At 62.6% G+C, this 57,671-nt stretch carries 50 protein-coding genes (1 of these 50 running past the window's edge); 31 read left to right on the top strand and 19 right to left on the bottom strand.

Translation table 11 applies throughout. The features are described from left to right. Positions 1-274 precede the first annotated feature (274 nt). Entirely contained in the window at positions 275-1,540 is a 1,266-nt protein-coding gene (locus C100_RS33160; RefSeq protein WP_024019336.1) for an amidohydrolase family protein, read from the top strand. A gap of 277 nt (positions 1,541-1,817) precedes the next feature. Then, the gene (locus C100_RS33165) at positions 1,818-2,102 is read left to right on the top strand and encodes a hypothetical protein (RefSeq protein WP_031309127.1); all 285 of its coding nucleotides are present in this window, start codon (positions 1,818-1,820) and stop codon (positions 2,100-2,102) included. 100 nt (positions 2,103-2,202) lie between these two features. Here C100_RS33165 and C100_RS33170 read toward each other — a convergent pair whose 3' ends face one another. Further along, positions 2,203-3,360 (bottom strand): thiolase family protein, encoded by a 1,158-nt coding sequence (locus tag C100_RS33170; protein ID WP_031309129.1) that lies wholly within the window; start codon positions 3,358-3,360, stop codon positions 2,203-2,205. A 270-nt stretch (positions 3,361-3,630) separates the two neighbouring features. On the opposite strand from C100_RS33170, the gene car reads away from it, so the two are divergent. The 4 genes from car (at position 3,631) to C100_RS33185 (ending at position 11,007) form a co-directional block, all read left to right on the top strand. Next, positions 3,631-7,158: a carboxylic acid reductase gene (gene car, locus C100_RS33175; RefSeq protein ID WP_024019339.1), complete on the top strand. Its 3,528-nt coding sequence runs from the start codon at positions 3,631-3,633 to the stop codon at positions 7,156-7,158. Positions 7,159-7,281: 123 nt separating this feature from the next. After that, the gene (locus C100_RS33180) at positions 7,282-8,943 is read left to right on the top strand and encodes an FAD-binding protein (RefSeq protein ID WP_024019340.1); all 1,662 of its coding nucleotides are present in this window, start codon (positions 7,282-7,284) and stop codon (positions 8,941-8,943) included. 69 nt (positions 8,944-9,012) lie between these two features. Further along, positions 9,013-9,708, top strand: coding sequence for a TetR/AcrR family transcriptional regulator (locus C100_RS47455; RefSeq protein ID WP_024019341.1), 696 nt, complete (start codon positions 9,013-9,015; stop codon positions 9,706-9,708). Positions 9,709-9,780: 72 nt separating this feature from the next. Then, positions 9,781-11,007: a cytochrome P450 gene (locus tag C100_RS33185; RefSeq protein ID WP_052028251.1), complete on the top strand. Its 1,227-nt coding sequence runs from the start codon at positions 9,781-9,783 to the stop codon at positions 11,005-11,007. Between the two features lie 64 nt (positions 11,008-11,071). Here the strand turns inward: C100_RS33185 and C100_RS33190 are convergent, their stop codons facing one another. Beyond that, positions 11,072-11,602, bottom strand: coding sequence for a nuclear transport factor 2 family protein (locus tag C100_RS33190; protein ID WP_024019343.1), 531 nt, complete (start codon positions 11,600-11,602; stop codon positions 11,072-11,074). Positions 11,603-11,758: 156 nt separating this feature from the next. Continuing rightward, entirely contained in the window at positions 11,759-12,430 is a 672-nt protein-coding gene (locus C100_RS33195) for an SDR family NAD(P)-dependent oxidoreductase (protein ID WP_031309135.1), read from the bottom strand. 124 nt (positions 12,431-12,554) lie between these two features. Between C100_RS33195 and C100_RS33200 the strand changes: the two genes are divergently transcribed. Continuing rightward, the gene (locus C100_RS33200; protein ID WP_084625347.1) at positions 12,555-13,445 is read left to right on the top strand and encodes a MaoC/PaaZ C-terminal domain-containing protein; all 891 of its coding nucleotides are present in this window, start codon (positions 12,555-12,557) and stop codon (positions 13,443-13,445) included. 73 nt (positions 13,446-13,518) lie between these two features. Here the strand turns inward: C100_RS33200 and C100_RS47460 are convergent, their stop codons facing one another. Further along, a complete protein-coding gene (locus C100_RS47460) occupies positions 13,519-14,190 on the bottom strand; it encodes a TetR/AcrR family transcriptional regulator (RefSeq protein WP_024019346.1) in 672 nt (223 codons plus the stop codon). Positions 14,191-14,344: 154 nt separating this feature from the next. On the opposite strand from C100_RS47460, the gene C100_RS33210 reads away from it, so the two are divergent. Together C100_RS33210 and C100_RS33215 are read left to right on the top strand one after the other, a co-directional pair. Further along, positions 14,345-15,811: a hypothetical protein gene (locus tag C100_RS33210; protein ID WP_052028252.1), complete on the top strand. Its 1,467-nt coding sequence runs from the start codon at positions 14,345-14,347 to the stop codon at positions 15,809-15,811. 22 nt (positions 15,812-15,833) lie between these two features. Next, positions 15,834-17,312: an acyl-CoA reductase gene (locus C100_RS33215; RefSeq protein ID WP_024019348.1), complete on the top strand. Its 1,479-nt coding sequence runs from the start codon at positions 15,834-15,836 to the stop codon at positions 17,310-17,312. Between the two features lie 96 nt (positions 17,313-17,408). Here C100_RS33215 and C100_RS33220 read toward each other — a convergent pair whose 3' ends face one another. After that, a complete protein-coding gene (locus C100_RS33220) occupies positions 17,409-19,862 on the bottom strand; it encodes a TonB-dependent receptor (RefSeq protein WP_084625348.1) in 2,454 nt (817 codons plus the stop codon). Positions 19,863-20,096: 234 nt separating this feature from the next. On the opposite strand from C100_RS33220, the gene C100_RS33225 reads away from it, so the two are divergent. The 4 genes from C100_RS33225 (at position 20,097) to C100_RS33240 (ending at position 25,969) form a co-directional block, all read left to right on the top strand. Continuing rightward, on the top strand, positions 20,097-21,224 hold the full coding sequence (locus C100_RS33225) for an acyl-CoA dehydrogenase family protein (RefSeq protein WP_024019350.1): 1,128 nt from the start codon (positions 20,097-20,099) through the stop codon (positions 21,222-21,224). A 14-nt stretch (positions 21,225-21,238) separates the two neighbouring features. After that, positions 21,239-22,492 carry an acyl-CoA dehydrogenase family protein gene (locus C100_RS33230; protein ID WP_024019351.1) on the top strand — a complete coding sequence of 418 codons (1,254 nt, stop codon included), beginning with the start codon at positions 21,239-21,241 and terminating at the stop codon, positions 22,490-22,492. Between the two features lie 51 nt (positions 22,493-22,543). Then, positions 22,544-24,499, top strand: a complete 1,956-nt coding sequence (locus tag C100_RS33235) for a hypothetical protein (protein WP_024019352.1) — start codon at positions 22,544-22,546, stop codon at positions 24,497-24,499. Between the two features lie 189 nt (positions 24,500-24,688). After that, positions 24,689-25,969 carry an MFS transporter gene (locus C100_RS33240; RefSeq protein ID WP_024019353.1) on the top strand — a complete coding sequence of 427 codons (1,281 nt, stop codon included), beginning with the start codon at positions 24,689-24,691 and terminating at the stop codon, positions 25,967-25,969. A 19-nt stretch (positions 25,970-25,988) separates the two neighbouring features. Here C100_RS33240 and C100_RS33245 read toward each other — a convergent pair whose 3' ends face one another. Both C100_RS33245 and C100_RS33250 read right to left on the bottom strand, forming a co-directional pair. Further along, positions 25,989-26,504 (bottom strand): flavin reductase family protein, encoded by a 516-nt coding sequence (locus C100_RS33245; protein WP_024019354.1) that lies wholly within the window; start codon positions 26,502-26,504, stop codon positions 25,989-25,991. A gap of 111 nt (positions 26,505-26,615) precedes the next feature. Continuing rightward, on the bottom strand, positions 26,616-27,758 hold the full coding sequence (locus C100_RS33250; protein WP_024019355.1) for an amidohydrolase family protein: 1,143 nt from the start codon (positions 27,756-27,758) through the stop codon (positions 26,616-26,618). A gap of 72 nt (positions 27,759-27,830) precedes the next feature. Between C100_RS33250 and C100_RS47465 the strand changes: the two genes are divergently transcribed. Further along, a complete protein-coding gene (locus C100_RS47465) occupies positions 27,831-28,619 on the top strand; it encodes an IclR family transcriptional regulator (protein WP_024019356.1) in 789 nt (262 codons plus the stop codon). A 4-nt stretch (positions 28,620-28,623) separates the two neighbouring features. Here C100_RS47465 and C100_RS33255 read toward each other — a convergent pair whose 3' ends face one another. Both C100_RS33255 and C100_RS33260 read right to left on the bottom strand, forming a co-directional pair. Beyond that, positions 28,624-29,796 (bottom strand): epoxide hydrolase family protein, encoded by a 1,173-nt coding sequence (locus tag C100_RS33255; RefSeq protein ID WP_024019357.1) that lies wholly within the window; start codon positions 29,794-29,796, stop codon positions 28,624-28,626. Between the two features lie 23 nt (positions 29,797-29,819). After that, positions 29,820-30,587 carry an enoyl-CoA hydratase gene (locus C100_RS33260; RefSeq protein WP_024019358.1) on the bottom strand — a complete coding sequence of 256 codons (768 nt, stop codon included), beginning with the start codon at positions 30,585-30,587 and terminating at the stop codon, positions 29,820-29,822. A 172-nt stretch (positions 30,588-30,759) separates the two neighbouring features. On the opposite strand from C100_RS33260, the gene C100_RS33265 reads away from it, so the two are divergent. The 10 genes from C100_RS33265 (at position 30,760) to C100_RS33310 (ending at position 40,351) form a co-directional block, all read left to right on the top strand. After that, positions 30,760-32,073 carry a hypothetical protein gene (locus C100_RS33265; protein ID WP_024019359.1) on the top strand — a complete coding sequence of 438 codons (1,314 nt, stop codon included), beginning with the start codon at positions 30,760-30,762 and terminating at the stop codon, positions 32,071-32,073. Between the two features lie 32 nt (positions 32,074-32,105). Then, entirely contained in the window at positions 32,106-33,173 is a 1,068-nt protein-coding gene (locus C100_RS33270) for an aldo/keto reductase (RefSeq protein WP_024019360.1), read from the top strand. A gap of 14 nt (positions 33,174-33,187) precedes the next feature. Next, positions 33,188-33,808: a glutathione S-transferase family protein gene (locus tag C100_RS33275; protein ID WP_024019361.1), complete on the top strand. Its 621-nt coding sequence runs from the start codon at positions 33,188-33,190 to the stop codon at positions 33,806-33,808. Positions 33,809-33,920: 112 nt separating this feature from the next. Continuing rightward, positions 33,921-34,781 carry a helix-turn-helix transcriptional regulator gene (locus tag C100_RS33280; RefSeq protein ID WP_024019362.1) on the top strand — a complete coding sequence of 287 codons (861 nt, stop codon included), beginning with the start codon at positions 33,921-33,923 and terminating at the stop codon, positions 34,779-34,781. Positions 34,782-34,923: 142 nt separating this feature from the next. Next, complete coding sequence (locus C100_RS33285) at positions 34,924-36,078, top strand: sulfotransferase family protein (protein ID WP_024019363.1); 1,155 nt, start codon at positions 34,924-34,926, stop codon at positions 36,076-36,078. Positions 36,079-36,092: 14 nt separating this feature from the next. Further along, positions 36,093-36,605, top strand: a complete 513-nt coding sequence (locus C100_RS33290) for a VOC family protein (protein ID WP_024019364.1) — start codon at positions 36,093-36,095, stop codon at positions 36,603-36,605. After that, a complete protein-coding gene (locus C100_RS33295) occupies positions 36,602-37,396 on the top strand; it encodes an SDR family NAD(P)-dependent oxidoreductase (protein WP_024019365.1) in 795 nt (264 codons plus the stop codon). Before C100_RS33290 ends, C100_RS33295 begins: the two co-directional genes overlap by 4 nt. 18 nt (positions 37,397-37,414) lie before the next feature. Next, positions 37,415-38,434, top strand: coding sequence for a zinc-dependent alcohol dehydrogenase (locus C100_RS33300; RefSeq protein WP_024019366.1), 1,020 nt, complete (start codon positions 37,415-37,417; stop codon positions 38,432-38,434). After that, positions 38,431-39,705, top strand: a complete 1,275-nt coding sequence (locus C100_RS33305; protein ID WP_024019367.1) for an MBL fold metallo-hydrolase — start codon at positions 38,431-38,433, stop codon at positions 39,703-39,705. The genes C100_RS33300 and C100_RS33305 overlap by 4 nt, the downstream gene beginning before the upstream one ends. A 214-nt stretch (positions 39,706-39,919) precedes the next feature. Continuing rightward, on the top strand, positions 39,920-40,351 hold the full coding sequence (locus tag C100_RS33310) for a DUF1772 domain-containing protein (RefSeq protein WP_024019368.1): 432 nt from the start codon (positions 39,920-39,922) through the stop codon (positions 40,349-40,351). A 107-nt stretch (positions 40,352-40,458) separates the two neighbouring features. On the opposite strand, the gene C100_RS33315 is transcribed toward C100_RS33310, so the two are convergent. Further along, on the bottom strand, positions 40,459-42,159 hold the full coding sequence (locus C100_RS33315) for an FAD-binding protein (RefSeq protein ID WP_024019369.1): 1,701 nt from the start codon (positions 42,157-42,159) through the stop codon (positions 40,459-40,461). 161 nt (positions 42,160-42,320) lie between these two features. Here C100_RS33315 and C100_RS33320 point away from each other — a divergent pair, with 161 nt between their 5' ends. From C100_RS33320 to maiA, 4 genes are read left to right on the top strand one after another with little or no spacing between them, the layout of a single operon-like run. Beyond that, a complete protein-coding gene (locus tag C100_RS33320) occupies positions 42,321-42,833 on the top strand; it encodes a nuclear transport factor 2 family protein (protein WP_024019370.1) in 513 nt (170 codons plus the stop codon). Then, on the top strand, positions 42,739-44,013 hold the full coding sequence (gene gtdA / locus C100_RS33325) for a gentisate 1,2-dioxygenase (protein WP_235219047.1): 1,275 nt from the start codon (positions 42,739-42,741) through the stop codon (positions 44,011-44,013). The genes C100_RS33320 and gtdA overlap by 95 nt, the downstream gene beginning before the upstream one ends. Beyond that, positions 44,010-44,708, top strand: coding sequence for a fumarylacetoacetate hydrolase family protein (locus C100_RS33330; protein WP_024019372.1), 699 nt, complete (start codon positions 44,010-44,012; stop codon positions 44,706-44,708). The genes gtdA and C100_RS33330 overlap by 4 nt, the downstream gene beginning before the upstream one ends. A gap of 1 nt (position 44,709) precedes the next feature. Then, positions 44,710-45,336 (top strand): maleylacetoacetate isomerase, encoded by a 627-nt coding sequence (gene maiA / locus C100_RS33335; protein ID WP_031309156.1) that lies wholly within the window; start codon positions 44,710-44,712, stop codon positions 45,334-45,336. Between the two features lie 37 nt (positions 45,337-45,373). On the opposite strand, the gene C100_RS33340 is transcribed toward maiA, so the two are convergent. The 7 genes from C100_RS33340 to C100_RS33365 all read right to left on the bottom strand — a co-directional run bounded on the left by C100_RS33340 (position 45,374) and on the right by C100_RS33365 (position 53,585). Beyond that, the gene (locus C100_RS33340; RefSeq protein ID WP_152536441.1) at positions 45,374-47,818 is read right to left on the bottom strand and encodes a TonB-dependent receptor; all 2,445 of its coding nucleotides are present in this window, start codon (positions 47,816-47,818) and stop codon (positions 45,374-45,376) included. A 69-nt stretch (positions 47,819-47,887) separates the two neighbouring features. Beyond that, the gene (locus C100_RS33345; RefSeq protein ID WP_024019375.1) at positions 47,888-49,168 is read right to left on the bottom strand and encodes an MFS transporter; all 1,281 of its coding nucleotides are present in this window, start codon (positions 49,166-49,168) and stop codon (positions 47,888-47,890) included. A 46-nt stretch (positions 49,169-49,214) separates the two neighbouring features. After that, a complete protein-coding gene (locus C100_RS0124475; protein ID WP_024019376.1) occupies positions 49,215-49,547 on the bottom strand; it encodes a DUF4286 family protein in 333 nt (110 codons plus the stop codon). A 21-nt stretch (positions 49,548-49,568) separates the two neighbouring features. Next, on the bottom strand, positions 49,569-50,510 hold the full coding sequence (locus tag C100_RS33350; protein WP_024019377.1) for an SDR family NAD(P)-dependent oxidoreductase: 942 nt from the start codon (positions 50,508-50,510) through the stop codon (positions 49,569-49,571). A gap of 11 nt (positions 50,511-50,521) precedes the next feature. Further along, a complete protein-coding gene (locus C100_RS33355) occupies positions 50,522-50,851 on the bottom strand; it encodes a 2Fe-2S iron-sulfur cluster-binding protein (RefSeq protein ID WP_024019378.1) in 330 nt (109 codons plus the stop codon). 2 nt (positions 50,852-50,853) lie between these two features. Beyond that, positions 50,854-52,068: a cytochrome P450 gene (locus C100_RS33360; RefSeq protein ID WP_024019379.1), complete on the bottom strand. Its 1,215-nt coding sequence runs from the start codon at positions 52,066-52,068 to the stop codon at positions 50,854-50,856. A 179-nt stretch (positions 52,069-52,247) separates the two neighbouring features. Beyond that, entirely contained in the window at positions 52,248-53,585 is a 1,338-nt protein-coding gene (locus tag C100_RS33365; protein ID WP_024019380.1) for an aromatic ring-hydroxylating oxygenase subunit alpha, read from the bottom strand. A gap of 258 nt (positions 53,586-53,843) precedes the next feature. Here C100_RS33365 and C100_RS33370 point away from each other — a divergent pair, with 258 nt between their 5' ends. Beyond that, positions 53,844-55,487 (top strand): AMP-binding protein, encoded by a 1,644-nt coding sequence (locus C100_RS33370; protein ID WP_052028253.1) that lies wholly within the window; start codon positions 53,844-53,846, stop codon positions 55,485-55,487. 83 nt (positions 55,488-55,570) lie between these two features. On the opposite strand, the gene C100_RS33375 is transcribed toward C100_RS33370, so the two are convergent. Both C100_RS33375 and C100_RS33380 read right to left on the bottom strand, forming a co-directional pair. Continuing rightward, on the bottom strand, positions 55,571-55,801 hold the full coding sequence (locus C100_RS33375) for a biotin/lipoyl-containing protein (RefSeq protein ID WP_024019382.1): 231 nt from the start codon (positions 55,799-55,801) through the stop codon (positions 55,571-55,573). A gap of 85 nt (positions 55,802-55,886) precedes the next feature. Continuing rightward, positions 55,887-56,192, bottom strand: coding sequence for a YciI family protein (locus C100_RS33380; RefSeq protein WP_024019383.1), 306 nt, complete (start codon positions 56,190-56,192; stop codon positions 55,887-55,889). Between the two features lie 137 nt (positions 56,193-56,329). On the opposite strand from C100_RS33380, the gene C100_RS33385 reads away from it, so the two are divergent. Beyond that, a complete protein-coding gene (locus C100_RS33385) occupies positions 56,330-57,529 on the top strand; it encodes an acyl-CoA dehydrogenase family protein (protein WP_024019384.1) in 1,200 nt (399 codons plus the stop codon). 10 nt (positions 57,530-57,539) lie between these two features. Continuing rightward, a protein-coding gene (locus tag C100_RS33390) for an acyl-CoA dehydrogenase family protein (protein ID WP_024019385.1) crosses the window boundary here: on the top strand, positions 57,540-57,671 show its 5' end (the start). Its footprint extends 1,005 nt past the window's final position; 132 of the gene's 1,137 nt are visible here — the first part of the coding sequence; it begins with the start codon at positions 57,540-57,542; the stop codon falls past the right edge of the window.

The following is a 57,671-nucleotide window of genomic DNA, read 5'->3' on the forward strand; positions in this document are numbered from 1 at the left end:
CGCTTCAAATCGAAACCGCCGAAGGCCGGCGGGAACGGCACGACCCCTCTTGATGGACTCGTCACCCAAGGCGGGTCGCCTGCGGCTGTTCCGCTGCATGCTGCTGTCGGATTGTCTCCTGACCCAAGGTCACCGGCTGGAAAGAAGCGCGCCTTTTCAATGCCCGTTACACGCCCGCAAACCCATATAGCGCCCCAGCGATGACGCTGACCCCGCAGTTGAAGTCCATGGCGCGGACTGCGAAATTGGAAGCTGAAACTTATTGGAGCATGAAATGGCAGAGGACCAGACGGCGGAGCTTTCGACTTCAGCCAAGAAATATTGGTCGGACGAGGGATTTTCCGACGGCGGCGTGCTGCGCGAAGTCGATTACAGCGCCGAATCGCGTGGTCTCGATCCCAGCCTCCAGGGCATCAAGATCGTCGATTGCGACACCCACATGACCGAAGCGCCCGACCTGTTCACGTCGCGCTTCCCCGCGCGGCTCAAAGACCGGGCACCCTATATCCAGCGCAAGAACGGCGTCGATCGCTGGTTCGTGGGCGACCGCGACTTTGGCTCGACCGGCGGCAATGTGATCCGCGCGGACAACCACAAGCTGCTCGGCCGTCTCGCCTTCCCCAAGCTGGAACAAGGGCATCCGGGCGCCTGGGAAATGAAGCCGCGGCTCCAGGCGATGGACGACATGGGCGTCCATGCCCAGATCTGCTATCATAATTCGGGTGTCACCCAGGCCGGCTCGCTGATGTCGCTGGGTGACAATGAACTCGCGATCGAAGTGCTCAAAACCTATAATGACGCCGGCGCGGAACGGCAGAAGGCGTCGGGCCAGCGCCTCTTCACCATGGGTCACCTGCCCCTGTGGGACAAGGCGGCGATGGAAGCCGAGGCCAAGCGCTGCATCGACATGGACATCAAGGGCTTCGTGCTGCCCGACACGCCCGAGCGGCTGGGCCTGCCCTCCTTCGTCGATGATTATTGGACGCCCACGCTGGACATCCTGTCGGAAAGCGGCCGTCCGATCAATTTTCACCTCAACGCTGCGATCAACCCGGCCGACCTTGCCTGGCAGGGCATGGGTTTTGAGCAGACGCTGTCGATCGCATCGACCATGTATTCGATCGGCAATGCAGCGACGCTGGGCAACTGGATCGTCAGCGGCCGGCTGGATCGCCACCCCAAGCTGAAGATCGGTCTGGTCGAAAGCGGCATGGGTTGGGTGCCGTTCGCGATTGAAGCCTATGAGCATCAGTTCAACGAAATGCTGCCCAACGGCTCCAAGCTGCTCAGCCGCCGGCCCAAGGAATATTTCCGTGACCATTTCTGGGTCACCTTCTGGTTCGAGGAAGTCGGCCCCAAGCTGCTGCTGGAGGAAATCGGCGTCGACAAGGTGTTGTTCGAGACCGACTATCCGCACCCGACCTCGCTCTATCCGGGGGTTCAGCAGCATATCCTGAAGACGCTGGGCGGCTTTGACCATTCGGTGCGCAAGAAGGTGCTGGAAACCAACGCGGTCAAGCTGTTCGACCTGCCTTTCTGAGGCAAGGTCGATGATGCCCGCGCCACTGACCGGCGCGGGCGCAACCGACGGAGGCACCGCAGCGGTGGCCCAAGATGCTCGGGCATTGGCGCGCCGTCGGGGCGATATCATGCCCCACCTTCTCGCGTCAGGACAGGTGGAGCAACCTTGTCCCCAAAGCGATGAACAATTGGCCTGAATCGATCATTGTTCCGATTGTCGCCGTTTTGCGCGTCCTGCGAGACGCTGGCTGTTCCAGCCGCCTTCAGAAGACTCCGTTGACCATTTGGGAATGTCCATGACCGAAGACCGCACAACCGGCGTTCGCGCCGCCGCCGACCGGATCATTGAATTGGAAGAGGAGCTGGAAGTGTCCGGGGATGCTGTCGTCGACGGCGATCCGTTGGCGCAAGCCAGGGCGGCGCTGCACGCCTGGATCGACGCCATGACCGGCGTGGTCGTCACGCCCGCGCTCGGCCGGGTCACTCTGATCCATGGCAATGGCACCCGCTCGACAATCAGCTCGCCGGAACTGCCCTTCGCCATGTCGGCGCCCATGAAGGCGGGGCGACAGGAGGACTGAGGCCCGTCATTCAAGCAGGCCGATCGTCCGCCGGCCGGTCATGCCGCTCGCAGTGCCGCGGGCCGGCGCCCCGCCGTTCGCTGTATGATCGGCCGGGCGATCAGTCCCGCGCCAGCAGCAGCGCGGTCGCGAGCGGACCGCCACCCGATGCGGCGACGGCGACCCTGGGATCGCCGGCGATCTGTCGGTCGCCCCCGGCGCCGCGCAGTTGCACCACCGCCTCATGCGCGAAGCCGAACCCGTGAAGCCGCCCCGCGCCGATCTGCCCCCCGGCGGTATTCAACGGCAGTTCGCCGTCCAATGCGATGCGCTGCCCGCCCTCGATAAAGCGGCCGCCCTCCCCCACTTCGCAAAAGCCCAGCCCTTCCAGCCAGGTGATCGCGTTGAAGCTGAAGCCGTCATAAAGCTGGGCCGTATCGACATCATCGACGCTATAGTCGGTGCGGGTCCACAGATCCTGTCCGGTCGGATAGGCCGCGACCCATTCGGCCTGGTCCCAGCTATGCCGTTCGACCACGCCGGCGCTGGCGGCGATGCGGATCGGGGTCGCGCTGATTTCGTCGAGCGCGTCGCCGGCCGACACGATCAACACTGTGGAGGCATCGGTGAAGCGGTCGCAGTCATAGAGGCAGAAGGGCGTGGAGATCATGCGGGAGGACAGATAATCCTCCATCGTCAGCGGCTTGCGGACCAGCGCGCGGGGATTGCGCATGGCGTTGGCATAGGCGGTGAGGGAAATCTGCCCGAGCTGCTCGCGGGTCAGGCCGTAGCGTTTCACATGGCGCATCGCATATTGCGCGATCCAGTTCGCCGCCGACGCTGCATGAAAGGGCGCCGTCCATTGTGAGCTGCCGGACACTTTCGCCCGGCGATGGGACGGATATTCGTCGGGGCGCGCCAGCGCGGCGGCTTCATACAGGGTGCGAAAGCAGATGATGTGCCGGGCCAGGCCCATGCGAATCGCGCCTACGGCGGCGACCACCGCGCCCAGTTGCGACGTCAGTTCAGCACCGCCCTGATGCCAGGTCGGCCTGATCCCCAGTGCGTCGATCAGGTCGTCCGAGCCGATGGGGGAATTGCCGAGGTAATTGGGCGTCTTGCCGGGATAGGTGGACACGCCGTCAATCTGCCCGATGGTCAGCCCTGCATCCGCGAGCGCTTCCTTCACCGCATCTACGGTCAGCAGCATCGGGTGCCGTGCAAGGCGGATGCCGACCTCTGACTGGCCCACGCCGGTAATATAGGCTTCGATCGTCATCCGCACAGCTCTCCTTCGCCAGCGCCCTGGCGCAGCACGCTATATCGACTGCCTAGCGCCACGCGGGCAGGCACCGAAAGGCCGCACCGTTGCGATACCGCCATGGCGATGACCGCTCAACCCTCCACATGGTTTTCCCGCGGAAATGCGCCAAGCGGCAAACAGCGCGGTAGCGGGCCGATCGTATAAACCAACCAGTTGGTTGTAATCACCATCAGCTTGTGCATGTTACCTGTCATCTGGACAGACAAGGGTGAGACGGAGGCGAATATGGCAGTGGTGGAAATGGACGATAGCGTATATGCGCAGCGCAAGGCCGACCGGATCGGCATGTTGATGGCGCGCGATACGCAGTTCCGTGACTCGGCACCGCTGGATTCGGTAGTGGCGGCCAAGACGCGGCCGGGCCTGAGCGTGGCGGAGGCGATGGCCACGGTGATGGAAGGCTATGCCGACCGGCCCGCGCTGGGCCAGCGGGCGCGTGAGCTGGTCATGGACCCTGCGACCGGACGTCATATGCTCAAGCTGCTGCCCCGGTTCGAGACGATCAGCTATCGCGATTTGTGGGCCAATGCGCGCGCGATTGCCAGCGAGTGGCATCATAACGGCGCAAATCCCCTCAGCCCCGGCGACTTCGTGTGCATCCTGGGCTTCACCAGCCCGGACTATGCGACCCTGCTGCTCGCCAACACCCATCGTGGTGCGGTCAACGTGCCGCTCCAGACCAGCGCGCCCGCCAGCCAGCACGCCGCGATCATTGCAGAGACCGAGCCGCGCATCCTGGCCACCAGCATCGACTATGTCGACAATGCGGTGGACGCGGTGCTGGCGGGCATCACCCCTCCCCGGCTCGTCGTGTTCGATTTCGACGAGCGCGACGATGACCATCGTGACGCGCTGGCGGAGGCCCGCGCGCGGCTGACGCGCGAAGGTCGGGCGGTCGTCGTCGATACGCTGGGCGAGGTGATCGCGCGCGGTCGTTCTATGGAGGAACCGTCGCTCTACAAGCCCGCCGAGGGTGAAGACCCGCTCGGCTGGCTCTTCTACACGTCCGGTTCGACCGGCACGCCCAAGGGGGCGATGTTCACCCATTCGTTGTGCATGAACACATGGACCGGCCATAATCCCATGACCGCGATCACGCTCAGTTTCATGCCGATGAGCCATCTGGTCGGAAATGGCTATTTGCTGATGGCGCTTTCCAACGGCGGGACAAGCTATTGCTCGCCCAAAAGCGACCTGTCCACGCTGTTCGAGGATCTGGCGCTGGTGCGGCCGACCCAGGCCTCTCTCGTTCCGCGCGTGTGCGAAATTTTCTATCACCGCTTCCTGTCCGACGTCGATGCGCGCGTCGCGGCCGGGATCGACATCGCCACCGCCGAGGCGGAGGTGAAGCGCGACATGCGCGAGCGGCTGCTGGGCGGACGCCTGGTCTCGGTCGGCTGCGGATCGGCCTCGCTCGCGCCGGAAACCTATGCATTTATGGAATCCATGCTCGATACCCATATGGCGATCGGCTATTCCTCCACCGAAATGGCGGGCGGCACGGTGCTGGTCGACTGGAAGGTCCAGCGGAACCAGGTGATCGACTATAAACTCGCTGACGTGCCCGAACTGGGCTATTTTTCCACCGACAAGCCGCATCCGCGCGGCGAACTGCTGGTGAAGCCCAGCCGGTTCATGGGCGGCTATTATAAACGGCCCGATCTTACCGCGGAAAAGATGGATGCCGACGGCTATTACGCCACCGGCGACGTCATGGCGGAACTGGCGCCCGACCATCTGGTCTATGTCGATCGCCGCAACAACGTCATCAAGCTGTCGCAGGGCGAATTCGTCGCGATTTCCCGACTGGAGGCGCTTTACGTACACAGTCCCGCGATCCGCCAAATCTATCTCTACGGCACCAGCGAGCGCGCCTTTCTGGTCGCGGTGATCGTGCCCGGCGAGGAACTGGCGGAACGCCTTGGCGCGCCGGGCGGGCATGACGCGGTGAAGGCCGAACTGCGCCGGGCGTTGCAGCAGATCGCCGAGAAGGAGCGGCTCAACGGCTATGAAGTGCCGCGCGACTTCCTGATAGAGACCGAGCCTTTCAGCCTGCGCAACGGCTTGCTGTCCGAAGTCGGCAAGCATCAGCGGCCCAAGCTCAAGGATCGCTATGGCGAGAGGCTTGAACAAATTTATACGCAGCTGGCGCAGGACCAGGTCGATGTGCTGCGGTCATTGCGCGCTGGCGGCGGCGATATGTCGGTGCTGGACGCCGTCAACCGCGCCACCCAGGCAACGCTGGGCGTCGGCGCAAGCGACGTCCGGCCCGATGCGCGCTTCGTGGAGCTGGGCGGCGACTCGCTCGCCGCGCTGACCTTCTCGACCTTGCTTGAGGAGATATTCGGCGTGGAGGTGCCGGTAGGCGTTATCATCGATCCCACCGGCAGCCTGCAACGCATCGCCGATTATATCGAGGTGGCGCGCGGCACGGGCGACAGCGCGCGGCGGCCGACCTTCGCGTCCGTCCATGACGCGGACAGCGCGCTGGTCGAAGCGAGCGACCTTGCGCTTCACAAATTCATCGACGAAGCGACACTGGCCGCCGCCCCTGCCCTGCCGCCGCCGGACGGAGAAATCCGCACCGTGTTTATGACCGGCGCGACCGGCTATCTCGGCCGCTTCCAGGCGTTGGCCTGGCTGGAGCGGCTGGCGACGACCGGCGGCAAGCTGATCTGCATCGCGCGCGGCGCCAACGCGCAGGAGGCGGGGGCGCGGATCGAGGCGGCGCTCGACAGCGACGAGACGCTGCTGGACCATTTCCGCACCCTGGCGGCCGATCATCTGGAAGTGCTGGCCGGCGACATTGGCCTGCCCAATCTTGGGCTGGACGCGGCAAGCTGGACGCGGCTTGCCGAAACGGTCGACCTGATCGTCCATCCGGCGGCGCATGTGAACCATCTCCTGCCCTATAACCAGCTGTTCGCGGCCAATGTGGCGGGAACGGCCGAGCTGATCCGGCTTGCCATCAACACCCGGATCAAGCGACTCAACATCCTCTCGACGCTGGGCATCAACACGGTGGCGCAAATGCTGGTCGACGAAGATGGCGATGTGCGGGTGACGATCCCGCGCTGCACGATGAACGACAGCTATGCCAATGGCTATGGCATCAGCAAATGGGCGGGCGAGGTTCTGCTGCGTGAAGCATTCGACCTTTGCCGCGTGCCCGTGTCCGTGTTCCGCCCAGGCATGATCCTGGCGCATAGCCGCTATGCCGGCCAGCTCAACGTGCCGGACATGTTTACGCGGCTGCTCTACAGCCTGGCCGTTACCGGCCTTGCGCCAGGCTCCTTCTACGCCGCCGACACCGCCAATGGCCGCCCGCGCGGCCGTTATGAAGGCTTTGCCGTCGATTTCCTGGCCGACGTCCTGACCGCGATCGGCGCCAGCGATCGTCCCGGCTATCACAGCTATAATCTGGCCAGCACGCATGAGGATTGCAGTTCGCTCGACGATTTTGTCGACTGGATGGTCGAGGCGGGATGCCCGATCGAGCGGATCGACCAATATGACGCCTGGATCGACCGGTTCGAAACCGTGTTGCGCGCGCTGCCCGACGATCAGCGCCAGCAATCGGTGCTCGCCATCCTAGACCCCTATCGTCATCACCAGACGCCGGGGGGACGGATGCATTTGCCCGCCGAGCGGTTCCGCGCCGCGGCGGAAGCGGCGGGCTTTGACGTCCCCGCCGTGTCGAAAGCGCTGATCGCCAAATATGTCGAGGATCTGCGCCATTTGAAGCTGCTCTGACCCGGCCGGCCCGCCGGGGCGATGCCTGCGTCCCGGCGCGCGCCAGCCTTGCCAGCCCCAACGCCGGCCCGGCATAAGAACAGGATGATCGCCGGATCAACAGGCAGAGGGAGAGGACGGCGCGTGGACCAGGACCGCACCGACTATGATTTCATCATCATCGGCAGCGGCGCCGGATCGGTGATCGCATCCCTGGTGCTCAAGGATGCGGGCAAGACCGCGCTGATCATCGAGAAGGAAGCGACGTTCGGTGGCTCCACCGCGCTGTCGGGAGGCGTCGTCTGGGTGCCATGCAATGCGCCGGGCCGCGAGGCGGGCGTGCGCGACCGCCCTGACCTCGCCCGCGACTATCTCGACGCCTGCGCCGGCCCGCTCACCAAGGGATCGAGCCGCGCGCGTCGCGACGCCTTCCTAGATCAAGCGCCGGCGGCGATCGACTATCTGCGCGCCAAGGGCATGAAACTCGTCCATGCCGAAGGCTATGCCGACTATCATGAAGGCGAATATCCCGGCGGCCTGCCGCGCGGCCGCGCGATCGTGCCGGCCATTTTCGACATGAATGATCTGGGCGAGGCCGCGTCGATGATCGGCTGGTCGCCTGCGGTCCCGCCGGTGATGACGCATGAGGCGGGCAAGCTCACCCTGTATGGCCGCACGCTGGCCAGCAAGAAGACCCTCGCCACCGTCGGCTTGCGGATGATGCAGAACCGCCTGCGCGGCAAGCGTCTGGTCGGCATCGGCCTGTCGCTTCAGGGGCGTCTGCTCCAGATCGCGCTGCGGAACGACCTGCCGATCCTGCTCGATACGCCGGTCACTGACCTGCTGGTGGAGGATGGCGCGGTCACAGGCGTCACCGTCATGCGCAACGGGCGCAAGACCGTCCTGCGCGCACGTTCGGGCGTGCTGATCAACGCCGGCGGCTTTGCCCGCAACGCGCAGATGCGCGCGCAACATCTGCGCCAGCCATCGGACCCGCGATGGACCGTCAGCAATGCCGGCGACACGGGCGAAATGCAGCAGGCGGCGATGGCGCTGGGCGCCGATGTGGAGAATATGGACCTGTGCTGGTGGGTGCCCGGCACGCTGCTGCCTGACGGGAGCCCCAATGTCTCAGTGTTCGAACATGCCCGGCCCCATGCCATATTGGTCGATCAGCAGGGTCGCCGCTTCACCAACGAAGCGACATCCTATGTTCGCCAAGGGCTGGACTTCTACGCGCGGCATCAGGCGGAGCCGGCGATTCCCGCCTGGATCATCATCGATGCCCGCCATCGCAAACGCTATATGTTCGGCCAGGCCATGCCGGGCAAGACGCCCGAAACATGGTTTGAGAGCGGCTATATGAAGCGGGCTAACACTATCGGCGCACTGGCGGAGCAATGCGGCATCCCGGCCGATGCCCTGCGCGCCGAGATCGACCGCTTCAACGGCTTCGCCCGCAATGGCCGCGACGAGGATTTCCACCGCGGCGAAGGGGCCTATGCCCGCTATCTGGGCGATCCGACGCACAGGCCCAACCCGTCGCTCGGCACGATCGAGCAGGCGCCCTTCTACGCGGTCGCTTATTATCCCTGCGACGTGGGCACCTGCGGCGGCTTGGTCACCGACGAACATGCGCGGGTGTTGCGGCAGGATGGCACGCCCATCGCCGGCCTCTATGCCTGCGGCAATTCCACCGCATGCGTGTGCGGGCCGTCCTATCCCGGCGCGGGCGCCAGCATCAGCGCGAGCCTGACCTTCGGCTTTGTCGCCGCCCGCCACGCCGCTCGCCCGAACGATTGTTGATGGACATGACGCTAGGGGCGCTCCACCCCCTGCCCTTGCTGCGCCGACCGTAGCCTGACAAGAGGGGGCATGGCGTCATCTAACAAGGATATCGGGCTGCCGGTAGGCGAGGCGAAGCGGGCGCCACGGGGTCGGCCGCGCAAGATCGACGAAGCGGATCGTCACAACCGGATATTGGCCCACGCGCTCGATGAATTCACCACCCACGGGTTCAGCGGGACGTCGATGGAGTCGATCGCGCGCCGCGCCCAGATCAGCAAGATGACGCTCTACAAATATTTCGGGAACAAGGAGGGCCTGTTCCGCGCGCTCGGCCTGAAGGCCAGCCGTCCGGTGCAGGAGCGCGTCGCGGCGGTCGCGACCGCCGGTCGTCCTGTCGCCGACACATTGCGCGATTTTGCCCGCGCCATCCAATATCAGGAACGCGACCATCTGGCCTTTGGCATGTTGCGCCTCGCCGTCTTTGAACAGCATCGCTTTCCACTCATCGCCGCGGCGGTTTATCAGTCCGGCCTGGATACGCTGACGCCGCTGCTGCGCTATATGGACGGCCTGATCGCCGACGGTGCCCTGCGGCAGGAAGATCCCGAAGAAGCCATGGTGCAATTTTGCGCCCTGGTGACGCGGGGTCACCGTTTCCTGCTGGTGGACGACGTCGATCATGTCGCGCTGGACCAGTTCATCGAACGGTCGGTCGCCCTGTTTCTGCGCGGCATGGCTGCCGATGGAATCGCTAAAGTCCGGCCCGACATTGACTCAAATTAAATAGACGGTATCGTCCATATATACTATGGTGCAGGCAAGGCAGGCCTGCGCTTGCGATGGTAGGGGATGACAATGGCGACGACGGCAGAATCACTTTCCGTGCCCAGCTATGTGCCGCACGATCGGGTCGTGCATTTCGACATCTACAATCCGGCGCCTGACGGCGGCGACGTCACCAATGCGTGGAAAGCGTTGCGGGACGTATCGAAGCCGATCATGTGGACGACGGCCAATGGCGGCCACTGGCTGACGACCAATGGCGAAATGCTCCGCGCGGTATTGCGCAATCACAAAACCTTCTCTTCGGCGATTATCATGGCGCCGCGCGAAGCGGGCGGCCTGTCGGACCTGCTGCCGATCACGGCCGATCCGCCGCGTCACTTGCCGCTGCGTGCGCTTCTCAACGAAGCGCTTTCGCCCCGCGCGATCCAGAAGATCGAGGCGGAATTGCGGGTCTATGCGCGCGAATTGATCGAAGGCTTCAAGGACAAGGGCGAGTGTGACTTCATGGCCGATTTCGGCCGTCACTTCCCGATCGGCGCCTTTTTCCGCCTCGCCCATCTTCCGATGGAAGATTATGCCCAGTTGGCGGATTGGATGGCGACCATCTTCCATCATGGTCATTCCGACGGTTCAGTGTCTCAGGAAGACATTATGAACCGCTTCGCCGATTATCTGCGGCCGATCATCGCCGCGCGGCGGGATAATCCGGGCGACGATCTCATCAGCGCGGTGGCGTCGGGCAAGATCAACGGCGAGCCGGTCGACAGCGAGATCGCGATCAAGATTTGCCGGACGCTGGTTCTTGCGGGTCTGGACACGGTGATGGCGCTGATGTCCTTCACCATGCATTATCTGGCCGGCGACCCCGAACTCCAGCAGCGGCTCGCCAACAATCCCGGGGACGTACCGCGTGCGGTCGACGAGTTCGGTCGCCGCTTTCCGATCGGCATCAACATGCGCGTGCTGACGTCGGATATCGAACTGGACGGCGTCACCTTGCAGGCCGATGACCTGATTGCCACGCCGATCATCCTGCACGCGCTGGATGAAACCGAATATGCCGATCCCGAACGCATCGACATCGACCGTGAATCGGGCGGCCATACCAGTTTCGGCGCGGGCATCCACCGCTGTGCCGGCACCTTCCTGGCGCGGGCCGAAATGCGCGTGATGCTGGAGGAATGGCTGAAGGCGATCCCCCGCTTTTCCTTGCGGCCGGATGCAGAGATCAAGGTGTCGGTCGGGTTCACGACGGCCATTTTCCAGCTGCCGCTGCGCTGGGATGTGGCGAGCTGATCGGCTGACATAAGGGGGGAGTAGCCGGCGGCGGGCGGTCCCCGCCTCCGCTATTGCCGCGCCGTCAGTCGCGCGCGCCGCGGGCGAAGAGTCGATCGGACAGGATGGTCATGCTCGGATCGTCCTGCGGCGCGGGACGGGGCGAAAGGGGCATCGTCATCGGCAGCAGGTTGCGGAAATCATAGTTGACCTCCCGATGCGCGAAACGCCACTTGCCGTCCGTGCAGCGGCGATAGCGGTCGATATAGCGCACAGCCATCATATGCTGGCGCAGCCCGCCCGCGCCGTCGGGCTGCACGTCGCAGCCGATGCAATAGACTTCACCTTGCGCATCGTCCCCGTCGACCGCAATCAGGTGATTGCAGATATGATGGCCGCTGTAGAGCATCCGGGGCATCGCCCTGGCCATGAAATCGAGGAAGCCCGCCGCCGGGCCGCGATATGTGTCGGCATGATTGTCGACCGCATCATCGGTATAGAGCGAACGCAGCAGGTCGATGTCATTGCGATCGACGCCTCGGGCATAGAGCAGCACCAGTTCCCGGATCGCCTCCTTGTCCAGCAAGTGGGACAGGGCGTCGTCGCGGCTGGCCATGATCGTCTCTCCTCAGCCGGGACCATGAATGGTCCCGATCCTCGAGCAGGCTACGCCTGGCTGGCGCAGGGACAAGGATTTGCCGCGCCGATTCGCTACAATATCGCCAACGCGTTATTGCACGACATCAGGGCGGCATCGGCCGGGGCAGTGCTCTTAGCCGGCGAGGGAGAGCGGGATGCCGGCCCCCGTGATCGCCGCCGATTCCGCCGAGAGCAGGAATGCCACGACCCGCGCGACCGCCTCGGGCCGCACCCAGCCGGAACGGTCTGCGTCGGGCATGTCGGCGCGATTGGTCGGCGTGTCGATGATCGTAGGCAGGATGGCGTTGACCCGGACATTGCGGCTGCGCATTTCCTCGGCCAGGCTTTCGGTCAGCGCCCTTACCCCCGCCTTGGACGCGGCATAGGGGGCCATACCCATGCCCGGCTGCGCCGCGCCTGCCGCGCCGACATTCACGATCGCGCCACCCGCGGCGAGCAGATGGCCCAGCGCCGCGCGCGACGAGACCGCGGCAGTGCGCAGGTTCATGCGATACATGCGGTCCCAATTGTCGAGCGATCCGCCCTCCATCGGTTCCCACACGAAGCCGCCCGCGATGTTGACCAAGCCGTCGATCGATCCGAACTGCGCCGCAACCTGCGCATAGGCCGCCTCGACCGCCTGTTCGTCCGTCAGGTCGACGCCGCCGAGCGCCAGCCGCGCCTCGAACCCTTCGGGCGCGGGCGCAAGATCGACCGCCGCGACGGCGTGGCCGCGCGCACCCAGTTCGGCCACGACGGCCCGGCCCAGCGCGCCATAAGCGCCCGTCACGATAATATTGCCCATGTCGATCCCTCCCATAATTATCGCGCGCTTAGCGTGTTCGCCCGCCCGGTGCCAGAGGCTGGGGCGCAGTTGACGGGGCGGCGATGGAGCCGCATCAGCATTGAGACGATAGGAGAGATTGCCGATGGCACAGCCCTTGCTACCGATGGTGCGGCCTTTGCAGGCCGACACGCTCCTCGCCGACGGTCCTTGGGCGCAAAGCCATGGCTGGTCCGCGCGCGATGCGGTGATCTATAATCTGGGCATCGGTTTTGGCGCAGCGGCGGTCGATGACCCGCGCCTTCTGCCCTATGTGCTGGAAGAAGAAGCACTCGCCTTTCCGACCATGGCGGGCGTCGTCAACATGGACGATAGCCCCCTGCTCCGCCCGGCCTATGGCATAGACCTCGCGGGCATGTTGCATGGGGAAGAGGCGATGGAGATATTGCGCCCGCTTCCTGCGACCTGCCAGGTCGCCATCACGGCCGAGATCGAGCATTTGTGGGACAAGGGGGCAGAGCGCGGCGCGATCCTGCGGTTGCGGCGTACGCTGGTCGATACGGCCAACGGGGACGCGCTGGCGATCGTCCGGTCGACCCTGCTGCTGCGGGGCAATGGCGGGTTTGGCGGCAGCGCGGCAGGCGTGCCGCGCCAACGATTGGCGCCTGAGCGGCCGGCCGATGGCCGTATTTGCGCCACCACCCGACCGGAACAGGCGCTGCTGTATCGCCTGACCGGGGACCGCAATCCGCTCCATAACGATCCGCCTACGGCGCGGGCCGCCGGCTACCCCCGGCCGATCCTGATGGGCCTGTGCAGTCTGGGCATTGCGGCGCGGGTGCTGACCGCACGACTGGCTGACGGCGACGCCGCCTGCGTTCGCGCGATCGAGGTGCGCTTTGCCGGTATCGTCTTTCCGGGCGACAGCCTCGACATCCATTGGTGGACGCTGGCGGACGGCGCGTTTGCGTTCGAGGCGCGGGTGATCGCGCGCGATGCGCTGGTGCTGAGCGGCGGTCGCATCCGCTTTGGCTGACCGGACGTTTAGCCGAGCAATTCTGTGCGCAGGCGGATATTCTCCATCTCCACGAGACGGGCCAGTGCGTCCGTCACTCCTCCCCGCGTGGCCGGGCAAAGCCGGTCGTGATGATCGTCGCCACCTGTTCCGCCAGCTTCGCCGGGTCACAGGCCGCGCCCGACAGGTTGCGGTGCATCGCCAGCGCGAAGATCGTGCCGAACACCGCGAATTCCACCGTTTCCGGGTCCAGCGATTCGCGCGTCAGCGGCGCGATCGCCTCGGCGCGGGCACGCAGCAGCGGCAGCACCTGCTCGCGATACAGGAGTTTGCCCTGTTCCAGATCGGAAAACAGCGCCGCCGCCAGCAGCGGAAAAATGTCGAACATGGTCTCGATCTGCCGCTGGGTCTGGGTACGGCCCAGCGCCTGCATGTCCTCCAGCGTGGCCGCCGCCGCGTAACGCGGGATGCGCTCGTTCATGCCGCGCATCGTATCCAGCAGGGGTTTCACCACCGCTTCCTCGAACAATTCTTCCTTTGACGCGAAATGTTCGAAGAGCGTCGCCTGGTTCACTTTTGCCGCCTTGGCGATATCGCGGGTTCGCGCGCCTTTCAGGTTGGATTGGGCGAAGACCTGCTGCGCCGCCGCGATGATCTGCGCGCGGCGTTCGGGCGCGCGCAGATAGCTGCGGCGCACCCGCGGCGGCGCCGCCGGATCGGCCTTCGCCGCCTTTTTCCTCGGCTTTGCGCCCTCCTGGTCCGCCATGGTCTGTCCCTCAATGCATTGATGCCCTGGGTCTAGCCGGTCTCGCCGCCGCTGACAAACCAGCAATCAACCACATGGTTGATTCTTTTTAGGACCGCGCGCATGATCGGCCGGCGGGACTCGTCCCGCGCAACACAAAAAGAGGAGGGAGAGCATGGCGAGCATGGCGCAGACGAGCCAGGCCGGAACGACGAGCGCTCGGTCGGTGGAGGAACAGGCGCGCGCCTGGATGGATGATCCGCACGCCTATTTCGGCTATTCGACTACGCGGCTGCATTCAGTACCGCGTGCGCAGATGGAAGCGGTGCAGCTCGCCGCCATGAACCTGCGGCTGGCGGAACGACGCGGCCAGATTGCGGTGCTGGCCAAGCTCGCCGACGCGCAGGACATCGACCGCGTCGATACGCTCGACGCGATGGCGCCGCTGCTCCTGCCGCACGACATCTACAAATCCTACCCGATCTCGCTGCTGGCCAAGCAGCGCTTCGATCAGATCGCCAAATGGCTCGACCGGCTGACAGTCCACGACGTCACTCAGGTGGATACGGACGGCTGCGCCTCGATCGACGATTGGCTGATGCGCATCCAGGCGGCCACGCCGCTCGATGTCGCCACCTCCTCGGGCAGCAGCGGCACCTGTTCCTTCTATCCCAAGTCCAAGCGCGACTATCTGATCTCGATGACCGGGCTGCGCATCGACCTGCTCCAGCGTTTCGGCGTCGAGCCGACCGACGCCGACCTGCATGAGAAGATCCATGTCGTCTCGCCGGGCTATCGCGACGGCCATGCGACCAGTGGTCGCGGCCATCATTATACGAAGCAGGTTTTTTGCGGCGACGACGAATCCTTCCTGCACTGCGCCTTCAACTTCAAGATCAGCAGCGATCTCATGTGGCTGGCCGGGCGGCTGCGCGCCGCGGCGGCGGCGGGCGATGCCTCGCGCATCGACGTGCCGCCCGCGCTGCTCGCCCGCCGCGCCGAATGGGAAGCGGTGCAAAAGGACATGCCCGCCCAGCAGGCCGCCTTCATCCAGCAGGTGACAGCGCAACTGAAGGGTGAACGGGTGGCCGCGATGGGGCTTACCAACATGTTCTACACCGTTGCGAAGAAGGGGCTGGCCGATGGCATCATCGCCGATTTTGCTCCAGGCTCGGTGGTCATGGGCGGCGGCGGCGGGAAGGGTGTCGCGCTCGCCGAGGACGCCGAAGCGGTGATCTGCCAATTCTTCGGCGTCGACCGGATGCTGTCGGCCTATGGCATGACCGAAATCAACTGCCATTCCGTGCTGTGCGAGCATGATCGCTACCATGTGCCGCCCATGGTCACGCCCTATCTGCTCGACATCGACAGCGGCCAGCCCCTGCCCCGTTCGGGCGTGCAGACCGGCCGCTACGCCTTTTTCGACATGACGCATCAAAGCGCCTGGGGCGGGCTGATCACCGGCGACATGGCGACCATCGACTGGGATACGCCCTGCCCCTGCGGCCGGACAAGCTATGGCCTGGAAAAGCAGATTGGCCGCGTCAGCGACTTCCTCGGCGGAGAGGACAAGATCAGCTGCGCCGCCACGCCTTCGGCCCAGGCCGAAGCGATGGATTATCTGACCGCGATCGAAGCCTGACCTTTTTTCGAGAGTATTTGACATGACACAGCGACCCATTTCCTACGCCGTCATCCGTGGCCAGGTGGTCGAAAGCGATCTGGTCGAATTTGGCGGCCGGGGCGGCGACATCACTTTCCTCGCGCCCGATCCCCACAAGATTGTCGATCGCCTGCCGCTCGGCAGCCCGTCGAAGATGGAGGATCTCTACGATCTGAGCTTTGAGCAGATCCTCGATTTCCTGGAAGAACTGGGCGCGCATTGCGATGTGCGCAAGAATGACCTGCTGCTCGAAGCGCGCGAGATGAGCTATGCGACCGCGCCGACGACCAAGCCGATCATGGACGTCTTCTTCGATCACCTCCCCGCCATGTTCGACCGGGACCGGGTGCGGCGCATGTGTGAATTCAGCGTCGGTGTGCCCTATCTGGAAGGCTGGGTTCCGCGCGACATCAATGGCTCGCGCGTGTCGATCCGGGCCTATGGCGCCCGATCCCTCCATGTCGTTGCAGGGAACGGGCCGGTCATCGGCGCGCTCAGCATCCTGCGCGGCGCAGTGACGCGCAGCGATACACTGATCAAGGTGCCGTCCAACGATCCCTTCACCACCGGCGCGATCGCCCGCACCATGTGCCAGTTCGCGCCCGACCATCCCATCACCAAACATGTGGCGGTCGCCTATTGGCGCGGTGGCGACGAAGCATTTGAACAAAAGCTCTACCAACCCCACAATATCGAGAAGATCATTGCCTGGGGCGGTTTTGCCGGCGTCAAACATGTGACCAAATATATCCAGCCGGGACTGGAGCTGATCTCGCTCGATCCCAAGCGGAGCGCGAGCGTGGTGGGGGCCGAGGCGCTGGAAACGCCCGAGCAGCTTGAGGAAACCGCTTCCCGCATCGCGGTTGATGTCGCCACCGGCAACCAGACCGCCTGCGTCAGTTGCCGCATGTGCTATGTCCTGTGCGGCACGGACGAGGATGGTATCGAAACGCTCAAACGGCTGGGTCAGTTGGTTTACGAAGCGATGTTGCGCCTGCCGCAGGATATCAGCACCAAGCCCAAGCGCTATGATCCGGGTCTCAAGACACAAGTCGATGCGCTGCGGCTCAACGAGGACTGGTATACGGTGATCGGGGGGCAGGAAGGTGAAGGGGCGGTCATCGTCTCCCACACCGCCGATCGCGTCGATTTCTACGAATATCTCGCTGACCGCACGGTCAACCTGATCCCCGTCGATACGGTGGATGAAGTGCTGGCGGTGGTCGACGCCTATACCCAGACCATTGGCATTTTCCCCGAAACCCTGCGCGAGGAATTGCGGCACAAGATGGCGCTGCATGGCGGCCAGCGCTTCGTGCAGCTTGGCTATGCCTTCAACGGTCCCGGCCTTGTCGGCCCGCAGGATGGCATCGAACCGCTGCGCCGGATGTGCAAGTGGATCATTTCCGAAGAGCCGCTACCCACTCAGCGCAAGCCATTGTGGGAATGTGCCGAAGGCGAGGCCGCGATGGTGAGCTGAAATGCTCTGTTGGCCGCCGGGCGGCCAACTTCCGGGGAAAAAATCCGGTTCAAAAAAGGGGAAGTCCAGTGACGGGCTTCCCCTTTCCCCCGTTGATCAAAACCGGATCGTCGCGCGCGTCCAGAGTTCACGACCCCGGTCGACGCGGCACATGATCTCGTCCGTGCCAGCCGGACCGACCCCGGTCCCGCCCGTGATCTGACCCCCCAGCACCTGCCCCGCCTGCGCATTGATGTTGGTGCAACTGCCTGATGTGACCTGATCGGTCAGATTATTGCCGATCAGGGCGATTTCCCAGCGATTGTCGCGTCCGCGCAGGGTGATCGATCCGTTCAGCTTGACGAAATCCCGCTGATAGAAATCGGCACGATCGCCCAGCAGCGTGAGATATTTGGAGGAATATTGCCCATCCACGCCGAACTGGAGCGATTTTCCGCCGGCGATCGGCAAGTCATAGTCGGCCCCGAAGGTCGCCTGCCAGTCGGGCGCGCGCACCAGCCGGTCCCCGGTCAGATCCTGGGCGGTGTAAAGGCCGGTGACCGGGTTGAACACCTGGTCGCAACCATTGGCGATCGTCTGGCCGCCATAGCAGGGAACGCCGACCAGATCGGTGAAGCGGGCATGGTTCCAGTTGACCGCCGCGCGCAGGCTCAGCCCCTCGATCAGGGGTGAACGATAGGTCAGGTCGAAATCAAGGCCGTAAATGCGCGCCGATCCCGCGTTGATCGTGGTGTTCTGCGGCGCATTGCCCGGCGTGGTCGGCAGGCTGACGCCGACCTGCAACCCCTTATATTTATAATAATAGCCCGCCAGGTTGAGATAGAGCGCGCGGTCGGCGCTCCGCATTTTCAGGCCCAGTTCGCCGCCGCGCACCTCCTCATCGCCAAAGGACGGATCGACCCCGGTCGACAGGATGCGCGAAATGCTGAACGACCCGGATTTATAGCCCTGCTTATAGGAACCATAGAGCGTCAGGTCATCGGTCGGCGTGTAGGTGATGGTGAATTCGGGCGACAGGTTGTTCGACGAAATTTCGGGCTTGAACGTATATTTGTCGGGATTGGTCGGATCGTCGGGATCGGCAAGCGCGATCGGTATGGCCGTGCCCGTGGCCAGTCCCACGACCTCATCGGTGCGGGTCTCGTCGGTCCAGCGGACGCCGCCGGCCAGTTCCAGTTGAGGTGTGACTTTCCAGCGCACCTGCCCGAACAGCGACGCCGCCTCGATGTCCAGCGTGGACTTGTTATTGCCCAGCCGCGGCGGCAGCGGCAATCCGAGCTTGCGATTGGTGATGAGGTCCAGCCGGTTGGAAAGGCGACTATTCTGATAGAAGCCGCCGAGCGAGACGTTGATTGGCCCCGTAAAATCGGAGTCGAGCCGCAATTCCTGCGTGAAATCGCGGCGGTAGGCTTCGTTATAGGAGGAAAAAGGCGTCGCCGCAGGCGTTGTCGTGCCCTGGATCAGTCCGTCGCCATGAAGATGATAATAGCCGGTCGTGCTGGTCAGCGTGAGGGCGTCGGTGACATCATAGCCCATTTCCAGCGTGCCGAAGCGCTGGGTGTTGTTCTGGAAGGTCCGGCCATTATTGGGAACGCCGGGAAAGGCTGTGGGATCAATATCCGAAAGGTTGAGCGTGCGATCAAGCTTGCAATCCTCTCCCGCCAGAAAATCGAGCGTCGGGATGAGCGGCGCCGTGCCGTCCGGGCAGGATACAAACTGGGTCACCGCCCCGCCCTGCTGGCGATCGCGCGCATAATTGGCCTTCAGCCGCATAGTGAACTCGGGCGTAGGCTTGAAGATCACGGTGCCGCGCAAAATCAGCGACTTGGTTGCACCGAAGCGCGAACTGCGGGCTTGCTGGCCACCAATCGCCGTGTTGGCGATGGCGCGATTACGGAAATAGCCGTCCGAATCGGAATACATGGCCGCCAGCCGCACGCCCAGCGTGTCAGTCACAGGCCCCGACGCGATCGCCTCGTTGCGCCATTCGCGGCCTTCGAAATCATAGCCGGAACGGAGGCTGAATTCGGCTTCTGGACCGGGGTCGGCGGTATGGATCGCAATCACGCCGCCGGGGCTGTTCTTGCCGTAGAACAAAGCCTGCGGTCCCTTGAGCACTTCGATCTGGGTCAGGTCGAACATGCCTGCCTGAAAGGCGAGGCCCTGCGTCAGTTGCAGTCCGTCGATGTTGAGCGAGACCGACTGATCGACGCCCGCATCCAGCGTGGTCGTGCCCACGCCGCGAATCGACACTTGCGTGCCGATCGTGAGCACCTGATTGCCCAGCGATAGACCGGGCACCTTGGTCGCAATCGAACTGAGGTTGGTCACCTGGTAGCGGTCGACCAGTTCGCCCGATAGAACGGTTTCGACTACTGGCACTTTCAGGATTGATTCCTGCCGCTTGCGCGCGGTGACGATGATCTCGCCAGGGCTCGTTGCCACAGGCTCGGCCGCAGGCGCTGGCGGCTCCTGGGCGGCGGCGGGGGTGCTGTTCAACAGCAGGCCGATCGCGCTCGCGGACAGCAGCATGGACGTGCGAATAAGCATGAATCCCCTCTCCCAATTATCCGAGCTCTCCGGCCCTAAGCCATACTAACATTCTAGTAATCGATCGCAAGTGGCTTTGAGGAATTTCATTTGGTGCGCGCTATGGCTTATTTGCTCTGCTGCGTTTGATCGATACCGCGATACCCTGCCCCTGCTGGGGCCTTGTTCCATGTTTTCCGTGGCGCACCGCCCGCCGACTATGCTCTAAGCCGCTCAATTTCGCTGGAGAGATGCATGGACGTTGGCCTGACCGAAGACCAGATCGCGCTGCAGGAGACGACGCGCCGCTTTCTGGAAGAGCAGTCCCCGATCGGCGCATTGCGCCGACTGGCGGACAAGGATGAGAGCTTTGACCCCGCCGTTTGGCGACAGGGCGCCGAACTTGGCTGGGTGGGCCTCTTCGTGCCGGAAGACCATGGTGGCTTTTCCGAAGGCTTTCAGGGAGTGGTCGATGCCGCCATCGTTGCGGAGGAACTGGGCCGCGTCGTCTTTTCCGGTCCTTTCCATGCGGTCGCTACTGTCGCTTTCGCTGTCGCGCAGGCCGGATCGGACGCGCAGAAGGCCGCCCTTTTGCCGGCGCTGGTGTCCGGCGACGCGATCGCCGCCTGGTGCCTGAGCGGCACCGGCGCCCAGTCGGGCGTCGAGCCGGGTGGGCTTGCCGTAACCACGCGCGGCGACGACCATGTGATCGATGGCATCGCCGGCTATGTACAGGATGCCGCCATCGCCCAACATCTGCTCGTCACGGCACGCAGCGATGCGGGCCTGTCGCAATTTCTGATCCCGACCGATACGCCCGGCGTCACTATCCTCCCGCTCGAACTGGTCGATCTTGGCCGGCGTCTCGCGCATGTGCGCTTCGAGGATGTCGTCATCGGCGCCGAAGCGCTGGTCGGCGAAGCGGGGGCGGCCGCGGCGCAGGTGGAACGTCAGTTGCAGGTGGCGGTCGCGCTTCAGTGCGCCGAAACGGTCGGCGTGGTCGATCGCGCGCTGGAATTCACGCTCGATTATGTGAAGCAGCGCTATGCCTTCGGCCGTCCCATCGGCGGGTTCCAGGCGCTCAAGCATCGCCTGGCCGATCATGTCACGCAGTTGGAGGGCGCGAAGGCTGCCGCGGCCTATGCAGCCAAGGCGATTCAGGACGAGTCCCCCGATGCCGCGATCGCGGTGAGCGTCGCCAAGAGCCAGTGCGGCAAATGGGGAACGGAGATCGTGCGCGATTGCCTGCACATGCATGGCGGCATCGGCATGACCTGGGAACATGACATCCATTTTTATCTCCGCCGCGCCGTGTCGAACGAGGCCCTTTGGGGAACGCCGGCCGCGCATCATGAGCGGCTATGCGCGCTCGCCGGTCTTTGAAGGAGGGTCGCCTCATGAATACCGAGCATCTTGATACCGATGAGCAGCGCGCCTTCCGGCTGAAGGCACGCGAATGGATGGCTGGCCGCATGCCGCCGCGCGATCCTCAGGAAGAGCCATGCGACCTGGGTGATGGCGATCAGATCGCCAAGGACCGGCGTTCGCAACGGATTTTATGGGACGGTGGCCTGGCCGGTATCACCGTGCCGGCCGCCTATGGCGGCCAGGGCCTCGACAAGCGGTTCGAGGATATTTTCTTGGAGGAAGCGGAGCCCTATCGCTTGCCCTGGGTGTTTGGCAACGCCTTCAACATCGTGCTTCCCGACCTGCTCGCCCACGGCAGCGAGCATCTCAAGACGCTCTATATCCCGGCGATGCTGCGGGGCGAGCATATGTGGTGCCAGCTGCTGTCGGAGCCTTCCGGTGGTTCCGACCTGTTCGGCCTGCTGACCCGCGCGGAAAAGCGCGGCGACAAATGGGTCATCAACGGTTCGAAGGTCTGGACCTCCGGCGGGCATTTCTGCGACTATGGCATCTGCCTTGCCCGCACCGACCCCGCCGTGCCCAAACATCAGGGCCTCACCATGTTCATCGTCGACATGCGCGCGCCAGGCGTGACGATCAACCCGATCCAGCTGGTCCGCGGCGGCAGCCATTTCTGCCAGGAATTTTTCGATGATGTCGAAATTCCCGAGGACCATGTCGTAGGCGAGGTGAATGGCGGCTGGACCGTCGCCCAGACCCATCTCGCCCAGGAGCGCATCTCCATGGCGCGTGGCTGGCATATCGGCTTGCGCACGCCGGCCAAGGCGGAGACGATCGAGGTCCAGACATCCTATCTCGACACCGCCCGGCAACTGGGGCTGGAGAAGGACCGCCATGCCCGCGTGCTGATCGGTGAAGCGATCGCCATCGACGCGGTCTATGCGATGACCACCGCCCGCGTGGGCAAGGGCATTCGCAGCGGCGCGCTGCCGCCGACGAGCGGGGCGCTCTCCAGCCTGATGGCGGCCAACACCGCAGTGCGTCGCACCGCATTGCTGTCCGAACTGGTCGGACCGGCCGGCGTCGCCGTGCTGCCCGGCGAGGAAGAACCGGTGATCGGCATGGATCGCGTCTGCACCCACCGTATCGGTGGCGGCACGACGGAGATGCAGCGCAACATCATCTCCGAACGCCATCTCGAATTGCCGCGCGAACCAAGCCTGGACCGCAACCTGCCGTTCAACCAGCTCAAACATAATAGTTCGGCCATGGCGAAGTCGTGAAGGCCGGGGTGTCCCGGACACCCCGGCCTGTCCCCTGATCTGGAGGCGAAGATGGTCCGTTTGGCAGACACGCTCACAGCGCCCTTTCATGTCGGTCACGACACGGTCGATCCGCGATATGACAAGCCCTATGTCGAGGTGGACGAGCAGCGCAGCGAGCCTGTTCCACATCGCTATGTCCATGGCGGGTTCACCGGGACCGACGCGCGCTTCTCCTTCTATTTCCCGCCCGAGCACCAGTATCGGGGCCGGTTCTTCCACAACACATATCCCATGGCGCTGACATCGGACATCGGCCCCTTCCCGATCCAGTTCGACGTTGCCATGGGCGATCTTGGCTTCACGATCGACAGCGGCGCTTATTATGTCCAGACGAACCTGGGTGGGATGGAGCGGATGCGGATAGCCGATCCCACGATCGGTGCTTATCGCGTCAACGCCGCCGCCGCAAAATTCTCGCGCGAAGTGGCTGCGCGCATCTATGGCGATCATCGGCCCTATGGCTATCTTTTCGGTGGATCGGGCGGCTCTTATCAGGTGATGGGCGCGTCGGAGAATACGACCGGCATCTGGGATGGCTTCCTGCCCTATGTGTTGGGCACGCCCTATGCGTTGCCGAGCATGTTCACCATCCGCGTTCATGCGTTGCGCGTCCTGCGCCAGCGCAACAAGCTGGCGGCCGTCATGGACGCCATCAACCCAGGCGGGACGGGCGATCCCTATGCGACATTGGACGAGGAGGAAGCCGCCGCGCTGCGAGAGGCGTGCTTGATGGGCTATCCGCTCAAGGGCTGGTGGAACCATGACCGGCTCGACAGCGGGTATCTCGGCTACAACATCCCGTCGCTGATGGTGGCCGATCCGGGCTATAATGCCGATTTCTGGAGCAAGCCGGGCTATTTGGGCGCGGACCCGGCCAGTTCGATCCATGCCGCGCGCGTACAGTTCGAAACCATTATCGAGGACATCGTCGAAGGACCGCGCAAGCTGCTGCGGTTTGCAGAGGTTCCCGACAAGGATTTCGCCGACGCCCAGCTCATTATCTTGAGCGGCGAGGGACAAGGCGGCATCCTGCCCCTGGGACCAAAGGCGGATAATCCGATGGCTGTCGCTTTCGCTGTCAATCCGCAGGTCCTGGCAAGCATCAAACCGGGCGATCGGGTGCGGATCGACAACAGCTTTGCATTGGCGGTGCAGACCTATCATCGGCATCAGGTGCCCGACCGTGACGACCTGCCCGCCTGGGATCAGTTTCGCGACGATGCCGGTGCGCCCATCTATCCGCAACGACCCAGCCTTTATGGCCCGCACGCAGCGACCACAGTCGCCGGCTCGGTCCCCAGCGGCAAAGCCGAAGGCAAGATGCTGATCCTGGAAACGATGATGGATATCGACGCCCTGCCCTGGCAGGCCGATCATTATTATCGACAGGTGCGGCGGAATATTCGCAGCGGCGCGCCCGACGATGTCGCCATCTGGTTCATCGATCATGCCCAGCATGATGATCCGCAGGATGCGCGCGCAAACGCGCATAGTGTCAGCTTCGCCGGCGCGCTTCAGCAAGGGCTTCGCGATCTCGCCCGCTGGGTCGAAATCGGCGAGAAGCCTTCGGAAACCAGCTACAACGTCACAGACTGTCAAATCGAGGTGCCGGCCGATCCCGTCCAGCGGGGCGGCGTTCAGCCGATAGTGGAGTTGATGGTCAATGGCGGCGATCGCGCCGAAGTCATGGTGGGCGAACAAGTCAGCTTCATCGCCACTGCTGCCGTGCCGCCGGGTGCCGGCAAGCTCGTTTCGGTCGAATGGGATTTCGAGGGGAAGGGCAGCTATCGGGCCAGCGGGGATATTAGCCCTGTAGAACAGATGCGCGTCACTACCACATATGCCTTTGCCAGGCCCGGAACCTATTTTCCGGTCGTGCGGGTTGCGGCGCATCGCGATGGCGACCCTATGACGCCCTATGCGCGGGTGATGAACATCGCGCGCGCCCGGATCATCGTGTTCTGACCGGACGCCTGGCGAACGGTTCGACCGCCCGCCCGACGCAACCGGGCGCAAATCGCGCCAGCGTTATTATGCGGTCAAAATGGCCCGCGCTTGTGGGGCGCGCGTCGTCATGGTCTGTTGTTCGCTGTCCAGCAGAGAATGATACCGAAGGTTGCCACGCATGGACGGACGTTACGGGAGAGACCACGCGTGAATCATGACCTGGCGATGACGGCGGAGACGCTGGCGGAATTGGATGCGCCACAGCGCGGCAGCGAATGGCGTCAGCATTGGCCGATGCTGCTCGTGGCCACGGCGGGCATGATGTTGTGCACCGTGCACGTCTACACTTTGGGAGTGATGGTCGCGCCGCTTGAGCGCGAATTCGGCTGGAGCCGGACGCAGATTTTCTCCGGGCCGCTGATTCTCGCCCTTACCGGTTTGTTCGTCACGCCGATGATCGGCAGCCTCGTCGACCGGATCGGTCCGCGGCGGGTCGGCCTGATCGGCGTGCCGGTCTTTTGCTGTTCGGTCGCCTTGCTGTCGACGGCGACTGCATCGCCAGCGTCCTGGTGGGTGCTGTGGTTTGTGGTTTCGCTCGCCTCCATTCTTTGCGGGCCGATGGTCTGGGCAGCCGGCCTCAACAGCCGCTTCGTCAAAAATCGTGGATTGGCGCTCGCCCTCGCATTGTGCGGGACGGGTGCAGGCGGCGCCTTCATACCTGCGCTGACCGAAGCGTTCATCGGCGCGCTGGGTTGGCGGCAGGCCTATATCGCCATAGGAGCGCTTGCGGCAGTCATTACTGTTCCGCTGGTCCTGTTCGCCTTCCATCCGCTTGGACAAGCGGGCAGTGTCAAGGCCATGTTCGGCAAGTCCGGCGGTGCAAAACGCGCGCAGGGTGGGCGAAGCCTCTATTTCCAGACGCGATATGTCAAACTGGCGCTGGCGATGCTGTTGTTCGGTTTTCCGGTGAGCGGAGTCATCGTCAATTCCGTGCCCATCCTGTCCTCGAATGGCTTTACCCAGGCATCGGCGGCGGCGCTGGCCGGCGTGATCGGCATCGGCGCGATCATCGGGCGGCTTGTTGGCGGCTATCTGCTCGACCGGCTCAATGCCAGCAAGGTGACGGCGGTGGCTGTGATGCTGCCGGCCGTCAGCGGCCTGTTGCTGCTCAGCGGCCCAACCTCTCCGGTCACGGCTGGCGCAGCGTTCATGGTCCTGGGCCTGGCGGTCGGCACCGAACTGGATGCCTGCGCTTATCTGACCGCGCAATATTTCGGGATGCGCAATTTCGGCGCGCTTTACGGCATGATCATGGGCCTGCTGGTGTTCAGCAACGGCCTTTCGCCACTGATCGCCAGCTTTATCTATGACAAGATGGGATCTTACATGCCGATCATGTGGGCTTCGGTCCCCTGCGCCCTCTTGTCAGGGCTGCTGCTCTTCAGCCTGGGCAAGCCACCTGCGTCACCCGACGCCGATCCGGTCTGAAACCTCTCGACGGCGCGGCTCAGCAAGTTGCCTGCGGCGCGCTGAAGCTGCCATAGCCACCCCGCAGGAAGAGCAATGGTTCGCCGGGCCGATCGACTTCCAGCGCCTGGACATGGCCCAGGACGAACCAATGGTCGCCCGCATCATGGACTGCATGCAGGTTGCAATCTATCCACGCCAGCACGCCGTCGAGTACCGGCGATCCATTGTCGGATATGCGGTGGGAAATGCCCGCGAACTTGTCCCCTTCCTTTGCGGAAAAGGCGCGGCACAGGTCGATCTGATCGTCGGCCAGGATGTTGACGCAAAAGCGGCCCACGCCTTCAAGTTGTTTCCAGCTGCGGCTGTTCTTGTCGGGCAGGAAGGCGACAAGCGGCGGGTCGAGACTGGCTGAGGTGAAGGAGCCCACCACCATCCCGAACTGCTCGCCCCCGTCGCTACGCGCAGTTACAACGCAAACGCCCGTCGGATAGTGACCCAGGACGCGGCGGAATGTCGCCGAATCGATCAGATTGGTGGCTTGGTCGAGCATCATGATGGTCCTTTGCGACGCCAAAGCGCTGGTCCGTCCGCATGATGCGAGCCGGAAGAAGCGGGAGATGGCGCCGCAAGGGTCCGCGGCGCCATCTTCTTCACACAGGTTCGTTCAGAGGTTCCAGAGACGCGCAGCCGTGCCGCCGACGATCTTCTTGGCCTCTTCATCGCCGAACATTTCAAAGATCTTGCGGATTTCCGAACGGGATTCGCCGAAGATGCTTTCACCATGCGGATAGTCGCAGGACCACAGGATATTGTCGGTCAGGTCATAGTCCTTGGCCTGCTTCAACCCGACATCATCATGCATGAAGGCGACATAGCATTGGCGCTTGAAATAATAGCTCGGCAGTTCCTTGAGCTTGGGCTTCAGCTCGGTGCCGTAGGACCGGTAAACGCGATCCGCGTCCTGAAGAGTCCAGGGCACCCAGCCGATGCCACCTTCGCAGAACACGACGTTAAGGCCCGGATGGCGCTCCAAAATGCCTGAAAATGCCAGCAGCGACCAAAGCGGGCGATAGGGGCCGAGATTTTTGGTGAGATTGGCGCCTGTCGCGCCAAAGCCGGAATATTCGAGATAGGCGCCGACATGGAACATGACGGGAATGCCGCTTTCGGCGATGGCCGCCCACATCGGCTCCATTTCCTTGGCGTTATAGCCGACATTCTTGGGTGCCGATGGAATCTGTAGCGCCTTGATGCCAAGATCCTTCATCTTGCGGATATACTCGCGCGAAGCATCGGGATTGTATATCGTCGGGAGGATGCCAACACCGATCAAACGGTCGGGCGCAACCGCGCAATATTCGGCCAGCCACTCATTATAGACGTCGATGCAGCGGGTGAAGAAGTCCTTGTCCTTCATGCGCACCAGCGACATGGCGCGAGCGTGGAAGATCAGCGATGCGTCGATCCCTTCCGCGTCCATGTCCGCAAGGCGCTGGTCGCGATCCCACATGCCCGGCCGTCCTTCGGCCAGAGCGGAATCGAGGCCGGGAATGTCATAGCTTTGACCGTCAACTTCGAGATGGAAGCGCTGGTCCTCGCTCTGCCACAGCTTGGGCGCGCGCTCCTTGTCGGCCCCGGTCAGCCGTTTCTCCCAGAGATGCTCTTCTTCCATCCCATGGTCATCGACCGATATGATGCGGGTGCCCGCAGGCGGCCGCCAGCCGTCGTCGACGACGGCGCGATCGCGCGGCCAGAGGATCGGGTCGATCACGTCCTCATAGCGGGACTTGAGAGAGATATCTTCCAACGCAGCCTCCTATTTATTTGCAGAGCGAATAGATTATTTGTATAATGAATTATATAGCAGTAAGGGGTGCGCATGTCAAAAATCGAGGATGCTGTTGCAGAGACTGGCAACCGCCATTTCGTCACCGCACTGGCGCGGGGCCTCGCCGTGCTGCGCTGCTTCGATCGGCCGAGACTCGAACTGACCGTGACCGAGATTGCCCGGCTGACCGGCCTTTCGCAGCCGACCACGTGGCGGCTCTGTTCCACCCTGCTTGAATGCGGATATCTGGTGCGGGGCACTTCGGGCGCCAGTCTGCGCGTGGGCGCCCCTGCGGTGACGCTGGGCTATGCAGCCGTGCAGGGATTGGGGCCATCGGAACTGGTCCGCCCCTATCTCCAGCAATTGACCGATCAGACGAAGGGCAATTCCATGCTCAGCGTCCGTTCGGGCACGGACATTATTTCAGTCGAACAAGTGCATGGCGAGTGGATCACGCCCAATCAGCCGATCGGTTGGCGTGCGCCATTGATCGCCATTCCATCGGGCCTGGCGGTCATCGTCGCGATGGACGAGGCCGCTCGGCAGGATCTGATGGCGACATTAGCGGCCACCGACCCGGTCTGGCCAAGGCATCGTGAGCGAATCGAGCGAGCCCAGGCGCAATATGCGCGTGACGGCTATGTGATCCTGACGGGCATGGTGGATGGACAATATAGCGCCGTTGCAACGCCCCTGTTCGTTGAAGGCCAGTCGGGTCAGCAATGGGCGCTTAGCATAGGTGGCGCCACGAGCCGTTGGAGCGAGGCGCATCTGCGTCAAGCCGGTCAGGCGTTATGTAAGGTTGCCACTCTGTTGCGTCCCGCGCTGGCTGTCACCTGACCGGTCAACGCAAGGTGGCGAAGAAGCTGCGCAGGTCAGCGACCAGCAATTCCGGTTCTTCCGCCGCAGCGAAATGACCGCCGCGCGGTATCACCGTCCAGCGTTGCAGATTATAGTAGCGTTCCGCCCAGCGTCGCGGAGCATGAACGATCTCGCCGGGCATCACGGCCACGGCGACGGGTGCCTCCACCACCGGCATCCGGTCGTGGGCGGGCTGCCATGGGTGGTGCGCCGCCTCATAATAATAGCGCGCTGAGGTCGAGAAACTTTCTGTCACCCAGTATAGCATGGCGGTATCGATCAGTTCGTCCCGCGTGAATCGACGTTCAATGTCGCCGCCACAGTCGCTCCAGGTCCGGCGCTTTTCCACTATCCAGGCGAGCAGCCCGGCAGGCGAGTCGTTCAAGGCAATCGCTGGCGTCTGGGGCTTGGTCCGTTGTAGCGCCATATAGCCGGTTTCCTCCGCCCCGAAGGCGGCCATTTTCCGGCGCAGCGGCAATTCTTCGGGCGAAAAATCGTCCCGGTCAAACTTGCCGCCCGCCATGTAGTCAAGCGGTGAGGGCGTGTGCACATGGACGCCAATCACCCGATCGGCATATTTATGGCCCAGCTGCGCCGCGATGAACGAACCCCAGTCCCCACCCTGCGCCGCGAAACGCTCATAGCCGAGCCGGGCCATCAATAGGGTCCACAGATCGGCCGTGCGCTCCCAGTTAATGCCCGGCTGCTCCAAAGGCGTCGAAAAACCATAGCCTGGCAAGGAAGGAATTACGACGTCGAATGCGTCTGCCGGATCGCCGCCATGGGACGCCGGATCGGTGAGCGGGCCGATCATCCTGCGAAAGTCCCAGAAGCTCCAGGGCCAGCCATGGCTCAGGATGAGAGGCATCGGGGCTGGTCCCTTGCCCCGCACATGAAGGAAATGGATCGGCTTAGCGTCGATCAGGGTGCGAAAATGCGGGAAGCGGTTCATCATCGCTTCACGCGCCCGCCAGTCATAGGCGTTGCGCCAGTGATCGACCAAGACACGAAGATAATCCACATTTGCGCCATAGCGCCAATCGTCATTGGCAAAATCGCGCGGCCAGCGCGTCATTTCCAGCCGACGCGCCAGATCCTCCAGCACGGTTTGTGGCACATCGATGCGGAAGGACTTGATCTCGCTTGTCACGGCCATGCCAGCGCTCCTGCCGCAGATAGTTATTTGCCGGTCAACGCCTTGCGCCGCGCTTCCAACATCGCTGGCGTCACATGGACATTATAGGCCGCCCCGACCGACCGCTCATGCGTCAGTGCATCGCCAAGAGCCAAGGCGAACCCCGACTTCATCAGCCCCTTGTTCGGCACGATGGCGGCACGACCATTGGCGGCGATGTCGCGACCCAGGGCGACGGCAAAGTCGATCAACGCGTCTCCCGCAACGACATGATTGATGAGGCCCCAGCGTTCCGCAGTGGTCGCGTCGATGAAGCGGCCGGACAGCGAGAGTTCCCGCGCGCGTCCGGGGCCAACGACGCGCGCAAGCCGTTGTGAAAGACCCCAGACCGGCAGCAGTCCTACCTTGGCATGGGTATCGGCAAAGCGCGCCGTATTAGCGGCGATCAACATGTCACAGGCCAGCGCAACCTCCAGCGCGCCAGTGACGCACACGCCGTTTATCGCTCCGATCACTGGCGTGACGCAATCGTCCACCGCCGCAGCTGGATTGAGCCGGGGATCGTCGGTCGCCACCTCCGCCAGCGCATTGTCGTCACTGCCTAGTTCGCGCAGGTCGAGGCCGGCGCTAAACGCCCGGTCGCCGGCACCGGTGACAATGATCGCGCCGACATGTTCATCCCCATCGGCGTCGGCCAGGGCAAGCGCCAGTTCGGCGCGCATGGCGCGCGACATGGCGTTGGCCGCGGCGGGTCGGTTGAGGGTGATGAGCGTGACGCCGCCATCGAGCTTTTCGCAAGTCACGACACTCATATTCTGCCTCCTCTCGCGCCATTTACGCGATGCGGGTTCTGCATTGGCGTTCGCGAGCAGGCACGCAATATCGATGGCATAAGGTTCGCCGGGGCGATGCCTTGCGGCCAATCCAATCGGGTGGTTGGTTCTGTACGCCGCATGGGTCATGGGACAGGCAGAAGGAGCAAATATGGCGGCCGAGATTGACTGGGTTTGCGGCGACATTCTGGGCCATGATCTGCCCGCGCACGCCGCCGCGTTGCGGGAGGGCGGACCTGCATATCTGACACGCGCCTTTCGCGCCGCCGGCGCCCTGTCAGCCGACAATCATGTGACGGACATCACGTGCTGCGACCTATGGGCCGGCGGTTCCACGGGTGCCAAGCTGGCCTTGTCGGTCCGTTATGATCGAGCGGAGCCAGGCCTTCCTGAAGAACTGTTCGTCAAATTCTCCCGCGACTTTGATGACCCGATCCGCGACCGGGGCAAGGTGCAGATGGAATCGGAAGTGCGCTTCGCCCTCCTTTCCCGCATCCCCGATTTCCCCGTTGCCGTCCCGCGTTGCCTGTTCGCCGACTATCATCTGGAGACGGGCACCGGGATTTTGATCGCGGAGCGGATCGCCTTTGGCGCGGATGGCAACGAGCCGCATTATCCCAAATGCCGCGATTATGAGGTGCCGGACCTGCTCGGCCATTATGAGGCGTTGGTGAGCGCGCTTGCCCGCCTTGCCGCTCGCCATCGAGCGGGTGGCTTTCCGGCAGATGTGATGGATCATTTTGCGCCGGAGAAAAGCAACCTTTCGGTCAGCGACCGCAAACCCTATGCGCCACAACAGATCCGCAATCGCGTGTCGCGCCTGGCCGAGTTTGCAGCGCGCCATCCGGGGTTGCTGCCACCGGCCGTGATCGCGCCGGATTTTCTCGAACGCCTGGCGGAGGAAGGCGCGCGCATTTCCCACCATGCCGACGCATTGGCGGCGATCCTTCACGGAGACGGGGCGCCGATCGCGCTCTGCCACTGGAACGCCAATATCGACAATGGCTGGTTCTGGCGCGATCCGGAAGGCCGGATCCACTGCGGCCTCATGGACTGGGGCAATGTCGGCCAGATGAACATGGCGGTTGCGCTGGCCGGCTGCCTGATGGCGGCCGAACCGGATTTTCTGGTCGCTCATATCGATCGGCTGTTTCAGCTTTTCGCTGCCGAATTGACGCGACATGGTGGTGGCACGGTCGATATCGAGACGCTGACCGATCATTTTGCGCTCTATATTGCGTCATCCGGGCTGACCTGGTTGCTGGACGCACCGGCGCTGATCACGCGACTGGTCCCCGACCTTGGGGAGGTCAAGGATCGTTTCGATCCCCGTATCGCCGATGAGGAATTTCCCCGCAATCAGCTCAACATGCTCACCATGTTCCTGACATTGTGGAAGACGCTGGATTTCGGTGCGCGACTTGATCGCGTGCTGGCGCGGGCGGAAGAACCCGCACAGGCCTGAACGGCCCAATGTTTCGAGGAGGAGATGCCGCCATGTCGATGCAGCTTGATGATTATCGCCTGCTGGGCCGGTCTGGCCTCAGGGTATCGCCGCTATGCCTAGGCACCATGACCTTCGGCACCACGCCGGGCTGGGGCACCGAACAGGCCGAGGCGAAATCCATGGTCGATCTGTTCATCGAGCGTGGCGGCAATTTCATCGATACCGCCAACTATTATGGCGACTCCGAAGATTGGCTGAAGCCCATGATCGCGGACCGGCGCGAGCAGCTTGTGCTGTCCACCAAATATTCGCTGTCGATGCGGGCGGGCGATCCCAATGGCGCGGGCAATCATCGCAAGAATATGGTCCAGTCGGTCGAGTCGAGCCTCAAGCGCATGGGCATCGACTATATCGACCTGATGTTCCTGCACATGTGGGATTTCCGCACGCCGGTGGAAGAAATTCTGCGCGCGTTCGACGATCTCGTCCGCGCGGGAAAGATTCTCTATGGCGCGCTTTCCGACACGCCTGCCTGGCAGGTGTCGCGTATGCAGGCGATTGCCGATCTGCGTGGCTGGACGCCGTTCATCGGATTGCAGATCCCGTACAACCTGACCCAGCGGACGGTGGAGCGCGAATATATGCCGATGGCGCGGGAGATGGGCATAGGTGTGCTACCCTGGTCGCCGCTGGCTGGCGGTGTGCTGTCCGGCAAATATAGCAAGGCCGACCTGGACGAAAAGCCGACCGAATTTGGCGCCAACAGCACGCGCAAGGACATCAACAAGATGACCGGGCGCCTGAGCGAACGCAATCTGACCATCGCCGACGAAGCGCGCGACATCGCGCAGGAGATCGGGGTGACACCGGCACAGGTTGCGCTCGCCTGGACATTGCTCAATCCGGCCGTGACCGCGCCGGTGTTGGGTGCGCGCACGCTGGTGCAGCTGGAGGATAATCTGGGCGCGTTGGCAGTCGAATTGTCCGACGAGCATATCCGCCGTCTTGATGAGGTCAGCCGCATCCCGCTCGAATTTCCGGCCGACATCTGGGCGGGCGGCGCGTGGGAACGGATGTTCGGCGGCGCCAAGGTGGCCGCACGGGTGCCAGCTGCGTAACGGAGTAGCCGGCCATGCTCACGGTGCATCATCTGGAAAAATCCCAGTCGGAACGGATTGTCTGGCTGTGCGAGGAACTTGCCCTGCCCTATATGCTGGTGCGGCACGAGCGCGACCCTGCGACCCGTGCCGCGCCGTCAGACTATAAGGCGTTGCATCCCGCCGGCACGGCGCCGGTCGTCATCGATGGCGATATAGTTCTCGCGGAAAGCGGTGCGATCGTCGATTATCTATGTCGGCGCCATGGCGGTGACTGGCTGTTGCCAGGCCCCGGCGACCCCGGCTTTGCGGCTTTTCTCTTCTGGTATCATTATGCCAATGGTTCGATGATGCCGGCCATCGTCATGGACCTGGTATGGAAGCGGTTCAATGCCACGGGACTGGCTGGCAAGGCCGACGCCGCTTTCGCGATGGTCGAGCAGCGCCTGAGTGAGACGGAATGGTTCGCCGGAAATGTATTTTCCGCCGCCGACATCATGATGGGATTTCCGCTTACCACCATGCGAATGTTCGCGCCGCGCGATCTGGCGCCCTATCCGCATCTGCGTGCTTATCTTGCCCGTCTGGGCGCGCGTTCGGCCTATCGGGCGATGTGGGCGAAGGCGGAACCCGAGCTGACGCCCTGCCTCGATTGACAGGCCGGGGTGGGGTCGGGCGGGCGCACCGGCCAGCTTGCCACGCCACGCGTTTGGCCTATGCTCAGGCGAACAGAACGGACATATATCCGCGCGGGAGGGAGAAGCGAGGGTGAGTCATCCACGCCATAGTGCTGGTTTCACCATAGAGGCAGAACTCCAGCTGCCGATCGCAACCGTGCAACTGGCCCGGTTCGATCTTCCCGAACCTCAATGCACCGTGATGCACGAACATGACAGCTTCTGGCTTGATCTGTGCCTCACCCCTCGCCCCGCAAATGCCTGCGCCTTTTTCGAGGGCAGTGGCAGACGATATTATGCGCCGATTGGGGACATATTGCTGGTGCCGCCGGGCCGCCGCATCCGCACGCGCAGTGCGGCGGGGACGCAAAGATCCATCCTATGCCATCTGCGCGCACAAGAAATGCAGCGCTGGCTCGACATCGACTTTGAATGGACCGACGACCGGTTGCAGGAAGCCCTGCATGTCGGCAATGCGCATATCCGTGCGCTGTTGCTGCGCTTGTCCGAAGAGGCGCGGATGCCGGGCATTGCCAGCGACACGATGGCCGAGTTGATCGCCAGTCAGATCGCGCTGGAACTGGCACGCCATTATCATGTGCTCAAGGAGCGTCCCGCATGCGGCGGCCTGTCACCGGTCCGCCTGCGACGGATCGACGATCGTTTGCGGGAAGGGGGCAAGGCGCCGAGCCTTACCGATCTTGCGCTGCTGTGCGGCGTGTCGGTACGACAGTTGACGCGCGGTTTTCGTGAAAGCCGCGGCGTCTCGATCGGGCAGCATATCGCACGGGTGCGCCGCGATCAGGCGATGCGGATGCTCGCCGCGGGCACACCCGTCAAAAGCGTCGCCTTTGCCATGGGCTTTGCCTCTGCGTCCAGCTTCGCCCAGGCCTTCCGGCGCGAAACCGGCTATTCTCCTTCCTTCTGTCGCGATCAGTCCGCCGCCCATTAACGCGGCGGTCGGATGAGTCCCGCCCGCGACATTTTGGCCGGATCGCGACAGTCCTTTCGCTTGCGACGCTCCCATGCGCCGACCAGTATCGGCGCCAACGAAATTCCGGCGGTCAGCGCTGGAAAGCAGGAGCAGGATCGCGATGGCGTCGTCCCTCAATGTCGAGCAGATCATCGAAAGAGCGCATCAGTCCACCGGGTTGGACCAGTTTGACAGCGACAGTTTCATGGAGGGCCTGGAAATACTGGTTGCCGACATGAACGGTACGGAGCGCAGCCAGGAAGGGGTCGATCGCATGACCGCTTCAATGGCGAAGCTACTCGGCGACCGGCTCAAGGTGACGGACTATCTTGCCAAGCGGCCGGACTTGCTGGCTCGGCCGGTCGAACGACCCGTTTTTGTCTTCGGCATTCCGCGCACGGGCACGACCCTGCTGAGCAATTTGCTGGCGACCGACCCGGCTCGTCGATCGCCGCTGGCGTGGGAAATCGACGATCCGGTGCCGCCGGCGAGCAGCGCTACGCTGAAAACTGATCCGCGCGCCCTCGTCCGGTTGGAGGAAGAGCGCGCCCGACTTGCCGCCCATCCTGAACATGGAAAATATTATCGGAGTTCCGCCATTTACCCCAATGAGTGCATGTTCTTCATCGGCCATGACTTCAAGGCGTTGATGTGGGAATCGCGGGGCAAACTGAAAACTTATCGCGACTGGCTCTTCAACGAGGCGGATCTACATTCGAGCTACATCTATCACCGGAAATTCCTGCAATTGCTGCAAGCCGATGCGCCGGGGGTGTGGAACCTTAAAATGCCATCGCACGCGCTGTGGCTCGACACGATATTGGACGTCTATCCCGACGCGCGGTTTGTCTGGGCGCATCGCGATCCGCTCACCGCAACCGGCTCGTTCTGCAGCATCATCACATTGGGTCCGCGCAGCGCTGGCGTGCAGCCCGATTATCAGTGGATCGGCGAAAATTGTTCCTGGCAGGCGGTCGAACATGCCGAGCGCATCATGAATACTCGCGACCGGATTGGCGAGAAGCGCATCATCGATGTTCATTATGCCGACCTGATGCGCGATCCGGTGGCCACGATGCGCAGCCTTTATGCCGCGCTTGGCGATCCCTTCACAGCCGAAGCAGAAGCCGCGATGCGCGCCTGGCTGGCCGATAATCCACAACAGAAATTCGGCAAGCATGAATATCGCCTCGCCGAGTTCGGCCTGACGCCGGAGGCGCTGCGCCCCCGCTTCGAGCGCTATCTGTCACGCTATCATGTCGAAGCCGAAGGCTGAACGGAGGAGCCTCAATGCTGGACGGCCATCATTATCAGATCGCCTATGTCACGCGCGACATCGAGAAGGCGGCGGTCAGGCTGGCCCCGGAAATCCGCGCGCGCGACATCCACATTCGGGAAACCAGTTTCCCCGCCGTCACGCCGACAGGATCGGGGACAGCGGTGCTCAAGCTGGCTCTTATCTGGGTGGACGAGGTCCAATATGAATTGATCCAGCCCATCAAAGGTCCGGTCGAGATCTACGCGGACCTTTTACCGCAGGACAATGCCTTGCGCTTTCATCATATCGCGATCCGTGTCGATGACTGGGACTCATTCCGCAAGGAGGTGGATCGCCGGTCGCTGAACGTCGTCCTGGAGGGCGGGAACGAGGCGCTTAAATTTCTTTACCTCGATCGGCGTGACCTGGTCGGCCATCATATCGAATATGTCTGGGCTACGCATGACCGATGGGCCGTCATGGGCGCTCCCTGGGCGCAGGTGCGCGGCGATGCATTTTCAAGAACATCGGGAGCGGAACAATGACGAAGGGTTTGTTCGATCTGACCGACAAGGTCGCGATGATAACGGGCGGCAGCACCGGTATTGGCCTGGGCTTTGCGCGTGGGGTCGCGAAGCAGGGCGGCACGGTCGTGCTCTGGGCGCGCAATGCCGACAAGCTGGCGGCAGCCAGGGAGGAACTGGAAGCCTTCGGCGGCAAGGTGACGACGCAGGTCGTTGATGTCAGTTCGCAAGATGCGATCAAGGACGGCTATGGCGAACTGCTGGCAGAACATGGCCGGCTCGACGCCGTGTTCGCCAACGCGGGGCGACCGTCGAAAAGTCGATCGCTGCTGACGCTGGAGGCAGATGAATGGCATGATCTGCTCGACACCAGCTTGCACGGCGCCTTCTTCACCCTCCAGGAAGCGGCGCGCCATATGGTTGCCCGGGCCGAAGCAGGTGATCCCGGCGGTTCACTGGTCTTTTGCGGCAGCCTGTCCATGTTCCTGGGCGTGGGCGGCATTTATAACTACACCGCGTCGAAAGGCGGCATGGGCGCCGTCATCCGCGGCCTGGCGGCGGAACTGGGACAATATCGCATCCGCGCCAACACGGTCGCGCCCGGACTCATCAGGACGGAGATGCATCAGGGCATGCCCGATGACCATCCGATGTTCGACAAGTTCCGATCAGTGACCCCCATCCCTCGTATCGGCGATCCGGCCGATTTCGAAGGCATCGGCGCCTATTTGGTGAGCGACGCCTCGTCATTCCACACGGGCGACACGATCGTCGTTGATGGCGGCAGCGTGATCCGGCCCGCTTTTCGTTGATCCATTTGGGAGGTCAGGATGCAGATTCTCAATATCCACGGCGTTGACGATGTCCGGCTCGACCCTGCGCGCGCCGCCGCGCCAGGCCCGGGCGATGTGGTCATCAAGGTCAAGGCATGTGGCATCTGCGGCAGCGATCTGACCTATATCAAGCATGGTGGCATCCACCGAGCCGAAGGCGGCGTGACGCCGCTGGGTCATGAAGCGGCGGGGGAGGTTATGGCAGTTGGCGATGACGTCGAAGGTGTCGCGATCGGACAGCGTTTCGTCATCAACCCGATGCGCACACCCAGCCTGATCGGCACCGGCGGACCGGAAGGCGCCTTCACCGAGCAACTGCTCGTGCGCGCCGCCAAGGTGGGTGACAGTCTGCTACCCATTCCCGACGACCTGCCTTTTGATGTTGCAGCGTTGACCGAGCCGCTCGCGGTATCGCTCCATGGCGTCAATCGGGCCGAAGCGAAGGCGGGCGAGAAGGTAGCTGTCTTCGGCTGCGGACCCATTGGGCTGGGCATGATCCTGTGGCTGATCGATCGAGGCGTGACCGATGTCGTCGCGCTGGACCTTGCCGACGAACGGCTGGAGCGCGCACTGGCGCTGGGCGTTAGCGGTGTGATCAATCCGGCGCGGGACGATGTTCGCGCACGCCTGCTGGAACTACATGGCCCCGGCCGGACGCTTAACCGGGATGCCGTTGGCACCGATGCCTATATCGATGCGGCCGGCGCGCCCAATATTCTGGGCGACGTTATCGCGATGGGGAAGATGCACGCGCGATATGTCTGCACCGCTGCCTATAGCAGACCGGTCGAACTTGATCTGGGCCGCCTGCTTACTTCCGAGATGACGATTACGTCGGCGGTCGGCTATCCCGACGAAATGCCCGAAGTGCTCGCCGCCCTGCCCCGCTTGGCGGACAAAGCCGCCACGCTCATCAGCCACCGTTTCGCGCTGAGCGATGCGATCGAGGCGCTGAGAGTCGCGGCGACATCCCGATCGGCCAAGGTGATGATCGAAATGCCGGACCCCGTGGCATGACCAGTTCGGCGCCGGACATCCCGGCCCTGGCGGACCTGATCCGCGCCGGCGAGCAACAGACCCAGGCGGAGCCGATCAACGACTTCATCTATATGGTGAAGGATATTTCCAACGCCTATCTCGTGACCACGGATGATGGCGATCTTCTGGTCAACGCCGGTTTCATGGCGAGCGCCGAGAAGAATCGGGCCATGCTGGAGAAGATAAGGAGCGGACCGCTGCGCTATATTGTCCTGACGCAGGCGCACCCCGATCATTATGGCGGAACCCCGGTGCTGAAGGAACGCGATACGTTGGTCGTTGCCGAACGGCGCTTCTCCGACAGCTGGCAATATTTTAGCGATCTCCACCCCTATTTGTCCAAACGTTCGGGTAAGCTCTGGTCGTTCAACCGGCCCGGCGGCGCTGCTCCCCCGGTGCCGCCGCGAATTGTGCCAGATCTCACGGTTGACCGCTGTCATAGCCTGGAACTGGGCGGTCGCCGGTTCGAGCTGATTTCAACGCCCGGCGGCGAGACGCTGTGCGGGCTGACGGTCTGGATGCCCCATGAGCGCGTGGCCTTCACCGGCAATCTCTTCGGTCCCATCTTCAAGGCGGTGCCGAACCTCGTCACCATGCGCGGCGACCGCCCTCGTCTGGTGACCCGCTATCTTCATTCGCTCGGCATCGTTCGCGATCTTGGGGCCGAGCTGCTGATTACCGGCCATGGCGCGCCTATTCGCGGCGCCGACCGAATCCGCTCCGATCTGACGCTTATGTATGACGCCGTCTCCTATGTGAAGGATGCCACGATCGCCGGCATGAACGCGGGCAAGACAGTCCATGAGTTGATGCGCGAGATTGTTCTGCCAGACGAACTCGCGCTGGGCGAACATCATGGCAAGCTGTCATGGCTGGTCCGCTCCATCTGGGAGGAGCATTCGGGCTGGTTCCATTTCGATTCGACCACGTCGCTTTACGGCGTTCCCCGATCAGCCGTGGACAGCGATCTGCTTCAACTGGCCGGGGGCGTCGCCGCAATCAACCAGCGGGCGCAGGCGCGCCTCGACGCGGATCAGCCGCTTGAAGCGCTGCATCTGCTGGACATCGCGCTGGGTGCGGAACCGGGCGATCGGGACGCGCTGTCCGTCAAAAAGGCGGTTATCGAGCGATTGCAGGCAAAAGCCGGAAGCGAAAATCTCAGCGAGACGATGTGGCTGCGGTCCGAGATCGCCGCCATTGACGCGCAGTTAGCCAGCCGCGTCACGGATTCGGAGCCACAAGCGCATTGAGGCGCGTTTGTTGTAACGGGCTGCGACGCGGCGCAAGCGCTTAAGCTCTTGATTCATCACGCGTGAGCGGCGATAGTTGGCCAGCCGAAAATAGAGCAGCAGGTCGGTAGTCCCTGCGCCCCCAAGCGGGGTTCTTCCCAGCCGCGGCGTCACCCGAAACCCGGGGGCGCGGTCATATGGGTTGGCGCCTCCTCGAACAAGACGAGGAACGGTTATGATAATTTCACTTGTCGCTTTGCTCAGCGCAACGCTTTTCACTGGCGCGGCGATCTACATCAGCTTGGTCGAGCATCCCGCCCGGCTGGGCCTAGACGATGGCCCGCTGCTCCAACAATGGCAGCCGAGCTACAAGCGCGCACTACCCATCCAGTCCGGCCTGGCTGTGATTGGCGGAGTAGCCGGGCTGCTGGCCGCTTATTTCACGAAAGATTGGCGCTGGGTGGCAGGGAGCGTGGCTCTGCTTGCGAACTGGCCATTCACGCTTCTGGTCATCCTGCCCGTCAACAAGCGCCTTATGGCCATGGATTCACATCACGCCGACTTGGAAAGTCGCCGGATGCTCATCCAATGGGGCAAACTTCACAATATCAGAAGCATCTTGGGAGCCGTTGCCATGCTTCTCTTCGCCGCGTCTTTCGTAAGATAGCACATGGTGGCGCTCCCCATTTATGGGTTCACGGCGTAAGTGAGCCGTGACGGAAAGAGAGCCGCCGCCGCCGCCGCTCTCGCTTCCGGATAGGCCAGGAAGAGCGCTCAGTCTGTTCCCTCGAGCTGCGCACCCACGATATTGTCGGCGCCCATGGCGTGCTTTGCGGCAATGAAGCCAAACACGAAGGATGGTCCGACGCTGGCCCCAGGCCCAGGATATGTGCGACCCATCACCGACGCTGTGGAGACGCCGGTGGCATAGAGTCCGGGAATTGGGCTGCCATCTTCGCGAAGCACGCGGGCGTGGATGTCGGTCACCGCCCCGCCCCATGTACCGATGTCGCCCGGATAAACCTTGTAGGCGTAAAAAGGCGCCTTCTCCAGCGTACCAAGATTGGGCGACGGGCTGTTTTTCGGATCGCCAAAATAACGGTCATAGGCAGAGGCGCCGCGGTGGAAATCCTCATCCTTGCCGGCACGGGCAAAGCCGTTGAAGCGCTCGATCGTGGTCTTCAGCGTAGTCGGGTCCATACCGCATTTGATCGCCAGTTCCTCGATCGTATCGGCCTTGACCACAAAGCCGCTATCGAACCATTGTTGCGGTTTCTTGGACTTGGCCAAGGTGCCGATCAGCATATATTTGTCGATGAAGCGGCTGTCGAGCACATGCCAGCTCGGAACCGCGGGCGAAACCTTGTCCCGCTCATAGACTTCCTTGCAGAAGGACATATAGGACTGGACCTCACGCAGGTAGCGCAGCCCTTTCTGATCGACGACGATCGAGTGCGGCTTGGCCAGTTCACCCATCACCATCGGCAGGATTTCCGGCGGATCGGGGGGGACAGCCATCTGGTTGCCGGCGAACTCGTCCATCTGCGCCGTGGCGGCGCCGATCCGCATCATCTCCTCGATCATTTCGCCGGTGTCGCCCTCGATCGTATTCGACCATTCCGCGCGCTTGCCCGGCTGATATTTGTCGCGCATCGCCTGGTTCCGCGCGAAGCCGCCCGCATTGACCAGCACGCCCGACCGCGCGCCGAAGCTTTGCTCCACCCCGTCGATCGTGGCGACGACGCCGGTTACGGCGCCCTCTGCATCGGTAACGAGGCGCGAAACGGCAGCGTTGGTGCGGATGTCCACGCCCGCGTCAATCGCCGCCTTGAACATCTGGCCCTGCAGCGCCGCCCCATTTGTCACATGATCCTTGCCGGTGATCTTTTGCGTCATCATGCGCATACCGACCTTCATCATCGACAGCTTGCCCTTCAGCGACACACCCGAGAGCGGCACGTTCATCAGCTCTTCAAGCTTGCCGGGCATCGGCACATAATTGGGTCGCAACTTGGCCTTGTGTTCGCCCAGTTCATTGGCGTCGAACAGGTCGGCAATGATCGCACGGCCGGTATCCGTGCCGCCAGGATAGTTGGAGTAATAGTCCGGCCAATAGGGGAAGCGGTGCAGCTTGATCCCCTGTTTGACCAGAAAGTCGATCATCCGCCCGCCTTCCACCACATAGGCGAGGCGCTTTTCGCGGCTGGTGCCAGCGGTGATTTCCTGTTCTTCCACTACGCTGTCGAGATAGGTCATCGCCTGCTCGACGCTGTCGGGGACGCCGTCCTTCTTCATCAAAGGGTTATTGGGAATCCACAGCACCCCGCCCGACCGTGCTGTCGTGCCACCCACCAGGTCGGTCTTCTCCAGCAGCAAGACGCTCTTGCCCTGTGCCCTGACCACGAGCGCAGCGCACATTGAACCGCCGCCGCTGCCAACGATGATGAAATCGAATGTCTTTGCAGGCTGCGTCATATCCTCTCCCTGGCGCGCAATAGCGAAAAAGACGCGCGATCAACGAACGATATAAATGGTAGCGTGTCACGACAAGCAAACATAAGAGATGGCGGCAACCAGTGGGCATCTCTCCGGCGGGGCGATGCATCGCTGCCATCGACAGGCAAGAGGAGAGAAAAATGGACGAGCAGGCCGCGACGCTGGAACGGTTCCGGGTGCATGAACTGATCGGTCATTATGTCGACGCGCTCAACCATCGCGATTGGGACAGCTACGCGGATTTGTGGACCGAGGACTGCATCTTTGAAATGCAGGTCGCGGAGAGCGATCTGGCAGTATCCGACCAGATGACGACGACGCAAAAGCCCATTGGCGTCCGGACTGAGAGGCGCGCAGGCATATTGGGCCTGGTGAGCACCTATAATCGCTATCCCTGGCTCTTCCAGACCCCGTCGGGCGTCGTGGTCACGCTCGACGGCGACAGGTCGGCGCGCATCCGGCACATTTTGCAAGTCACGAGCAGCGCCATCTATCTGATCGGCATATGCTATGATCGCGCGACGAAAGGCGAGGACGGCAAGTGGCGCCTTGCACATCGTGATTACCGACCAAGCTATTGGGAAGCGCGGGAGTCGATGCCGGGGTTCGTCACCCGTTCACTGCCTGACATGGGCTATCTGTCACGACCCTGACAGGAACGCCATCCCGACGATTATCGGCCCCCCGATAAGGCGCGGCTGGCGCTGCCATTCTATTGCGGAAGCCTGGCGTTCATGTCTAATCAGCCACGCCGGCATGGAGCATCCGCTCCGGAGAGGAACTGACATGAGCCTTGCGAACGACCAGCAAACCCAGCTCGAGGCGCTGTACGCCGAAATGGAGTCGGCCCATCTGACGCCACTTTGGGAGTTGCTTGCGGAACTGGTGCGGCGCAGCCCTGCCTCTCCGGCTCATATCCATTGTTGGTCGTACGACGCCGTGCGCGATTATCTCATGCGTGCGGGCGACCTGATCAGCGCGGAGAAGGCCGAGCGCCGCGTGCTCATCCTGGAGAATCCAGGGCTTAAAGGTCAGTCGGCGATCGTACCCAGCCTCTATGCTGGCCTGCAGCTCATTCTGCCCGGCGAGATCGCGCCGGCGCATCGTCATACCCAATGCGCGTTGCGCTTCGTCATGGAGGGCGAAGGCGCCTTTACCGCGATCGATGGCGAAAAAGCGGTCATGCGTCCTTTTGATTTGGTGCTGACGCCGGGCTGGCAATGGCATGATCATGGCAATCCCACCGACACGCCAATGATCTGGCTGGACGGACTCGACATCCCCACGGTTCGCCATTTCGATGCCAGCTTTTCCGAAGGACATAGCGAAAAGGCGCAATCGGAAGCCGTCGCGCCGGGCACGACCCGCGCGCTTTATGGCCATAATATGCGTCCGATGCGCGGATCGGCTGCTGACCGCCGCCCGGCGCATCAGCCCCTGTTTCACTATCCCTATGCAGAATGGCGCGCCGCCCTGGGGCAGATGGCCATGCATGCCCAGATCGACCCGCATATCGGACATGCGCTGGAGTTCCTCAATCCCGCGGATGGGGGCCCGATCATGCCAACCATTGCCGCCCATGTCCGCCTGCTTCCCGCTGGCTTTGAGACCAAGCCGCGCCGGTCAACCGATGGCACGGTGTTCGTAGTCATCGAAGGGACGGGCACCGCGCTGATCGGCGATCAGGAAATCGCCCTCAACCATCGTGACATCTTCGTCGTGCCGTCCTGGCAGGAGTTACGGCTGATCGCGGACGACACTCTCGTCCTGTTTGGCTATTCCGACAAGGCGGCTCAGGAAAAACTCGGTCTGTTCAAGGAAATGAATGCATGAATCAGCTGTTTGACGCGCTCCCGCCCGTGCTGGCCGAAACCAGTGACGGCAACCGCTTCCCGGTCCGCCGCGTCTTCTGCATCGGCCGCAACTATGCCGCTCATGCGCGCGAAATGGGCAAGGACCCGGATCGCGAAGCGCCCTTCTTCTTCACCAAATGGGCCGAAACGGTGGTGCCGAGCGGCACCACCATCGCCTATCCGCCCGAGACCGGCAATTTCCATTTTGAGGCCGAACTGGTTGTCGCGATCGGTAAGGGTGGTCGCAACATCAGCGAAGACGCGGCAAAGGCGCATGTCTGGGGCTATGCCACCGGGCTCGATATGACCCGGCGCGACCTGCAATTCGAAGCGCGCGACAAAGGCCGTCCCTGGGATACGGGCAAGAATGTGGAGCAGTCCTCGCCGCTTGGTCTGTTGCACCCGGCCAGTGCCGTTGGTCATCCCGAATCCGGTTCGATCCGGCTGACCGTCAATGGCGAGGTGAAGCAGGATGCGGACCTGTCCGAACTGATCTGGGATGTGCCTGAAGTCATCGCCTATGTATCGCGCTTCTATCGGCTGGAGCCGGGCGACCTTATCTACACCGGCACGCCCGCCGGCGTCGGTGCGGTGGTGGAGGGTGACGAGATCAACGTCTCGATCGCCGGCCTGACCGACCTCACCGTTAAAGTCGGTGCGCCAGCCCGTGAATGAGGTGATTCTGCACGGCTATTTCCGCTCGACAGCCTCCTACCGTGTCCGCATCGCGCTCAATCTCAAGGGCATCGCCTACAGCCAGACGTCGCATCACCTGCGCAAGGGCGAACAGCGGGCGCCCGCGTTCATGGCGCTCAATCCGCAGGGACTAGTGCCCGCGCTGGAGATAGACGGCGCTGTGCTGACCCAAAGCCTGGCGATTTGCGACTATCTGGACGAGCGCAATCCCGAGCCGGCGCTGCTGCCCGCCGATCCGATTGCGCGGGCCAAGGTTCGCGCCTTTGCCCAGGTCATTGCGTGCGACGTTCATCCGATCCAGAATCTGAAAATTCTCGACCGCTTGCGCCAACAAGGCCTGGATGACGCGGCGGTCAACACATGGGCGGCCACGGTCATCGAGGACGGGTTCGACGCCTGTGCCGCCATGATCGCCGATCAGGATGGCCCTTATTGCTTTGGCGAACAGGTCACCCTGGCCGATCTTTGCCTGGTGCCGCAATTGGTGAACGCGCGCCGCTTTGACGCTGATCTGCGCTGGCCGCGGCTGCTGGACATTGAACGCGCCTGTCTCGGGCTTCCTGCCTTCGCGGCGGCCAGCCCGGAAAGGCAGCCCGACGCGGAATGATATGGAGGGGGGCTTTCAGGCCCCCTTCCACTTCCTCCTAGAAACTATATCTGAGTTCCGCTCCGCCCATGCGGGGTTCGCCAACATTGGCGGAGTTGACGCCCAGCAGATCGCCCAGCGCGAAGCCGCCGGTATAATAGCCCTTGTTGAAGACGTTGCGGACGAACAGGCTGGCGGTCAGCCCCTCGCCACCCATGAAATCGGACCAGTCGGCGCGCAGATTGACGAGGCGGTAGCCCGGCAACCGGGTGCCCGGCGTGCGGGTGTTGGCGGTATTGGCGAAATAGAAGCTTGTCTGGCCATAGACATCCGCCCGCAGGGACAATTGGCCCCGATCCTTGGCGATGGGCAGGCGGACCTGCGCATTGAGCGTGCCGCTCCATTTGGGCGCATCGCCATAAGGGCCGAAGAAATATAGTTCGCCAAATGCCTCCAGCTGATTGTCACGATATTTGGCGTCAGTATAGGCGCCGGTCGCACCAATCGTCAGCCAGTCGGCCAGGTCAATTCCGGCATCAAATTCGAAGCCCTGAATCCGGGCCTTGGGCACATTGACGGTGAAGAGCGTCGGCTGGGTAACGCCACCGCCCACGGGGACGTTGATAAGCTGGGTGCGTTGGATGTTCTTCACATTCTGGCGATAGGTGGCGAGGTAGAGATGCCCGCGCTGGCCAGCGACGACACCGTTGAATTTGGCGCCGATTTCGATGTCTTCGGTGGTTTCGGGAAGATAGAGGCTGCCGCCGGCGTCAGGCAGGGCGTCGATCGGCGGCGCAATGCCGTTGATGCCACCGGCGCGCCAGCTACCGCGCGTTTGCGCGTAGAGCAGCAGCGTGGGCGTCGCTTGATAATCCAGTCCAAGCAGCCAGCTGGGCTTGTCAAATTTAACCTCCAGCTGGGGCTGACCGAAGAAGCGGCTGCGCGCGAGCTGGTCGCTGGTGATCTTTTCCCACGTATAGCGATAGCCGGCATTGGCGGTAAGACCCGGAATGCCGACGCCGCCCAGATCATATGTCAGCTGACCATAGACCGCCTGCTGCGTGTCTTCCTGCTTAAAGTCCGACAACGAAGTCGACACATCGGGGATCAATGGAAAGACTGGCGATAGGTCGGTATATGTGGCGGGATAGAAGAGACGGCTGCGGGTGCGCGCGGCATAGCCGCCAACGACATAGGTCAGGCGATCGTCCAGCAGCTTGCCCTGTAGCTGTAATTCCTCCGAAATGGTGCGGACCAGCTCGTCGTTGGAATTGTCGCCGAGCTTGGGCGGACCAACAAGCGCATTATAGGTCGAGAGGATCAGGTAGGGCACACCGATCTGGCCCGCCAGATCACTATTATGGCTGCGCGACAGGCCGAAGATATTCTTGAGCTGGGTCGATTCGCCCAGGTCGATCTCCGTAGTGTTGGTGAGGAAGGCGTTGCGGCCGCGATGCTTGGTCAGATTATTTTCCGAGACATCCCAGAAGCGGCCATTCTGCTGCGCCGCGAGCGCGGCGAAGATGCCGTCGGGATTGGCGCCGGGGTGCGCGGCAAGATAAATGTCCCATGCGCCGGGAAAGCCGATCGCGGCGTCAAGCTGCGGACCGAACAGCGAACCAGCGGAGCAGGTTAGCGGCCGGCCCGTCGGATCGACCTGACCGCATTGATAGACCGAATAGACGACGGAGCTGCTGTTGTTGCCGTTCGCGCTTTCGACCTGCACGACGCTGGTGTTGGTGATCGTCTCGGTCGGCCGGATCAGCAGCGATATACGTCCCACCTGCCGTTCGATCGACCCTGGGCGCTGGCCGTTGAAGAGGTTGCGCTGAAATCCCTCTCGCGTGGTGCTGTCGAATGCCGCGCGCAGGATGATCCGGTCGTCGATCAGCGGGAGGTTCACCATGGCGCTGGCGTTGACATAATCGAAATTGCCGGCGGCGATCTTCACGCTGCCTGCCAGCGCGTTCACCGGCTTGGCGGTCGTGACCAGCACGGCGCCGCCGGTGGCGTTACGGCCGAACAAGGTGCCCTGTGGCCCTTTCAGCACCTGGACCGATTCAAGGTCGAAGAAGGAGGACGAGCCGCCGGGCGCGAACTGCACTTCGTTGACATAGGGCACGATGGCGGTTGCGGAACCGGAGAAGGCGTCGACCGACTGGCCGCGGATAACATAGTTGAGATTGTTGTTGGATTGGGTCTGACGAACGACGAGGCCGGGAACCGCCGATTGTAGGTCGCTCTGCTGCTGAATGCCGCGTTGCGCCAACTGTTCGCCCGAGAAGGCGGCCACGACGGCGGGAACCTTCGCCAGATTTTCGCCGCGGCGGCGCGCCGTCACGACGATGTCACTCTGGTCGGACGATTGCTCAGCCGCCTGCGGCGCGGCCTCGTCCGCCTGGTCCGCCGCCAGGGCAGCGCCCTGCAGGCCAAAGCCCAGCACACCGATCACTATAGCCGCGCGACTGGCGCCGGCAATAAAGGCGTTTCTTACCATGGTCATCATAATCCTCCCTCGGGGATTTAGTCTTTTGATTGAATATTATATATTATTTATCAATTATTTAGATATTTACAACGCCATCGCAGGCGGCAGTAATCTCGCGCGTGACGACTTGCCGATCAGAATGAGGATGATGGACAGCAGCACGGCGCCGATCAGGATTTCGAACGCAAGATTGTAGGAACCGGTGCGGTCATGGACTTCGCCGATGCCGCGCAGCATCACGATGCTCCAGATGTTCATGATGACGCCGGCCGCCCCCATAACGGTGCCATAGGACGTGCCGCCGAAGGTCGAGGCATAGAGCATGTGGACGATCGGGATAATGCCACCAAAGCCCACGCCAATGAGGGCGAGCGCGGCGAACACTACCCAGTAGCCGGGATAGAAAAGGAAGAGCAGCAGCAGCACAATGTGCAAGCCCGCGACTAGGATATAGAGCGCCCGAATGTCGAAACGTTCCATGAAATAGCCGATGCCGAGCTTGCCCAGCACGGCCGAGCCGCTGAGCACGGAAACCATGAAGCCGGCCTGTTCCACACCGATGCCCTTGTCCGAAAGGAAAGGCGCGATCGAAATCATGATCGCGCGGTCCGACGCCAGGATCAGCGCCGTGCCGCAGGCGATTACCCAGAAAAGGGGCTCGGAAAAGACGGCCTTCAATGTCCAGGTGCGATATTCGACGGCGTCCGAAGAGTCGGGTGCGACTGGCACCAGTTCGTTCGCGCGCTCCATCTCCCCCTCTTGGGGTCGCGAGACGACCAGCACGAGGGTCAACAGGACGATGAGAACCCCCGCACCGATCCCGGTGACGGCAACCGCCGTGCGCCAGCCATAATGGCCGATGAGCATCCCGATGATCGGAGCCATGAGCAGTCCGCTCGCCGAGGCGGCGACGGACGTGATCCCAAAGGCGCGGCCGCGTCTTCGCTGGAACCAGCGCGTGGCGAGCCGCAGGCTGGCCATGCCGCCGGTCGCATCGCTGGCGAAGGCGATTGGCAGGATCGCAAGCGCCATCAGCCACGGAGCATGGCTCAGCGAGATGATGATGTAGCCAAGCGGCATCAACAGGCCCGCGCAGATCATGAGTTTGCGCGCGGACCAGCGGTCCAGCATCCGCCCCACAAAAGGCCCCATCAGGGCGGAGGCGATGCTGAGGATGATGATGCCGCTGTTGGCGTTGGCGCGTGAGAGGTGCAGTTCCTGCGACACCGGCACCACATAGAGGCCGAAGCTGTAATGCGTGGCGCCGATGGACAGGAGCGACGTCAGAAAGGCGCCCGTCAGGACGCGCCAGCCTCTATAGATGCTAGGCGCTCCGCTTGGCGATGCGGCTCCGACGTCGCTCAATGCCTGTCCCCTTCCCTGCTTAGATCTTGTGTATTTTGTGCGGGTGTTATTTGGTCACGACCGGCGTGATCGCTTCATAGAGCGCGAAGAAGGAGTCTTCGTCCATGGCGTCGCAGGCCCGTAGAGTTGGCGTGCCATGCCGCGCGAACATGTCGGCGACGACGGCAGCGGGATCATCCGATTCCATTTCGTAGGTCGCGCCATAGCGATATTTGGCCGGCGGAACGTTCGGCTTGTCGCATAATTTGAAGCGCTGCGCCGATGTGAAACCGGGAATGGCCAGAACATCGGACAGATGCTGGTTGGTATACCAGTTGTTGAAAGCCTCGTCCTGTCCCTCCTTGGCATTGGTCAGCACGATCATGGTATATTTCGTCATCGCTTTTCTTCCCTGTCAGCCCTAGTCGGCGGGTGCGGCTTCTTCAGTCTCCGCCGCATAGCCCAGTGCGTTCATCATGATGGGCGCGAACTCGCTGAAGTTCCGGTTGAGGTCGATCTGGTCTTCATCGAGAACACGCCCCAGCAAGCCGGGTATTTTTTCCAGCGTCAGGTCGCTGTCGACGATACCACGAGTTTCACCCACCACGATCTTTGCGAGGCGCCCGCCCGCCGTCGAAAAGGCCTCCCCCGTAACGGCGCAACTGTCATGCCCGAGATAGGCGACGATCGGTGTCACCAATTCGGGTTTCAGCGTGTCGAATATCCACTGTTTGAAGGGGGATTCATCCATCGTGTCGACGAGCCGCGTGGCCGCCGCAGGGCAGACCAGATTGACCTTGATGCCCAAGGCCCCCCCCTCTTCGGCCAGCGCGCGGGTGAGGCCGAGATAGGAGGCTTTGGCCGTCGAATAATGGGTCGATCCACCCATGCCATACATGGCGGTGGAGCCGATCAGGACGATCCGGCCATGCTGCTGCCCCGCCATTACCGGCCAGGCCTCGCGTGTCATGAGGCAAGCCGCCCGGGTGTTGACCCCGAGCAGCCGGTCCATGCGGTCGGCCGTTTCCTCCATATAGGGGCCGCTAAGCGCGATCCCCGCATTGTGGATCAGGATGTCGAGCCGGCCATAGGATTGCACCGCGTGGCGGACGGCGCCGCGCGCGCCTTCATCTTCGATCAGATTGGCGATCCAGGGCGTTGCTTCGCCACCCGCCGCGCGGATCGCATCCACAACCTCCTGTGCCAGATGGCTGTCCGCGCCAGTACCATCGGTCGCGGTGCCGGCGTCGCTGACGACCACCTTGGCGCCGCGGCTGGCCAGGAACAGGGCATGGACCTTTCCCATGCCCGCTCCCGCGCCGGTGACGAGGGCGACGCGCCCATCAAAGCGCATGTCTGTCATCGCGGCCTCCCTCACCCTATCGCATCCTGCCGCTCGGGCACGCGAAAGACGGCGCCGTCGAACCGGTCTTCGAAGGGAATCTGACAGGACAGGCGCGATCCTTCGCCGGCCAGTGGCACGCCTGAGAGCATTTCGGTTTCCCACTCCGTCGGATCGGGCAGTTCGCTCCGCATCGGCGGTTCTGCAAAGACGTGGCAGGTGCCGCACACGCCGGCGCCATAGCATTGCGCTTCGATGCCGGGGATATCGGCCGCGATCGCGGCTTCCATGATGCTGGTGCCGTGCTTGATGCGGATGGAGCGACTTTCGCCGTCGGGGCTGATGAAAGTGATGGTGCCCATGATTAATTCCCCTGCGGGCGCGCGGCCCAGCGAAGCGGTAGATGACGGATAGCGGAGGTGATGCCCGGCGTGATGACGACTTCGAAGCCGGCTTCGACTTCGAAATCAGGGATGCGCGGCAGCCATTCCTCCAGCAATATGCGCAGTTCATATTTGCCCAGAAACGAGCCGGGGCAGCGATGAATGCCATGTCCGAAAGTGGAATAGCCCCCGGTTGCCCGTTCGATGTCCACCTTGAGCGGATCTGGATATTCCGCGGGATCGAAGGCATGGAGTATCTGCGGCAAGGTGATGAGGTCGCCGCCCTTGAGCTGTACCCCGTCGAGTTCATAATCATCCCGGATCAGCCGCGTGCTGACGCCGATCGGGAAGCGCCGGCAGAATTCCTCGACCGCGTCGGGTATCCGGTCCGGTTCGTCGCGCAGCAGGTGTCGCAATGCGACGTCCCCGGCGAGATAGTTCATCGTGAAGGACATGAGCGACAGCACCGTGTCCAGTCCGCCGATGATGAACGAGGTTCCCATATTGACCGCTTCGTCATTGGTGACGGGACGGCCGAACACTTCGCCCGCGGCAATCGCGCTCAGCAGGTCTTCACCCGGATTCTTGCGCCGTTCCTCGAAAAGCGGCGCCAGATATTCAGCGCAGCCGGCAAAGGCCGCCTGCTGATCCGCCAGCGATTCCGGGTGCAGCAGCATGTCCATGAATGTCACCAGCTTTTCCCGATCCTCTATCGGAAAATTCGCCAGCTTGAAGAAGACGGCGATCGGCAGTTCCTTGGCGAATTCCTCCCAGAAGTCGCACTGGCCGCGCGGTTCGATCCGGTCGATCAGTTCACGCGTGAAGGCGCGGATAAAAACGCCCAGCTTCTTCACCGCCGCCGGCGAAAAGATCTTGTTGACGAGGTGACGATATTGCAGGTGGTCGGGCGGGTCAGCGCCGACCGGGATCAACTGCGATATCGCGAACTGCTTTGGCACCATCAACTGGCGCGAGGAAAAATGTTCATAGTCGGCGTAGATCGAACGGATCAAATCGCCGCGCGTAGCGATCCAGTGGCCACCATTGGCGGTAGTCCAGATGATGCCCGGCGACTGGTCGCGCAGAGCGAGCCAGGATTCGTCATGGCCTATTCCCGTTTGATCGGGATTGTAGACGTTGAAGTCCACCACAGGATCGGAACTCATCGCGTCATTCGATGCGGATGCAAGGGTCATGACCGCCTCTCCCAAAAAATCAGATTATGCTGCCTGCAGGCAGCGATATGCGGCGATCCATCGAAGGAAGCGCCCTGGACAAAGCCCAGATCCTATCTGTTCATACCGATGCGGCACCACGTTCCGGGTCGCCCCGGCGCGCGCCAGCATGATCCAATGAGAGCGTTCAAGTCCTGATCCTATTCCTGGAGATAGTCGTAGATGGCCCGATGCAGGTTGCTGATCGGCAATTCCTGCTTCGGGCTGGTGCGCGAACCTTCAAATCCGCGCGACTTCATGCCCTTCTGGACCGATTCCATATTGCCGAAATCCTGGCAGTAGACCTGGCCCCAATCATCATGGTCGCGCCAATAGTCGAAAAATTGGCGTTCGAGCGGCGGTTCTCCGCCGGGGGCGTAGCGCTGCAACGCCCACATGTCGAAGAAGCAGGATTCCGGGTTCACGCCGTCTGGGCGCACCCGGTAGCAGATTGCCGAGTCCGGGGTCATGAGCGTGACGAAGTTGGGAAAGACGTGCCAGTCGGTGCCTGCCGCGCCGACATGCTCGGCCGTCAGATTGGCCGGCCAGCCTGCGCCTGCCTCGAGCGCGGCGTCGCGCCAGAAGCCGACCATCGCGCCCAGCGCCTCGAAATAGGAGACGCCCGGATCGACTTCGGTCATCAGCCGCTTCGTCGCGGCCGGATGACGGTCACAGAACAGGCCCTTGAGGTCAGCCTCGAACTCCTCGACATAGCGCACGAGGCCAGGCCGGACATCATCGGTCGGCGGCAGATTGGTGCGGGCGGACGGCTGCCCGACCCCGCGCGAGGGGATGGCGGGCTGGTAAAACATTGCATGAGGGCCATGGACGACCGACAAAGTGGGATCATCCATGATCTGTAGCGCCTGGGGATGCGTGCCCTGAACATGATAGCCTTCATCAAAGGCCTCGATCGCCACTTTCCAGTTCACGTTCATGCGCGCGCTCTTGTACCAGCGGTAACGCATATGTTCGAATTCGAACGGACCCAGCATTTCGCCAGCCTTGCCCAGAAACTCCGAGAGCGGCGCGGCGTCGAGATCCATGTTGACGAAGATGAAGCCGCCCCAGGTGTCGAGCTTCAGCGGCTTGAGGCCAAGATCGCACAGGTGGAGCTTGCCGCCCCAGTCTTCCAGATCCGGCACGCGGCGATTGGTGCCGTCCAGATTATATTGCCAGGCGTGGAAGCCACAGGTGAACTGGAGCGCGCGCCCCGCGACTTCATCGACCAGACGCCGCCCGCGATGCTGACAGACATTGTGGAAAGCGAGCAGCCGCCCCTCGTCGGACCGAACGATCAGAAAGGATTCTTCGGCGACATCGACGGTGACGAAGCTGCCGACCTTGGGCAGCTCCTCTTCGCGGCAGGCGATCTGCCAGACCTTTGCCCACATGCGGTCGGCTTCCAGCTTGGCAAAGGCGGGATCGAGATAGGCCGCCTTGGGAACCCAGTCGTCCCGCACCGGTGATTGCCCCACTGCGTCCTTATCGTCGATCATCTCGATCCTCTCTCGCCGGCCCGTGCGACAATCCCTCGCCGTTCGGACGAACATCCTTTGTTGATTGCCCTTATCTAGGCTGCCGGACGCTCCGCCTCAAATCCCGCTGGAACCTGCGGCGACATACCGCCACGGCGATAGGTATGGTCCGCCGGCCTGAAATTCCTCGGTCAAAGGCGTCAGGCAGGTGCCGCCCCCTTGCGTACGGCGACCCGTTTCAGGATGGAAACGCGATCAAAGTTAAAGCAGGGCGATTTCATGACCAGCATATCCGGCACGCACTGGCTCGATTACGACATACGCGATCTCACGATGTCGAAGGTTCTCGCCAAGCAGGTGCGCGAGCGCCCCGACAAAATCTATATTCGTACCACCGGTGGCGAGACGATGACCTATGCCGAAACGGACGTGGCGACCAACCGGATCGTCAACTGGCTTCGGTCCCATGGTGTTAGCGATGATACGCATGTCGCAGTGATGATGGAAAATAGCAGCGCCGGGCTGCTGACGATGATCGCGCTCGCCAAGGCCGGGCTGGTAGGGGTGCCGATCAACGTCAATGCGCGCGGTCCCCAACTGACCCATTATCTCAATCTCTCCGACGCCAGCTGGATCGTCGCCGACGCGCCTTTTGCCGGCCAGATCGCGGAAATTGCCGGCGAGGTGCCGAAACTGGATACCGTCATCCTCTGGGGCGAGAGCGTGACGGTCCCCGGCGTGCGCCGGACGCTCGATCTGGCCGAATGGCGCAGCGGTTCGGCCGCGCCGTTCGAGAATGACTCGCGCCACTCCGACCTCGCCTTCATTCTCTTCACCTCGGGCACGACGGGTTTGTCGAAAGGGGTGATGTTCAACCAGTCGCGCACCTTCCTGTGGGATGAAGGCGTGGTATCGGACCTCGATGTGGGCGGAGGCGACACCTATTTCGCGGTGACGCCCCTGTCCCATGCCAGCGGACTTTTTTCGGGCGCTTTCATGATGATGGCGGTGGGTGGCACGATCGCCATCGCGCCGCGTTTTTCGGCCAGCCGTTTCTGGGACGAAGCGCGCGCGACCGGCGCGACCTTCACCACGCTGCTGGGCGCCATGGTCGGTTTTCTGGAATCGGTGCCCCCTACCGATGGCGACGCCGACAATCCGATGCGGCTCATCAGCGCTGGTCCCTATCCCGCGACCTGGCAGAGTTTCGAGGAGCGGTTCGGGCTGAAGCTGGTCTCCGGCTATGGCCTGTCGGACCATAGTAGCTGCACCAAGCTGCCGATCGACGCGCCGCCGGAAAAGCGTGGTTCGGCCGGCAAGCCGATCGCCTCTTACGAGATGCTGATCGTCGATGAGGAAGACATGCCGGTTGCGCCCGGCGTCATTGGCGAATGCCTGTTGCGCGGCCGCTTTCCCTGGCGCGCGTCGATGGGCTATTACAAACAGCCCGAGGCCGTGCTGGAAGCCCGGCGGAACGAATGGTTTCATACCGGCGATTCCGGCTATCTCGATGCGGACGGCTATTTCTGGTATGTCGGTCGCAAGAAGGATGCGATCCGCCGGCGCGGCGAAAATATCTCCTCCTTTGAGGTGGAGCAGTTTGTCGCCATGCATCCCGATGTCGAGCAGGTCGCCGCCTATCCTTTGGCCGCCGAACTGAGCGAGGACGAAGTTGCCGTCTCGATCGTCACCACATCCGCTGCGCTCGACGCACCGGGCCTGATCCGCTTCTGCATCGAGAAGATGCCCGACTATATGGTCCCGCGCTTCGTCCACCTGACGGCGGAGCTGCCGCGCAATCTCAACCAGCGCGTCGAGAAGTTCAGATTGGTCCAGTGGTGCAACGAAAATCGCGCGGAGTTGTGGGACCGGGAGGAAGATCCCGCGCTGCGCCGCCGCGCCAGAGCAAAGCCGCCTGGCTGATCCAGTCGCGCCAAAGTACCGGTAAGCGGGCGAAGATGCGCCATAAGGAGACCGCGGTGGCGATTGCCCCGCGGCCCTTCCCCTTATTCGATGATGGCGAGGACCGTGCCGACTTCATAGGTCTCGCCAATCGCCTTGACCACGCGCAACGTGCCCGAAGCCGGAGATTCCACCTCCTGCGCCGACTTATCGCTTTCCAGCGTGTAGAGCGGCTGACCCTCAACCGCTTCGCCGCCATCGGCGACAAGCCATTCGGACAGGGTTCCTTCGGTCATCGAGAAACCGAGCTTGGGCAACAGGACTTCGACGGCCATATCATCTCCGATGGGCTTGCTATATTCTGGGCCAACTATGCGAAGTTATGGACGTCGATCAAGGCTCTTTGGCCATGCTTATATGTTAGCTGGGCGCGATCACCGATTGGCCGCCCAGGAAAGCAGGGCGCCAGCGGATGATTTCGACCCGCTCGAACAGGCCCGCCCGCGTAAAAGGGTCGGTGTTGGCGAATTCCTCGGCGGCTTCGCGGGAGTCGGTATCAAGCATGATCGCTCCACCGATGAAATGCTCGTCGGCATCGTCCCGAAGGCCGCCGCTGGCCACGAGCTGCGCCTGATGGGCGCGCAGATGGGCATAATGGTCGGCGCGGTGCGCGTCGCGGACATGCGCATGTCCGGTCTTGTCAAACGTCAGAATCAGAAACGGCATAAGCGACCTTTCCATTGGGGCGATGCATTCGTGCGAGCCGCGACTCCGCTGGCCATGTTCGCTATCCTAGCATACAGCCTAAACCGCAATATGAGAGTGCCGTAGCGCAGGAGCGCCAGCGGTATGGGGAATGACAGATGGATTTGGCTTTTGGCGCGGAAGACCAGCAGTTCCGGGAAGAGATCCGGCAGTTTCTGACTGATAACCTGCCCGCCGACATTCAGCAGCGCCAGCGCGATACGCGGACGCTGGCGTCCAACACGCACGATCTGCAACGCTGGATGCAGATATTGGACGCACGCGGCTGGTCGGTCCCGCATTGGGAAACCGCTTATGGCGGCACCGATTGGAGCCCCTTGAAAAAGTTCATCTTCGAAGAGGAACTGCATCAGGCCGACGCACCCGAATTTCACTGGCAGAGCACACATATGATCGGTCCGATCATCTACATGTTCGGGTCCGATGCGCAGAAGGCGCGCTATCTGCCGTCGATCCGGCGCGGCGACTATCTGTGGTGCCAGGGTTTTTCGGAGCCGGGCGCCGGCTCCGACCTGGTGAGTCTCAAGACCATGGCGATCCGCGAAGGCGATCATTTTCGCGTTAACGGCCAGAAGATATGGACCAGCGCCGCCTTTGAATCCGAATGGGGATTTTTCCTCGTCAAGACCGACATGAATGTGAAGCCGCAGCGCGGCATATCCTTTTTGTTGATCGACATGGAAACGCCGGGCATCACCGTGCGGCGGATCGGCCAGATCAACGGCGAAGCCGAATTGTGCGAAGTATTCCTGGACGATGTGATGGTGCCGGCCGAAAATCTGGTGGGCGAGGCGGGCATGGGCTGGACCTATGCCAAGGCATTGCTCGATCATGAACGCACGGTCAGTTCCTTCATCCATTTCAACAAACGCGAATTGCGACGCGCCAAGGAGATCGCCCAGGCCGAAACGGCGGGTGGGCGGCGCCTGATCGACGATCCGCAGACGCGGGCGCGGCTGGTGGCGCTCGATGCGCAAGTGACGGCGCTGGAATGGTCGGTGTTGCGCGTGCTGGCCGACGAACCCAACCGCTATGGCGGGACAGCGGCAGCATCCACCCTGAAGATTACCGGTTCGCGACTACAGCAGGCAATCACCGAATTGCAGGCGGACCTGCTGGGACCACGCGCGCTGCGCTATTATGATCCGGTGGACTGGAATGAGCCCGCGTCGCCGCTTTGGCCCCACCATGTCGCCGGCCGCACCAGCGCCGCGCTCATCTCGCGCGCGTCCACTATCTATGGTGGTTCTGAGCAGGTGCAGAAGAACATCCTCGGCAAGATCGCCTTCGGTCTTTGAAAGCATAGCCATGAATTTCGATCTTACCGACGAGCAGACGATGATCTGCGACAGCGCCGAGCGGCTGATCCGCGAACTGGGCGCACTGGAACGGCGGCGCGAACGTATTGCGCGCGGCGAGGGTTTTGACCGGGATCTCTGG

The organism is Sphingobium sp. C100 (assembly GCF_000508185.1).
Classification (GTDB): Bacteria; Pseudomonadota; Alphaproteobacteria; order Sphingomonadales; family Sphingomonadaceae; genus Sphingobium.

What these genes read in the sequence shown, in the direction of transcription:
- C100_RS33160 (WP_024019336.1), top strand. Translation starts at nt 275, where the DNA reads ATGGCAGAGGACCAGACGGCGGAGCTTTCGACTTCAGCCAAGAAATAT.
- C100_RS33165 (WP_031309127.1), top strand. Translation starts at nt 1,818, where the DNA reads ATGACCGAAGACCGCACAACCGGCGTTCGCGCCGCCGCCGACCGGATC.
- C100_RS33170 (WP_031309129.1), bottom strand. Translation starts at nt 3,360, where the DNA reads ATGACGATCGAAGCCTATATTACCGGCGTGGGCCAGTCAGAGGTCGGC.
- car (WP_024019339.1), top strand. Translation starts at nt 3,631, where the DNA reads ATGGCAGTGGTGGAAATGGACGATAGCGTATATGCGCAGCGCAAGGCC.
- C100_RS47455 (WP_024019341.1), top strand. Translation starts at nt 9,013, where the DNA reads ATGGCGTCATCTAACAAGGATATCGGGCTGCCGGTAGGCGAGGCGAAG.
- C100_RS33185 (WP_052028251.1), top strand. Translation starts at nt 9,781, where the DNA reads ATGGCGACGACGGCAGAATCACTTTCCGTGCCCAGCTATGTGCCGCAC.
- C100_RS33190 (WP_024019343.1), bottom strand. Translation starts at nt 11,602, where the DNA reads ATGGCCAGCCGCGACGACGCCCTGTCCCACTTGCTGGACAAGGAGGCG.
- C100_RS33195 (WP_031309135.1), bottom strand. Translation starts at nt 12,430, where the DNA reads ATGGGCAATATTATCGTGACGGGCGCTTATGGCGCGCTGGGCCGGGCC.
- C100_RS33200 (WP_084625347.1), top strand. Translation starts at nt 12,555, where the DNA reads ATGGCACAGCCCTTGCTACCGATGGTGCGGCCTTTGCAGGCCGACACG.
- C100_RS47460 (WP_024019346.1), bottom strand. Translation starts at nt 14,190, where the DNA reads ATGGCGGACCAGGAGGGCGCAAAGCCGAGGAAAAAGGCGGCGAAGGCC.
- C100_RS33210 (WP_052028252.1), top strand. Translation starts at nt 14,345, where the DNA reads ATGGCGAGCATGGCGCAGACGAGCCAGGCCGGAACGACGAGCGCTCGG.
- C100_RS33215 (WP_024019348.1), top strand. Translation starts at nt 15,834, where the DNA reads ATGACACAGCGACCCATTTCCTACGCCGTCATCCGTGGCCAGGTGGTC.
- C100_RS33220 (WP_084625348.1), bottom strand. Translation starts at nt 19,862, where the DNA reads ATGCTTATTCGCACGTCCATGCTGCTGTCCGCGAGCGCGATCGGCCTG.
- C100_RS33225 (WP_024019350.1), top strand. Translation starts at nt 20,097, where the DNA reads ATGGACGTTGGCCTGACCGAAGACCAGATCGCGCTGCAGGAGACGACG.
- C100_RS33230 (WP_024019351.1), top strand. Translation starts at nt 21,239, where the DNA reads ATGAATACCGAGCATCTTGATACCGATGAGCAGCGCGCCTTCCGGCTG.
- C100_RS33235 (WP_024019352.1), top strand. Translation starts at nt 22,544, where the DNA reads ATGGTCCGTTTGGCAGACACGCTCACAGCGCCCTTTCATGTCGGTCAC.
- C100_RS33245 (WP_024019354.1), bottom strand. Translation starts at nt 26,504, where the DNA reads ATGATGCTCGACCAAGCCACCAATCTGATCGATTCGGCGACATTCCGC.
- C100_RS47465 (WP_024019356.1), top strand. Translation starts at nt 27,831, where the DNA reads ATGTCAAAAATCGAGGATGCTGTTGCAGAGACTGGCAACCGCCATTTC.
- C100_RS33255 (WP_024019357.1), bottom strand. Translation starts at nt 29,796, where the DNA reads ATGGCCGTGACAAGCGAGATCAAGTCCTTCCGCATCGATGTGCCACAA.
- C100_RS33260 (WP_024019358.1), bottom strand. Translation starts at nt 30,587, where the DNA reads ATGAGTGTCGTGACTTGCGAAAAGCTCGATGGCGGCGTCACGCTCATC.
- C100_RS33265 (WP_024019359.1), top strand. Translation starts at nt 30,760, where the DNA reads ATGGCGGCCGAGATTGACTGGGTTTGCGGCGACATTCTGGGCCATGAT.
- C100_RS33270 (WP_024019360.1), top strand. Translation starts at nt 32,106, where the DNA reads ATGTCGATGCAGCTTGATGATTATCGCCTGCTGGGCCGGTCTGGCCTC.
- C100_RS33275 (WP_024019361.1), top strand. Translation starts at nt 33,188, where the DNA reads ATGCTCACGGTGCATCATCTGGAAAAATCCCAGTCGGAACGGATTGTC.
- C100_RS33285 (WP_024019363.1), top strand. Translation starts at nt 34,924, where the DNA reads ATGGCGTCGTCCCTCAATGTCGAGCAGATCATCGAAAGAGCGCATCAG.
- C100_RS33290 (WP_024019364.1), top strand. Translation starts at nt 36,093, where the DNA reads ATGCTGGACGGCCATCATTATCAGATCGCCTATGTCACGCGCGACATC.
- C100_RS33295 (WP_024019365.1), top strand. Translation starts at nt 36,602, where the DNA reads ATGACGAAGGGTTTGTTCGATCTGACCGACAAGGTCGCGATGATAACG.
- C100_RS33300 (WP_024019366.1), top strand. Translation starts at nt 37,415, where the DNA reads ATGCAGATTCTCAATATCCACGGCGTTGACGATGTCCGGCTCGACCCT.
- C100_RS33305 (WP_024019367.1), top strand. Translation starts at nt 38,431, where the DNA reads ATGACCAGTTCGGCGCCGGACATCCCGGCCCTGGCGGACCTGATCCGC.
- C100_RS33310 (WP_024019368.1), top strand. Translation starts at nt 39,920, where the DNA reads ATGATAATTTCACTTGTCGCTTTGCTCAGCGCAACGCTTTTCACTGGC.
- C100_RS33315 (WP_024019369.1), bottom strand. Translation starts at nt 42,159, where the DNA reads ATGACGCAGCCTGCAAAGACATTCGATTTCATCATCGTTGGCAGCGGC.
- C100_RS33320 (WP_024019370.1), top strand. Translation starts at nt 42,321, where the DNA reads ATGGACGAGCAGGCCGCGACGCTGGAACGGTTCCGGGTGCATGAACTG.
- C100_RS33330 (WP_024019372.1), top strand. Translation starts at nt 44,010, where the DNA reads ATGAATCAGCTGTTTGACGCGCTCCCGCCCGTGCTGGCCGAAACCAGT.
- C100_RS33340 (WP_152536441.1), bottom strand. Translation starts at nt 47,818, where the DNA reads ATGACCATGGTAAGAAACGCCTTTATTGCCGGCGCCAGTCGCGCGGCT.
- C100_RS0124475 (WP_024019376.1), bottom strand. Translation starts at nt 49,547, where the DNA reads ATGACGAAATATACCATGATCGTGCTGACCAATGCCAAGGAGGGACAG.
- C100_RS33350 (WP_024019377.1), bottom strand. Translation starts at nt 50,510, where the DNA reads ATGACAGACATGCGCTTTGATGGGCGCGTCGCCCTCGTCACCGGCGCG.
- C100_RS33355 (WP_024019378.1), bottom strand. Translation starts at nt 50,851, where the DNA reads ATGGGCACCATCACTTTCATCAGCCCCGACGGCGAAAGTCGCTCCATC.
- C100_RS33360 (WP_024019379.1), bottom strand. Translation starts at nt 52,068, where the DNA reads ATGACCCTTGCATCCGCATCGAATGACGCGATGAGTTCCGATCCTGTG.
- C100_RS33365 (WP_024019380.1), bottom strand. Translation starts at nt 53,585, where the DNA reads ATGATCGACGATAAGGACGCAGTGGGGCAATCACCGGTGCGGGACGAC.
- C100_RS33370 (WP_052028253.1), top strand. Translation starts at nt 53,844, where the DNA reads ATGACCAGCATATCCGGCACGCACTGGCTCGATTACGACATACGCGAT.
- C100_RS33375 (WP_024019382.1), bottom strand. Translation starts at nt 55,801, where the DNA reads ATGGCCGTCGAAGTCCTGTTGCCCAAGCTCGGTTTCTCGATGACCGAA.
- C100_RS33380 (WP_024019383.1), bottom strand. Translation starts at nt 56,192, where the DNA reads ATGCCGTTTCTGATTCTGACGTTTGACAAGACCGGACATGCGCATGTC.
- C100_RS33385 (WP_024019384.1), top strand. Translation starts at nt 56,330, where the DNA reads ATGGATTTGGCTTTTGGCGCGGAAGACCAGCAGTTCCGGGAAGAGATC.